Origin of the sequence: Deinococcus sp. AJ005 (assembly GCF_009017495.1) — a bacterium.
In the GTDB taxonomy this organism is placed as follows: Bacteria; Deinococcota; Deinococci; order Deinococcales; family Deinococcaceae; genus Deinococcus.
Window position 1 is genome coordinate 598,533 of sequence record NZ_CP044990.1, and the last position, 57,671, is coordinate 656,203.

Annotated in this window: 46 protein-coding genes (2 of these 46 cut by a window edge); 22 read left to right on the plus strand and 24 right to left on the minus strand. The window is 61.7% G+C overall.

Features of this window, described 5'->3' with window-relative positions; genetic code table 11:
* The 3 genes from DAAJ005_RS04875 to DAAJ005_RS04885 form a co-directional block, all read left to right on the plus strand.
* Positions 1-807, plus strand: partial view of an ExeM/NucH family extracellular endonuclease gene (locus DAAJ005_RS04875; RefSeq protein ID WP_226342577.1) — the final stretch only. Its footprint begins 1,875 nt before the window's first position; 807 of the gene's 2,682 nt are visible here — the last part of the coding sequence; the start codon falls outside the window, past its left edge; the stop codon is at positions 805-807.
* 151 nt (positions 808-958) lie between these two features.
* Positions 959-1,381 carry a S1 RNA-binding domain-containing protein gene (locus DAAJ005_RS04880; protein ID WP_075836951.1) on the plus strand — a complete coding sequence of 141 codons (423 nt, stop codon included), beginning with the start codon at positions 959-961 and terminating at the stop codon, positions 1,379-1,381.
* A gap of 101 nt (positions 1,382-1,482) precedes the next feature.
* Positions 1,483-2,841: a S1C family serine protease gene (locus DAAJ005_RS04885; RefSeq protein ID WP_151846134.1), complete on the plus strand. Its 1,359-nt coding sequence runs from the start codon at positions 1,483-1,485 to the stop codon at positions 2,839-2,841.
* Positions 2,842-2,935: 94 nt separating this feature from the next.
* Here the strand turns inward: DAAJ005_RS04885 and DAAJ005_RS04890 are convergent, their stop codons facing one another.
* The 16 genes from DAAJ005_RS04890 to DAAJ005_RS18870 form a co-directional block, all read right to left on the minus strand.
* Entirely contained in the window at positions 2,936-3,250 is a 315-nt protein-coding gene (locus DAAJ005_RS04890; protein WP_370519768.1) for a hypothetical protein, read from the minus strand.
* 1 nt (position 3,251) lies between these two features.
* Positions 3,252-3,581 carry a YbjQ family protein gene (locus DAAJ005_RS04895; RefSeq protein WP_151846136.1) on the minus strand — a complete coding sequence of 110 codons (330 nt, stop codon included), beginning with the start codon at positions 3,579-3,581 and terminating at the stop codon, positions 3,252-3,254.
* Between the two features lie 46 nt (positions 3,582-3,627).
* Positions 3,628-4,431 carry a [LysW]-aminoadipate kinase gene (locus DAAJ005_RS04900; RefSeq protein WP_151846137.1) on the minus strand — a complete coding sequence of 268 codons (804 nt, stop codon included), beginning with the start codon at positions 4,429-4,431 and terminating at the stop codon, positions 3,628-3,630.
* A 77-nt stretch (positions 4,432-4,508) separates the two neighbouring features.
* Positions 4,509-5,504 carry a 4-hydroxy-3-methylbut-2-enyl diphosphate reductase gene (gene ispH, locus DAAJ005_RS04905; RefSeq protein ID WP_151848395.1) on the minus strand — a complete coding sequence of 332 codons (996 nt, stop codon included), beginning with the start codon at positions 5,502-5,504 and terminating at the stop codon, positions 4,509-4,511.
* Positions 5,505-5,553: 49 nt separating this feature from the next.
* Complete coding sequence (locus DAAJ005_RS04910; protein ID WP_151846138.1) at positions 5,554-7,077, minus strand: phospholipase D-like domain-containing protein; 1,524 nt, start codon at positions 7,075-7,077, stop codon at positions 5,554-5,556.
* A gap of 173 nt (positions 7,078-7,250) precedes the next feature.
* A complete protein-coding gene (locus DAAJ005_RS04915) occupies positions 7,251-8,948 on the minus strand; it encodes a glycerol-3-phosphate acyltransferase (RefSeq protein ID WP_151846139.1) in 1,698 nt (565 codons plus the stop codon).
* Between the two features lie 250 nt (positions 8,949-9,198).
* Entirely contained in the window at positions 9,199-10,173 is a 975-nt protein-coding gene (locus DAAJ005_RS04920) for a fasciclin domain-containing protein (protein ID WP_151846140.1), read from the minus strand.
* Between the two features lie 257 nt (positions 10,174-10,430).
* Positions 10,431-10,838, minus strand: coding sequence for a hypothetical protein (locus DAAJ005_RS04925; protein WP_151846141.1), 408 nt, complete (start codon positions 10,836-10,838; stop codon positions 10,431-10,433).
* A complete protein-coding gene (locus DAAJ005_RS04930) occupies positions 10,835-12,367 on the minus strand; it encodes a glycine--tRNA ligase (RefSeq protein WP_151846142.1) in 1,533 nt (510 codons plus the stop codon). The genes DAAJ005_RS04925 and DAAJ005_RS04930 overlap by 4 nt, the downstream gene beginning before the upstream one ends.
* Positions 12,368-12,680: 313 nt before the next feature.
* Positions 12,681-13,508 carry a metallophosphoesterase gene (locus DAAJ005_RS04935; RefSeq protein WP_151846143.1) on the minus strand — a complete coding sequence of 276 codons (828 nt, stop codon included), beginning with the start codon at positions 13,506-13,508 and terminating at the stop codon, positions 12,681-12,683.
* A gap of 45 nt (positions 13,509-13,553) precedes the next feature.
* Positions 13,554-14,756, minus strand: a complete 1,203-nt coding sequence (locus DAAJ005_RS04940) for an MFS transporter (protein ID WP_226342578.1) — start codon at positions 14,754-14,756, stop codon at positions 13,554-13,556.
* A gap of 83 nt (positions 14,757-14,839) precedes the next feature.
* A complete protein-coding gene (locus tag DAAJ005_RS04945; protein ID WP_151846145.1) occupies positions 14,840-16,366 on the minus strand; it encodes a DUF1080 domain-containing protein in 1,527 nt (508 codons plus the stop codon).
* Between the two features lie 206 nt (positions 16,367-16,572).
* A complete protein-coding gene (locus tag DAAJ005_RS04950; protein WP_151846146.1) occupies positions 16,573-17,970 on the minus strand; it encodes an FAD-binding oxidoreductase in 1,398 nt (465 codons plus the stop codon).
* On the minus strand, positions 17,967-18,416 hold the full coding sequence (locus tag DAAJ005_RS04955; protein ID WP_151846147.1) for a hypothetical protein: 450 nt from the start codon (positions 18,414-18,416) through the stop codon (positions 17,967-17,969). Before DAAJ005_RS04955 ends, DAAJ005_RS04950 begins: the two co-directional genes overlap by 4 nt.
* A complete protein-coding gene (gene mutS, locus DAAJ005_RS04960; protein WP_151846148.1) occupies positions 18,413-20,950 on the minus strand; it encodes a DNA mismatch repair protein MutS in 2,538 nt (845 codons plus the stop codon). Before mutS ends, DAAJ005_RS04955 begins: the two co-directional genes overlap by 4 nt.
* A gap of 153 nt (positions 20,951-21,103) precedes the next feature.
* Positions 21,104-21,280 (minus strand): hypothetical protein, encoded by a 177-nt coding sequence (locus tag DAAJ005_RS18870; RefSeq protein ID WP_192930869.1) that lies wholly within the window; start codon positions 21,278-21,280, stop codon positions 21,104-21,106.
* A gap of 191 nt (positions 21,281-21,471) precedes the next feature.
* On the opposite strand from DAAJ005_RS18870, the gene DAAJ005_RS04965 reads away from it, so the two are divergent.
* The 4 genes from DAAJ005_RS04965 to DAAJ005_RS04980 all read left to right on the plus strand — a co-directional run bounded on the left by DAAJ005_RS04965 (position 21,472) and on the right by DAAJ005_RS04980 (position 26,557).
* Entirely contained in the window at positions 21,472-21,813 is a 342-nt protein-coding gene (locus tag DAAJ005_RS04965) for a 4a-hydroxytetrahydrobiopterin dehydratase (RefSeq protein WP_151846149.1), read from the plus strand.
* Positions 21,810-22,307 (plus strand): thioesterase family protein, encoded by a 498-nt coding sequence (locus DAAJ005_RS04970; RefSeq protein WP_226342579.1) that lies wholly within the window; start codon positions 21,810-21,812, stop codon positions 22,305-22,307. Before DAAJ005_RS04965 ends, DAAJ005_RS04970 begins: the two co-directional genes overlap by 4 nt.
* Positions 22,308-22,486: 179 nt before the next feature.
* Positions 22,487-24,889 (plus strand): hypothetical protein, encoded by a 2,403-nt coding sequence (locus DAAJ005_RS04975; RefSeq protein ID WP_151846150.1) that lies wholly within the window; start codon positions 22,487-22,489, stop codon positions 24,887-24,889.
* Between the two features lie 57 nt (positions 24,890-24,946).
* Positions 24,947-26,557, plus strand: a complete 1,611-nt coding sequence (locus tag DAAJ005_RS04980; protein ID WP_151846151.1) for a S8/S53 family peptidase — start codon at positions 24,947-24,949, stop codon at positions 26,555-26,557.
* Positions 26,558-26,622: 65 nt separating this feature from the next.
* Here the strand turns inward: DAAJ005_RS04980 and DAAJ005_RS04985 are convergent, their stop codons facing one another.
* The 4 genes from DAAJ005_RS04985 to pdxY all read right to left on the minus strand — a co-directional run bounded on the left by DAAJ005_RS04985 (position 26,623) and on the right by pdxY (position 35,200).
* Positions 26,623-28,656, minus strand: coding sequence for a DNA gyrase subunit B (locus DAAJ005_RS04985; protein WP_226342580.1), 2,034 nt, complete (start codon positions 28,654-28,656; stop codon positions 26,623-26,625).
* Positions 28,657-29,037: 381 nt separating this feature from the next.
* Positions 29,038-33,210, minus strand: a complete 4,173-nt coding sequence (rnr, locus tag DAAJ005_RS04990; protein WP_192930870.1) for a ribonuclease R — start codon at positions 33,208-33,210, stop codon at positions 29,038-29,040.
* Positions 33,211-33,550: 340 nt separating this feature from the next.
* Positions 33,551-34,180, minus strand: coding sequence for a hypothetical protein (locus DAAJ005_RS04995; protein ID WP_151846152.1), 630 nt, complete (start codon positions 34,178-34,180; stop codon positions 33,551-33,553).
* 111 nt (positions 34,181-34,291) lie between these two features.
* Positions 34,292-35,200 carry a pyridoxal kinase PdxY gene (gene pdxY / locus DAAJ005_RS05000; protein WP_151846153.1) on the minus strand — a complete coding sequence of 303 codons (909 nt, stop codon included), beginning with the start codon at positions 35,198-35,200 and terminating at the stop codon, positions 34,292-34,294.
* Positions 35,201-35,512: 312 nt separating this feature from the next.
* On the opposite strand from pdxY, the gene DAAJ005_RS05005 reads away from it, so the two are divergent.
* The 15 genes from DAAJ005_RS05005 (at position 35,513) to DAAJ005_RS05075 (ending at position 53,821) form a co-directional block, all read left to right on the plus strand.
* Entirely contained in the window at positions 35,513-37,009 is a 1,497-nt protein-coding gene (locus tag DAAJ005_RS05005; protein ID WP_370519816.1) for a SulP family inorganic anion transporter, read from the plus strand.
* A gap of 217 nt (positions 37,010-37,226) precedes the next feature.
* Entirely contained in the window at positions 37,227-38,579 is a 1,353-nt protein-coding gene (locus DAAJ005_RS05010; RefSeq protein ID WP_151846155.1) for an SLC13 family permease, read from the plus strand.
* Positions 38,580-38,758: 179 nt separating this feature from the next.
* Positions 38,759-40,036: a sodium:proton antiporter gene (locus DAAJ005_RS05015; RefSeq protein ID WP_151846156.1), complete on the plus strand. Its 1,278-nt coding sequence runs from the start codon at positions 38,759-38,761 to the stop codon at positions 40,034-40,036.
* Positions 40,037-40,063: 27 nt separating this feature from the next.
* Positions 40,064-41,125: a UDP-glucose 4-epimerase GalE gene (galE, locus tag DAAJ005_RS05020; protein ID WP_151846157.1), complete on the plus strand. Its 1,062-nt coding sequence runs from the start codon at positions 40,064-40,066 to the stop codon at positions 41,123-41,125.
* A 98-nt stretch (positions 41,126-41,223) separates the two neighbouring features.
* The gene (locus DAAJ005_RS05025) at positions 41,224-42,540 is read left to right on the plus strand and encodes a nucleotide sugar dehydrogenase (RefSeq protein WP_226342581.1); all 1,317 of its coding nucleotides are present in this window, start codon (positions 41,224-41,226) and stop codon (positions 42,538-42,540) included.
* Positions 42,537-43,496, plus strand: a complete 960-nt coding sequence (locus tag DAAJ005_RS05030) for a Gfo/Idh/MocA family oxidoreductase (RefSeq protein WP_151846158.1) — start codon at positions 42,537-42,539, stop codon at positions 43,494-43,496. Before DAAJ005_RS05025 ends, DAAJ005_RS05030 begins: the two co-directional genes overlap by 4 nt.
* 1 nt (position 43,497) lies before the next feature.
* The gene (locus tag DAAJ005_RS19420; protein ID WP_151846159.1) at positions 43,498-44,100 is read left to right on the plus strand and encodes an acyltransferase; all 603 of its coding nucleotides are present in this window, start codon (positions 43,498-43,500) and stop codon (positions 44,098-44,100) included.
* Positions 44,097-45,221, plus strand: coding sequence for a DegT/DnrJ/EryC1/StrS aminotransferase family protein (locus DAAJ005_RS05040; RefSeq protein WP_151846160.1), 1,125 nt, complete (start codon positions 44,097-44,099; stop codon positions 45,219-45,221). The genes DAAJ005_RS19420 and DAAJ005_RS05040 overlap by 4 nt, the downstream gene beginning before the upstream one ends.
* Positions 45,211-46,437, plus strand: coding sequence for a glycosyltransferase (locus DAAJ005_RS05045; protein ID WP_151846161.1), 1,227 nt, complete (start codon positions 45,211-45,213; stop codon positions 46,435-46,437). The genes DAAJ005_RS05040 and DAAJ005_RS05045 overlap by 11 nt, the downstream gene beginning before the upstream one ends.
* Entirely contained in the window at positions 46,438-47,718 is a 1,281-nt protein-coding gene (locus DAAJ005_RS05050; protein ID WP_151846162.1) for an oligosaccharide flippase family protein, read from the plus strand.
* A gap of 72 nt (positions 47,719-47,790) precedes the next feature.
* Complete coding sequence (locus DAAJ005_RS05055) at positions 47,791-48,903, plus strand: glycosyltransferase family 4 protein (RefSeq protein WP_192930871.1); 1,113 nt, start codon at positions 47,791-47,793, stop codon at positions 48,901-48,903.
* Positions 48,860-50,098 carry an O-antigen ligase gene (locus DAAJ005_RS05060; RefSeq protein WP_151846164.1) on the plus strand — a complete coding sequence of 413 codons (1,239 nt, stop codon included), beginning with the start codon at positions 48,860-48,862 and terminating at the stop codon, positions 50,096-50,098. Before DAAJ005_RS05055 ends, DAAJ005_RS05060 begins: the two co-directional genes overlap by 44 nt.
* Positions 50,099-50,220: 122 nt before the next feature.
* Positions 50,221-51,999 (plus strand): sugar transferase, encoded by a 1,779-nt coding sequence (locus DAAJ005_RS19425; protein ID WP_151846165.1) that lies wholly within the window; start codon positions 50,221-50,223, stop codon positions 51,997-51,999.
* Positions 51,996-52,619 (plus strand): acetyltransferase, encoded by a 624-nt coding sequence (locus DAAJ005_RS05070; RefSeq protein WP_151846166.1) that lies wholly within the window; start codon positions 51,996-51,998, stop codon positions 52,617-52,619. The genes DAAJ005_RS19425 and DAAJ005_RS05070 overlap by 4 nt, the downstream gene beginning before the upstream one ends.
* Positions 52,616-53,821, plus strand: a complete 1,206-nt coding sequence (locus DAAJ005_RS05075) for a DegT/DnrJ/EryC1/StrS aminotransferase family protein (protein ID WP_151846167.1) — start codon at positions 52,616-52,618, stop codon at positions 53,819-53,821. Before DAAJ005_RS05070 ends, DAAJ005_RS05075 begins: the two co-directional genes overlap by 4 nt.
* 2 nt (positions 53,822-53,823) lie before the next feature.
* Here DAAJ005_RS05075 and DAAJ005_RS05080 read toward each other — a convergent pair whose 3' ends face one another.
* The 4 genes from DAAJ005_RS05080 to ddrC form a co-directional block, all read right to left on the minus strand.
* On the minus strand, positions 53,824-54,552 hold the full coding sequence (locus DAAJ005_RS05080; RefSeq protein ID WP_151846168.1) for a hypothetical protein: 729 nt from the start codon (positions 54,550-54,552) through the stop codon (positions 53,824-53,826).
* A 125-nt stretch (positions 54,553-54,677) separates the two neighbouring features.
* Complete coding sequence (locus DAAJ005_RS05085) at positions 54,678-55,784, minus strand: LptF/LptG family permease (protein ID WP_151846169.1); 1,107 nt, start codon at positions 55,782-55,784, stop codon at positions 54,678-54,680.
* A gap of 139 nt (positions 55,785-55,923) precedes the next feature.
* Positions 55,924-56,970, minus strand: coding sequence for an LptF/LptG family permease (locus tag DAAJ005_RS05090; protein ID WP_151846170.1), 1,047 nt, complete (start codon positions 56,968-56,970; stop codon positions 55,924-55,926).
* A 349-nt stretch (positions 56,971-57,319) separates the two neighbouring features.
* Positions 57,320-57,671, minus strand: the 3' portion of a protein-coding gene (gene ddrC / locus DAAJ005_RS05095) for a DNA damage response protein DdrC (protein WP_151846171.1). 350 nt of this gene lie beyond the right edge of the window; the window shows 352 of its 702 coding nt (coding positions 351-702); the start codon falls outside the window, past its right edge; it ends in the stop codon at positions 57,320-57,322.

The window sequence follows — 57,671 nt, forward strand, 5'->3', positions numbered from 1 at the left end:
GACACGGCGGCTGTCGGCAAGGTCTACACCATCACCGTCACGGCGGGCGGCATCCAGCCCACGGTGGGCGGTAACCTCAGCCCCGACTCGCTGACTGCTGATTGGGGTGATAGCGCGGTGGAAGGGCTGTTTCCGGTTGCGGCTGTCGGGCCACACATCCACACCTATAAGGCTCCCGGCACCTACACCATCAAGGTGACGGCGACGCGCGCCAGCGACAAGGCCACGGACATGACCACCCTGAAGGTCACGGTCACCTCCCCCAACGCGGGTGGACTGGTGATCAGTCAGGTGTACGGCGGCGGCGGCAACGCGGGGGCACAGTTCAAGAACGACTTCGTGGAACTGTTCAACTCCGGGAAGGTGGCGGTCAGCACGGCGGGTAAAAGCGTGCAGTACGCCAGTTCGGCGGGCAGCTTCAACTCTATCTTGCCTCTCCCGGCGGCAACCATCGAGCCGGGAGCGTATTACCTGGTGGGAATGGCTTCCGGGGGCAGCAACGGAAATGATCTGCCCACGCCAGAAGCTGTCGGAACCAGCAACTTCAGCGGCAGCAACGGCAAGGTTGCCCTCGTCAATAACGTTGAGGCTGTTACCGGCATTGCTGATACGGACCTGCTCGATTTTGTCGGTTACGGCACGGCCAACGAGTCCGAGGGCAATGCCACTGCGCCGGGGCTGAGCAACACGACAGCCGCCCTGCGCGCAGGCAACGGCTGCACCGACACCAACAATAACGGCAAGGATTTTACGGCGGGTGCGCCCGCACCGCGCAACAGTGCCTCGGCCAAAACCGTCTGCCCCTGAGTTTTCAAATCCTGGGCACAACGCCTGGACGGTCTTCGGACTGCCCAGGCGTTTTTATGCGCCGATTTTCATGCGTCTGGACGGCATTTTCTATCTGGACTTGACCCCACGTTTAAAAAGCAACTCTCTCGCGGCCCGCATGGTGTACCATATGAGCCATGCTTTCCCTAGGAGAAACCCTTTAGTGCAACTTGATTCTGGCGCGGTGGCCGAGGGCCGCATCACCCGCGTGACCGATTTCGGCGCGTTTATCCAGTTCGAGAACGGTGAGACGGGCCTCGTTCACATCTCGCAGATCGCCCATTCGTTCGTGCGCAACATCCACGATCACGTGCGCGAGGGCGATAGCATCGAAGTCAAGGTGCTGGGCCGCGATGAGCGGGGTCGTCTGGACCTGTCGATCAAGGAACTGCTCGAAGAACCCGAGGAAGTGCCGCGTCCGCGCGCCATCGGGCGGCAGAGTCCTCAGTTCGAGGCCAAGCTGCGCTCCTTCATGCGCGACGCCAAGGAACGCACCACCACGGGCGGCCCCAAGAAGCCGGGCAGCAGTGGCGGCGGCAAACGCAAGAAGTAGAGACCGTTCAGGTTTCAGGTTCTCCCGGTCCCCGTTGGCCGGGAGTTTTTCATGGTTGAGGCTTTAACCGCCGTGTAACCGGCCTGCGCCACACTGCGGGCATGAAGAAGAACCTGTCTATCCTGGCCCTGTCGGGCACGCTGGCCCTCGGCGCGTTCGTGGGCTACGGCATCAATGAACGCAGCAGCGCCCAGAACGCCGCACCTGTGACCGCTTCCCAGAACATCCAGGGACAGATGGTGCAGACCCTGGCGACGCCGCCCCAGGCCCCACTTTCTCAGAGTTATGACGGGGGCCGCGCCCGCACCGAGTCCGAAGCCAACACCGTGGATGTGGTCAAGCAGCGGCAGGGCGGTCTGGTCTTCGTCAGCGTGACCGAGAAGGCCGACAGCTCCAGCAGCCCCCAGGCGCAGCTTCGCAAGCGCATGCAGGAGCAAATGCCCTTCGGCTTTCCCTTCGGTGACGGCGGGAATGGCAGTGGCGGGAGCAGCGGCAGCGGGGACAGCACGCCCCAGCCCCAGACCGGCACCGGCAGCGGCTTTTTCGTGGACAGCCAGGGTGACATCATCACCAACAACCATGTGGTGGACGGGGCCAGCGAGATCACCATCCGCGTCCACGGTGATAAGACCGAGTACAAGGCCAAAGTCATCGCCCGCGCCCCCGACTTCGATCTGGCCCTGATCCGTCCCGAGGGCCTGCCCAAGAACCTGATCCAGCCGATTCCGCTGGGTGACAGCGACAGGCTGGACGTGGGCCTGAAAGCGGTGGCGATGGGCGCACCCTTCGGCCTGGACTTCAGCGTCTCCGAGGGCATTATCTCCAGCCTGGAACGCACCGCCCCGGTGGGCACGCAGGGCATCAATCAGAAGCTGATCCAGACCGACGCGGCCATCAACCCCGGCAACTCCGGCGGCCCGCTGCTGGACAGTGCGGGCGAGGTGATCGGCGTCAACACCCAGATCCTGACCGGCGGCGCGGGCCAGAGCGCGGGCGTGGGCTTTGCCATCCCCGTCAATACGGTCAAGAAGCTGCTGCCGCAGCTTCAGGCCGGCAACGGCGGCGTGGTGCAGCCGCCGCGCATGGGCATCCAGTTCACCGATGTCAGCGGCCTGACCGACGCCCAGCGCAAGACCGCCGGATTGCCCGCCAGCGGCGCGCTGATCCAGTCCGTGGTGCCCGGCAGCCCCGCCGCCAACGCCAAGTTGCAGGCGGGCAGCAACGACAGCATCAAGCTGACCAACCCCGCCACGGGTCAGACCACAACGGTTTCCACAGACGGTGACCTGATCACGGCCATTGACGGCCAGCCCATCACCGACGACAACAGCCTCCAGAGCGCCGTCCTGGGCAAGAGCATGGGCGACAGCGTGAAGCTGACCGTCAAGCGCGGCGGCCAGACCCGCGAGGTCACGGTCAACCTGGGCGACGTGACTTTCCCCACCGCGCAGCAGCAGTAAATCCAGAAGGAGTATCAGGAGTGGGGCGGGGGGTTGTGACCTCTGCCCTCTTCTGTTTTTTTGCTGTGCTGGAGCTTAAAAAGCTTAGGCCCACTTACCCAAATAGCGGTCCCAGATCGGTCATTTCCCCGGTGGGTGTCGCGGGGCTGAACGAGTAGCTGCTGAAGAGGGCCATAAATTCGCCCCGGTCCAGCAGGCGGGTCTGCCCGCTGGGGCCGGTGGCCTGCACCTGAGCGCCGCGCACGTTCAGGCAGTATTCGCCCAGCTCGCGTACGCTGGCTTTTTTGCCCTTGCCAACGTGCAGCAGGGCGGTGACGCGGTATTCTTGGCCGCCTCTAGCGTTCAGGTACCTCAACAGTTCGGCGGCGGTCATGTTCGGTTCAGCCACTGTCAATTTAGTAACGTTCAATTCAACGCGGCTCCACCACCACCGCCGTTCCGTAGGCCAGCACCTCGGTCACGCCGTCGGTGATCTCGTTGGCGTCGTAGCGCATGGCGAGGATGGCGTTGGCCCCCCGCTCCAGGGCATGCTGGCCCATCAGGTCAAACGCTTCCTGGCGGGCTTTCTCGGCCAGTTCGCTGTAGAGGGTGATGTTGCCGCCCAGGATCGTCTGGAGGGACGCGCCGATGTTGCCCAGCACGCTGCGCGAGCGCACAGTTAGGCCGCGCACCACGCCCAGTTGGCGGATCACGCGGTAGCCTTCGAGTTCATTGGTGGTGGTGATCATCAATTTATCCATACAGCTCCTGACGGGCACCTGTGGCCCTGATCCTGAATTTTCCTGATCACGAGACGACGGTTCCTGCTCCGTCCAGCGCCGCCGTGATCGGCTGCCCGGCGCGGGCGTCCCCGAAAATAACGCGCTTGACGCCGCCTGCCACCGCCTCTGCCGCGCCCAGCACCTTCTTTTTCATGCGGTCCTGGGCAAATTCCAGGTACGACTCCACGTCATCTGCCGGAATCTGGCGGATCAGGCTGGCTTCGTCGGGGTACGCACGCAGCAGGCCCGGCACGTTGGACAGCAGCAGCAACGCCTCGGCCTTTAAGGCCACGGCCAGCGCGGCGGCGGCGCGGTCCCCGTCCACGTTGATCGCCACGCCCTCGTAGCTGCTGGCGGGCGGCGTCAGTACCGGCAGGTAGCCGGCACCCAGCAGCAGTTCGATCAGGCCGGTGTTGACCTTTTCCACCGTCCCGGTGTGATCGCCCCGCAGCACCTTCGTCTTGCCGTTTTCCACCGCGCGCACACTGTCCTTGTGGCGGCCCTCGAAGATGCGCCCGTCCAGGCCCGACAGGCCCACGGCGTTGACGCCCAGGCGTTGCAGCCGCTCCACGATGCCCTTGTTGATCTTGCCGCAGTAGACCATCTCGAAGATTTCGAGGGTCTGGCGGTCCGTAAAGCGCGAGGTATAGCCACTGGGACTGGTCACGAACCTGGGTGGATGGCCCAGCGCCTCAGCAATACGGTTGGTCTCGCCGCTGCCGCCGTGGACCAGAATCAACTTCTCGCCCGCCTTCCAGCGCGTGGCCAGATCGGCGCACACCGCGTCGTAATCGATCCCGGCGCTGCCGCCTACTTTGACCACAATCAAGCCCGTACCCTCATGCGGCGCATGCTAGAGCAAACGGCAGAGGGCGAGGGGTGGGTCAGACGTTCAGACCGTCCGTGTCACCCCATCGTGCGCGGCAGAGGCTGGCTGGCCAGAATCTTCTTCGGTTCACGGAATTCGATGTTTTCCCACTCGCCTTCCTCGATCACCTGTAATTCTGGGTTCAGGGCGCGGAAGTGGGCCACCACCTCCTGCACCAGATCGTCCGGGGTGCTGGCGGCGCTGGTGATGCCGACAGCCTTCATGCCGTCCAGATCGAGGCCCGCCAGATCGGCCACGGTTTCCAGTCGTTCGGCGCGGCCACAGGTCTCGGCGGCCAGCTCCAACAGCCGCATCCCGTTGCTGGAGTGCGTGCTGGTCAGCACCAGAAAGGCATCCACGTTGGGCGCGATGGCCTTCACGGCGTCCTGGCGGTTCTTGGTGGCGTAGCACAGGTCCTCGCTGGGCGGCACGATCAGCTTGGGAAAGCGGGCCTTCAGGATATCCACCGTGCGCCGCGTGTCGTCCACGCTGAGGGTCGTCTGGGTCAGCACCACCAGTTTGTCGGGGTCCGGCACCGTGACCGTGTGCGGGTCGTGCAGGCCCTCGCCGCGCTTGCCCAGCACGCCCACCAGAATGGTGTGGTCCGGGGCCTCGCCGCGCGTGCCGATCACCTCCTGGTGCTGGGCGCTGTCGCCGATCAGCAGGATGGTGTGGCCCTCACGGGCGTATTTCTTGGCCTCGGTGTGGACCTTGGTGACCAGCGGGCAGGTCGCGTCGATGGTGGCCAGCCCCAGCGCCCGCGCCCGCTCCCGCACCAGTGGGCTGATGCCGTGCGCGGAGAACACCACCGTCTCGCCGCCGTCTGGCAGGGCCTCGATATCGTCCAGATTTTCCACGAAATGCACGCTGTGGTCGCGTGCCAGCCGGTCCACGACGGTGTGGTTGTGGACGATGGAATGGTAGACCGTCACCGGTTTTTCCTCGGTCCGCGCGGCGCGTTCGACTGCGCCAATCGCCATGACCACGCCCGCGCAAAAGCCGCGCGGTTTGGCCAGATACAGGCGCTCAACCATGTGAGGCACGCGTGGGCAGGGCGGGGAAGAGGTCAGTCATGGCCGTAGTTTACGGGCCGGGGCGCGGCGTGACCGTGTCGGCTGTCCCGGCGGCGGGTTGTGGCGTCAGGTCAGGGGTCACGTTCTTCAGCCACCATTCGTCTGGCACAGGGCGGCTGGCGGTCTTCCAGATGGTCTCAAAGCTGGTTTCCTGCTCCTGCACCGCTGCCGGATCGTCTGTCGCCAGGGCGGCCTCGGCCAGCCCCAGGGTGCCCCAGGAACTGAAATGAAAGTTCATGCTGCCCACCACCACCATGCGGCGGTCCACCGTTAGCGCCTTGGTGTGCATGTTGAAGGTGGTATACCGCGCCTCGAAATGGTCCTGGATGCCCTGGCGGCGCAACTCCTGACGCAACAGGGTGATGCCGCTGCGGTTGGGTGCCGCGCTGATTCCGTAATCCACAGTCAGTAGCCGGACCTGAACCCCGCGCTCCAGCGCGTCCAGCACAGCCACCATGTACACCGGCCAGGAGTCCGGGCCGCAGCCCTGCGGGTTCAGGTACGCGCCCCAGCAGTTCGGCGTGGGGCCAAAATCCGCCTGCATCAGATCAATCTGGCTTTTTGCCGCGCCCAGCAGGGCCAGATGGGCGCGGTCCGCCGCATCGTCGCCGGGGCGGCGGTACAGCATGAAGGCCCGCGCGTGGCCGCCCGGTACGGCTTCCCGTGCGGCTGCCGGGTGCGTTACCGGGTCCGGTGGGGCCATCTGGCACTGCGCCTCTGCCGTCTCACGTGTCACGGAGTCCGGGCAGCGCAGTTGCAGGCTATGCCGCCACAGATCGTCGAAGACGGCCACGCCGCTCTGGGCCACCGGCCCGCTCATCCGCAAGCCCAGATCATGCAGTCCGCGCCCCCCTGGTTCGGTAGCAGGCAGGTGCCAGTCGGTGTAGTTGTATCCGGCCACGGTCAGGTCCCGTCCGTCGATGACGTGTAACTTGACGTGGCTATGCGGAAAATAGCGGTAGTTGAGGATGCTGAGCTTCCAGCCCACGCGGGCGTCCTCCAGCGGCACGCCCAGCCGTAGCAGATCGCCCAGCAGCGCCAGCGGCTGCGTGCGGCCATCTGGGCGCTGAAAGTCTGGAAAGCCGCCCAGCAGCGCCCGCACCGTCATGCCCTGCGGGTATGCAGCGGGATCGGCCCGCACCCGCCCATACAGCGTGGCCACCGCCTGCGCGAAGGTCCAGCCGGGTTTTCCTGGCCCGCCCTGCCATTCCATGCTGGCCAGCAGCACCTCGCTGTGGGCGTTGGCAATCTGGCTGGCCGTGATTTCGAAGGCGTCCAGCGGTGTGGTCAGGCTGCGCGGCGTTCGTAGATAGCCCACGAAAGCGTTGTCACAACTCAGGTCCGGCTGGCCGTTCTCGGTGACCACCCCCCACACCGCCCGTTCCAGCGGGTCCGTGGGCGGGACGCAGACAGGCAGATTCAGGGGCGCGGCGGGCAGCGCGGGTCCCAGGAAAAGCGGCAATTCCGCACCCAGCCCTGTCCCGCCGCAGGCCAGGACCGCGAGGGTCAGAAGAGAACGCGCCGCACGGGACATCACACCGCAGCATAGGCCCGCCAGAACCGTGCAGGGCGCAGTTTAAGGCATGTCTCGAAATCTCTCAGAGAGGCGTCAGCTTGGGCGTGGAGACCGGATGATGGTCAGCGGGTGGAAGGGGGAGAAGCGCACCTGATGCCTGCCTCAACTCCATCGCTTCTTCTGAAAAAACTCTAGTCCACCACTTCAAAGCCCAGTCGGGCGGCCTGTTCCACAAAGAAATTGATGTTCTCGCTCAGCGTCTGTGGTCCCAGACTCTTGCGCTGGTGTTCTCCGGTAGCCGCGATGATCAGCGTTTCGGCCAGACAGGCGGGCACCGCACCCTCGCCAAATTGCAGGTCGATGTTGCTGGTCATACCGCCGGGGGGGCGCACCACGCCGCCAGGAATGATCCGCACGCCGGGAATGCTCGCCACGCTCTCGTCCACATCTGCCGGGCGGCCCTCGTCGAAGATCCAGGTGCCGGGCTTGACGTGCTGCGGAAAGATTACCGGCAGCGGGTCACTGGTGGCTGTGAAGATCAGGTCCGCGTCCTTCAAGGTGGCGTAATCGGTGGTGGTGATGATCTCGGTGTCCTTGTTGGCGCGGCGTAGGGTGGCGGCGCTGCGTTCCAGCTTGTCCAGATTGCGCCCCAGCATGATAATTCTGGCCACCTGTGGCGCAATGGTCCGCGCGATGCCGAAGGCCACCACGCCGTTTGCGCCCACGATTCCGGCGGTGGCGGCCTTCAGGTCCCGGCCCTCGGATTCGAAGTGTTTCAGGATGCCCGGAATCGCGGCTTTAATGGTGCCGGAGGTATACGCGCCGCCATTGGTCACAGTAATTTCGGGCACGGCGGCCTGCACGTCCACGCCCTTGTTGCCCACCACGGACCAGAACGCGCCCAGCCCGAAGACCTCCGCGCCCAGCTCATGCGCCAGCCGCGCGCCCTCGATGGCCCGGCGCGTGGCCAGCTCCGGGTTGGTGTCGAACACGTCGGGCAGCAGCGGGCTGGACAGCAGGTAGCAGCGGATGCTCTGGCCCTCCGGGGTGCGGATGCCGCGCAGTTCGCCCACCTTCATGGGGCGCAGGTTGGCGGCCATCTGGCGCACGCTGGCCTCGCTGATCACGCCGCGTTCCACCAGCGGTTTGAGCCACGCGAAACGGGGGGCGGACCAGAAATTTTCCAGCGTCATTGGGTGGATCATGAAGGCGGCCACCACCTCGTCGCTGCGCTTTCCAGCCAGCGGCACTTCCTCACCAAATTTCGGCTCGGTGCCGTCCAGCATGCGCCCGATGTTCTCCTTGAAGCGCCAGCCCGCCGCCACCAGCAGCCCCAGTGCCCCCAGCTTGGCCGGAACGCCGATGGGCAGCAGCGCCACCACAGCGGCGAAGACCGCCAGTCCTGCCAGCGTGGCCGCGCTGACATAGCCCCAGTACCCGGTGACGCCCGCGTAGACGATGACAGGCAATGCGGCCACCCACAGCGGCACTGCCCCAGTGACGGCCACCCCAGCCAGCACGCCCAGCAGCACCAGATTCCCGCGCCCACGCGGCGGCACTCGTCCAAAAGCTGAGCCGTAGAGCGGCAGGTAAAGAGCGTTCGGCGGATTGAGATGCCCCAGGTACGCGGCGAGTGCAGCCAGCACGGTCACTTCCGGCAGTCCCAGGCTGGAGGCCATCAGCACCGCCAGCAGCCCCTTACCCGCGTCCAGCAGTGCGGAAGCGGTGGCTAGCCCTGGCCCCACCAGCCGCAGCATGTTTTCCACACCCAGGTTGTGCGCGCTGCTCAGGCGGGTGTTGACCCCGGCGCGGCTCAGGAGCAGATAGCCCAGCGGCAGGCTGCCCACGAGAAAGGCCACCAGCAGCAACAGGGCCGACAAAAACAACATGTCGGGCATTCTAGGGCTTTTGGTAAATCGTCAACGGTAGACAAATGGCAGTTCACGGTGCGCGCGGGAGGTGGAAGAACGCCCAATCCTGTTCCAGAGCAGGCCAGAGACGGAATGCAGTCATCTTTTTCTGGAGACAGACTGCGGAAGTAACCCACAGAAAAGAACACCGCGAGTCGGCGTCGATCCTGTGCCTGACTCGCGGTGCTTATTTCCCTGTGACGTTCAATGGTTGAAACGGGCTTCAGATTTACTTGGCGGGCGGCATCAACACGGTGTCGATGAAGTGAACCACGCCGTTGATGGCTGGCACATCGGCCCTGGTGATGGTGGCATTGTTGATCGCCACGGTGCTGCCATCGACCTGAATGTCCACTGCCGCGCCGTTCACGGTGTCAGCCGTGGTGAGCTTCACGACATCGGCGGCCATGACCTGACCAGCAACGACGTGATACAGCAGCACAGCCTTGAGCTTGGCCGGGTCTGCCAGTAAGGCATCCAGGTCCGCTTTCGGAATCTTGGCAAAGGCGGCGTTGGTGGGCGCAAACAACGTGAAGGGTCCCTTGCCGATCAGAGTGGCCTCCAGATCAGCGGCCTTCACGGCGGCCAGCAGGGTGGTGAGGTCGGGATCCGTCGAGATGATGCCAGTGATGGTCTCTGTCGGCTCGGCCATCGCTGCCGTTGGGGCAGCCGCTGTCGTCGCTGCCGCCGCCGTTGCTTCGGGCGTGGCCATCGCGTTAGCGGGCGGCATCAGCACGGTGTCGATCACATGGATCACGCCGTTGGTGGCCTGCACATCGGCCTGAGTCACGGTGGCGTCGTTGACCATCACCTTGCCGCCGCTCACCTTGATGTTCACCGCCGCGCCGTTCACTGTTTTGGCTGTGGTCAGTTCAATGACATCGGCGGCCATCGCCTTGCCCACCACAACGTGATACAGCAGGATGGACTTGAGCTTTTCTGGATCGTTGATCAGCGCGTTCAGGTCAGCGGCGGGAATCTTGGCGAAGGCTGCGTTGGTGGGAGCAAAGACGGTGAACGGGCCAGCGCCGCTCAGGGTTTCGACCAGGCCAGCGGCCTTGACTGCCGCCAGCAGCGTGCTGAAATCAGGGTTGGTAGAAACGATTTCGGCAATCGTCTGGGTGGGTGCGGGCGTGGTCTGTGCGGCCCCCATGGCAGAAAGCATCAGCGCACCCGTCAACATCAGTGTGGTCTTCTTAAACATATCGGTCTCCTCTTGTGCTGAAATAGAGCGTCGTAAAAATGTCACCGATTCAGCCCTGAACTCATCTAACTTCACTATAATTTGAATGAGTTAGTTTGAAATGGAAGCAGTTGGACAAAACTCTGTCCAGAGGGGCTGATTGCTGATTATGCTAAAGAACAGGGCTGAACACACGAGTAGGGCGAAGTACAATGTGTCCATTGTGAACTTCGCCTTAACGTTTGACTTGTTGAGATGTTCTTTTTATTGGACTCGGTTCAATCGTCCTGATCCTGTGCCGAATCAGACAGAAATTGTGAAACATACTTCAGGTACGACTGCCGTCCCCCAGCTTTCTGCCCCGTTTTGACCGATGAGCGCAGTCGTCCCAGGATCAGCCGCATTTCCTCGGCGCTGACAGGTTCGGTGGGCAGGATGTTGTCTGGGCGGCCCACCAGCATTTCCGCGATGGGCAGCACGGCGTCATGCACCTCGGCGCGCAGGCCGTCCAGCTTGCCGGGCTTGAAGGCAAAGGCGGTGGCCTCGGCCCGGTAGCGCCGCGCCAGTTCCTCGTAGGCGGCGTCCACCTGCGCGTCGGTCAGTTCGGGGTGTTCGTCGTACACGCCGTACACCGCCAGCTCGATGCTCATGAACTGGTTCTCGTATTTGTCGGTGAATTCGCTCATCGCAACTTTTCCCTGATCCAGCCGCTCAACTCGCTGATCTTCACACGCTCCTGCGCCAGCGTGTCGCGGTCCCGCACGGTCACGGTGTCTTTCAAGGCTGGGTCAGATTCCTTGCCCTCGCCGCCGCCCAGGCCCAGGGTGTCGAAGTCCACCGTCACGCAGTACGGTGTGCCCACCTCATCGTGGCGGCGGTACGCCTTGCCGATGTTGCCGCTGTCCTCGTACAGCACGCGGCCCAGGCCCAGGCCCTGAAGCTCGGCCTTGATCGCTTTGGCCACCGTCGTGATTTCCTCGCGGTTGCGCGCCAGCGGAATCACGGCCACCTTGATCGGCGCGAGGTGCGGCTTCAGCTTGAGGACAATCCGCTCGCTGCCGTTTTCCAGCGTCTCTTTCGTAAACGCCTCAGACAGTACGGCCAGCAATGCGCGGTCCACGCCCGCCGACGGCTCGATCACGAACGGCACGACGGGCTTATTCGTCTCCGGGTGCGGGATGGTCAGCTTGGCGATGGAGTCGTTGTTCTCGCTCACCGTCGCCACCAGATTCAGCTCGGATTGCGACTTGGTGTGGGACCCCAGATCGTAGTCGCTGCGGTTGGCGATGCCCTCGATTTCTTCAAAGCCCAGCGTGGGATAGTCGTACATCAGGTCATAGGTGCGCTTGGAATAGTGGGCCAGATCCTCGGGCGGCACGTCCAGAATCTCGATCTTGCTGCGCGGGATGCCCTGGGCTTCCCACCACGCCAGCCGTTTGTCCAGCCAGTGCTGATGCCAGTCCTCGTCGGTGCCGGGGACGCAGAAGAATTCAATTTCCATCTGCTCCAGCTCGCGCACGCGGAAGATGAAGTTGCGCGGCGTGATCTCGTTGCGAAAGGCCTTGCCGATCTGCGCGATGCCGAAAGGCAGGCGGCGCGAGGTGCTGTCCACCACGTTTTTAAAGTTGGTGAAGATGCCCTGCGCGGTTTCGGGGCGCAGGTAGCCGTAACTTTCCTCATCCGCCACCGGGCCGATGGTGGTCTTGAACATCATGTTGAAGGGCTTCGGCTCGGTCCAGTCGCCCACCTCGCCGGAAAAGGCGTCGCGCACCCCTGCCGCCTTCAGGACTTCAGAAGCCTTCGCGGGCTGCTTGATCAGGGCCGCCACCACCGCCGGAAAGTTACTCGCATCCTCGCCAATTCCGGCGGCCACTTTCTCAATTACGTCGGCCTTCTGATCCTTGACCAGATGGTCCAGCCGGTAGCGCTTGTTGTTCTTCTTGTTGTCCACCATCGGGTCAGAAAAGGTGGCCTCGTGGCCGCTGTGGCGCAGGACCATACGGTGCATGATGATGCTGGAATCCAGTCCCTCCATATCGTCGCGCTCGTAGACGTTGGCCCGCCACCACGCGGCTTTGATGTTGTTCTTCAGCTCCACGCCCAGGGGGCCGTAATCGTAAAAGCCTTGCAGGCCGCCGTAGATCTCGGACCCCTGAAAAATAAAGCCCCGGCGTTTGCACAGGCTGACCAGTTCTTCCATCGATGATGCGGGCATCTTGCGTCCTCCTTTACGGGCCTTGCCCCGCTGGAAGACAATAAAAACGCCCCAGACGGCACTTGCTCAGCCCGTCTGGGGACGCGAAAAAACTCCGCGCGGTTCCACCCCAGTTCCAGCGCGCGGCGGTCTGCCGCATTCTGGCCCTCTTTGAATCTTCAACAGCTCCCCGCCGCCCTTCACACGCTGCCGCCCACCTGACTTCCACCGTCTCAGGCTCGCTCTTAAGGGGCACATGCGCGCTACTCCTGCGGATCAACGCTGCGGGTATTGTGGCGCGGCGCGGGGGAGAGGGTCAAGTGGGCCGTCTGTTTCAGGGCACCCTGACCACCTGCGGCGTCAGTTTTCCCTGGCTGTCCACATGCATCAGCGCCAGCCTGCGCTGTCCGGGGTGCAGGTCAAGCTGATGGGCGGGCCTGCCCTGCGTATCTAACAAAATCCACAGGTCAGGCGTTTCCATGTGCCCGTGCAGACTGGCGCTGAATCCATCTGGAAGCAGCGGCAGGGTGCGGAGGCGTGCGCCGTTGTCGCTCTCTAGCCCCAGGGGATGCCACACCACTTCGTCGTTCACGGCGCTGGGCGTCAGGTCGGCGGCGCGGTTCTGTCCGCTCAGATACCGGGATGGGGTGGGCCGCGTGGCGTGCGAGAGCAGGACCTCCGCACCCGGCGGCCCGACGCTCAGCCACAGCCGCCCATGCCCGCGTAGCCAGCGTAGGTCTTCGGCCAGTTCGCCCGCCTCCCCCTTGCCTTTCCAGCCGTACGAGGCCGCCGCCTCTCTGCCGCCCACCCGCCACCACACGTCCATCAGGGGGCGGTGATCGTCCAAAACGCTGGCCATCGCCATCACCTCATGGTTGCCCAGCAGCACCTCGGCGCGGCCAGACCCGTGCAGTGCGCGCACCGTCGCCAGGATTTGCCGCGAGTCGTCGGGAGTGCCGGGCATCGTCCCGGCTTTGCGGGCCTCGCGGCGGCGCGGCGAATCGTCGATCAGATCGCCCAGAAAGGCCAGACGGCTGGCGGGGTGTCGGGCCGCCTGTTGTAGCGCCGCGTCCAACCGGGCCGCGTGGCCGTGCAGATCGGGGATGACCAGCCAGGAGCCGTCCCACTGCCGGGCGTGCCAGGGTGGGGCGGGCGCGATCATTCGGTCAGTTTAGAGGGGTGGATCAGTTGAGAAGGACGGTCCAGTTCAAGGGGTGGCCCGCATCTTCCTGCCCGTGAAGCTGAAGGCCAGCAATGCCGCGCCCACCACCAGCGCTGCACCCGCACCCCACACGAAGCCGTTGGCCGGGTGATCGGTGGGCGCGCTCAGCAGCAGTGGGCTGAGAAACTGCCCCAGAAACACGGCGCTGCTCATGCCCGCCACGATGCGCCCGCGCCACGCCGAGGGCGTGATGTCGGCCAGCCAGGTGTACAGGTTGGGCAGCACCAGTCCGCCGCCCAGCCCGGCCACGATCAGGCCCGGAACCACGGCGGCGATACTCTGCCCCTGCGACACGACGGCCCACCCCCCAGCCACCAGTCCAAAGCCCAGCGCCGCCACCTTGCGCGCATCGAAACGGCCCGAAAACCGCGAGTAGGTCAGCGAGGTGATGGCCGCCGTCAGCGTGAACGCGCCCAGCAGCAGGCCAGTGGCGGCGGGCGAGGCCCCCAGGAATTTCATCAGGAACGGCCCCTGCGCGGGCATCAGGTAAAAGATGACCATGTAGGCCAGGGCCAGCGCGTAGACCAGCCCGATGGCGCCCCAGGCGGTTTTGCCCTCTGGCTCGTGGCTGATGGGTGCCACATGTCTGCCTCTGGGCAGCCGGAAGACCAGCGGCAGGATCAGGAGCGAGATGAAGTAGATCGCGAAGGGCGCGCGCCAGCCTACCCCGGCCAGCAGGCCGCCCAGCGGCAGCAGCACCGCGCCGCCGAAACTGGTAAAGGCGGCCTGCTGGCTCAGGAACTTGCCGCGCGCGGGGCCAGTGAACAGGTCATTGACCAGCGCTCCGCCCGCCGTCATGGTCCCGGCCACCGCCAGCCCCAGAATGACCCGGCCCACCAGCAGCGCCCCCAGCGAGGACACGATCAGGCCGCTGGCCCCGCCCAGCGCGTACAGCAGCAGCGAGCCGATCAATATCGGCCTGCGCCCGAAACGGTCGGCCAGCACGCCGCTCAGCGGGGCAGAGAGGGCAATCGCCAGCCCCACGATGGTCAGCGCCAGCTTGACCAGAAGTTCGGCGTTCGGCTGGTCGGCAAAGTGCGCCTGCATGGCGGGCAGCGCGGGCGCGATGGTGGCCCCGGACATGATGGTCAGGGCCGCCAGCAGCAGCAGCGTCAGGCGGGTAGCGAAGTCGGGCGGGGCCGCACCGGACACAGAAGATGGGGGAGTGGCAGAGGCAACGCGGGTCATTGGCATGACTATAACTTCAAAAAGTCAAGCGGTGTGTCGATTGAAGCTGAAATCAACACTGCCGCCCAGAGGGCAGTTCTCGCTCACGGAGCTGTTGGCGACGATGGAGGCAGCTCCGCCCCTGGCAGCACCCAGACGTTCCTGAAACTGACCTTGCTGCCGTGGTCCTGCAACACGATGGGTCCGGGCGAATCGGCCTCCGGGTCACCCAACAGGGTGGAGGCACTCAGGGGCACGTCGTCCTGCACCTTCTCGCCGTTGAGGTACACCGTGGCGCGGGCGTCTCCGGTCTTCTGTCCATCTTCCCAGCGCGCCGCGCGGAATTCGATGTCGTAACTCTGCCATGTCCCGGACGGCAGGGCGGCGTTGCTGCGGGCGTCGTGCTGGCCGTAGATGGCCCCCAGATCATTCTGGCCCTCCAGCGTCGCCCCGAAGGAATCGAGAATCTGCACCTCGTAGCGGCCCTGGAGGTACACGCCGCTGTTGCCCCGGTCCTGCTCGGCCAGACCCGTGCGGCTGGCGGGCACCCGGAATTCCAGATGCAGCCGGAAGTCCCCGAAGCTGCCCCGCGTGCGCAGGTCATTGGTGTCCTGGGGGTCACTGCTGGGCTGAACGGTCAGCGCGCCGCCCTGCACCGGCCACCTCACGTCGCCCCCGCGCCGGTCCTGCCAGTCGCTGTTGACACTCTGCGCGGTGCTGGAACTCCCCAGCAGCACCTGTGCGCCCGGGGGCGGGGTCAGGTAGGCCAGTGGGCGCAGTTCGATGTCGCGGTAGGACACGGCTGCGCCCTCGGCCTGGAGGGCAATGCGGCCAGCAGTCAGGGCCGAGCCGTCCGGCGCGCGCAGGTGCGTGGCCTGCGCCGCGAGTTGCCCGTTGACGATCTGCGTGGCCTCGTCGCCGGAGACCACCAGTTCCAGCGTGTTCCAGCCCGGCAGCTCCTGTACGCCGCCCGCGCGGACCATGCGCCGATAACTGTCGGCCACGTTGCTGGTGGTCACGGGCTGGCCGAGGGGGTCATATTGCAACTCCTGCGCCCCCGGATCGCGGACGGTGGCCGTCAGGTTGCTGCCGCTTAGTTGCCACAGGTCCCCGGTGCCGCCTTCCAGAATCTGAAATTCCGCGCTGGCGGGCCAGACCCTGTCGGGGCCAGTGACGTGGTACAGCACGCCCGAATCCCGCGCATCAGCCGCACGCGGCGCGAACTTCTGCTGGTCCCAGCGGTAGTGCAGCCGCAGCCGGTAATTGGCATAGCGTTTGTCAGTGAGCAGGTAGCCGAACTCGCGCTCCCCGGCGGTGGGCGCAACGTTCAGCACGCGAAGCTCGCCGCCCTCGACTTTAAACACGCCTTCTGGATCGTTGCCCGCACCGCGCGAGGGCAGCCAGGAGGTCCAGCCACTCAGGTCCGTGCCGTTGAACAGCGGGGTCCAGGCGGTCTGGGGCTGAAGGGCGGGGGCCAGCTCATCCGCCGAATCGGGGAGTGCCGCCGTCCCCGACACCCCGGCGCAGGCCGAGAGCGTTCCGCCCAGCAGCAGTGCCAGACCGATACGGCGCACTCGCTGCCACAGCAGGTCTGTGGGGGGCGAGTGGGCAGAAGGGAAAGTGTCGGGCATGGATCTCCTCGAATGAAACTCGGCGGGTTCTGCTGGGATGGCAGGGGCAGGCAGAATGGCAGCGGCGGGCAGCACAGCTCACCCATGCTTCCCTACTTTAGTGAGAAGCACTGTCCAGTCCGGCTCAGATTGGGTTGGCTGACCTGATGGTTCCGTTCATTCGGCGCGCGGCCCCGGTCACAATTCCATCCGAGGCAGAACCCCATTCAGGGCAGAATCTTCCCTGGATTGAGCAGTCCCGCCGGGTCCAGCAGCGCCTTGATGCCGCGCATCAGCCCCAGCGTGTCGGCGTGTTCGCGGGCCAGATAGGCGCGTTTGTGCAGCCCGACGCCGTGTTCCCCGGTGCAGGTGCCGCCGCGTGCCAGCGTCTCGGTGATCATCGCGTCGTAGACCGCGTTGACTTTTGCCCACGTTTCCGCATCGTCGGGTAGCGCGTGGAACAGCACATGAAAATTACCGTCCCCGACATGCCCCACGATGCTGGCGTCCAGTCCCGCCGCATCTGCCTCGTGCCGGGTAAATTCCACCACCTCCGGCAACTGGTGCAAAGGTACACACAGGTCCGTGGTCATGTTGACGTGGCCGGGATTGAGTGCGGTGATGGCGTAATAGGCGTGGTGGCGGGCCTCCCACAGTTTTGCGCGTTCCTCGGCGCTGTGGGCGGCGTGCAGGCCCATGCCCCCGCCGTCCGTGACCAGTTCGCGGCACAGGTCCAGTGCCTCGGCCAGCGCCGTTTCACTGGGAGAGGCCAGCTCGATCCACAGCGTCGGCGCTTCGGGAAAGTCGGTGCCCTTGTGAACGTTGACGGCGTGAATCTGGCGTTCGTCAATCAGCTCCAGTCGCTCGGGTTGCAGCGCCGCGGCCATGATGTCCACCGCACAGCGAGCGGCGGCCCCCAGCGAGGCAAAATTGGCCCGCAGCACCACCAGATTGGCAGGCAGCGGCCACAGCTTGACCGTCAGTTCGGTGATCACACCCAGTGTTCCTTCCGCACCGATAAACAGGTTCTTGAGGTCATATCCGGCGCTGGTCTTCCTGGCCTTGCTGCCCACCCGGATCACCTCGCCGGAGGCCAGGGCCACCCGCAGTTCCAGCACGTTGTCGCGCATGGTGCCGTAGCGCACCGCCGCCGTGCCGCTGGCGTTGGTGGACGCCATGCCGCCCAGACTGGCCTCTGCGCCGGGATCAACGGGGAAAAACAGACCCAGATGGCGAATCTGGCGGTTCAGTTCCGGGTAGGTCAGGCCCGGCTGCACGGTGGCCTGGAAGCCGCCTGCCGCCACCTCCAGCACGGCCTTCATGCCGCTCACGTCCAGCGACAGCCCGCCGTTTACCGGCACCACCTGTCCCTCAAGGCTGCTGCCCACCGCGAACGGCACCACCGGAAAGCCGTGTTCGGAGGCCAGTTTCAGTGCGTCCACCACGTCCGTCTCGCTCTGGGCGAACAGAACGGCGTGTGGCAGGGCAGATTCCTGGCGGCTCTCGTCGCGGCCATGCGATTCCAGGGCAGCGGCGGTGGTGTCCAGCTTCTCGCCAAAATGGGCTTTTAAGGCGTCCAGGGCGGCGGGGGAGAGGGTATCGGGGCGGGGGAGGGTGGGGGTCATAGATCGGGAAAATATGGCTGACCGTGAGGCACAGCTTGAAAAACGAGCGTCTCAGTATTTAGCGTGTAAATTCCAATATGTTTATCCATCAAATCAGTTGCCAATCTAATTTCAGAGTGGGCATTATCTTGATAAACTTGCTTAGCCAACACAAAGCCCCAAAAATCACTCGGCTCAGCAAGAAGGTGAACAACGGGCGAATCTTCCCAAGTTTGTCCGACGCTCACGGTCTCGTCAAAACGTTGAAGGTCGCAGACCATAATTCCGCAACCGACAACAACCGCATACCGCTCATCCCAAGTGATCAGAGCCGCTTCTGGATTTCCATACATATATCCGACCTCCCAACGACGACCATTAGCATCACGGATTTCAATATATTCAAAGTCAGACCAGATAGAATAATTGCCAGACTCAACTAATTTTCTTGACGTATCAATCGTCATCTCACCACTTCCCGCTGCCAACTGTTCAATAACTCCAGCGCCTGCATCGGCGTCAGGCGGCCCAGGTCCAGCGCGGCCAGTTCGCGGGTTAGTCGGCCATCGTCGCTGCCGGTGTTCAGGGCGGTCAGCAGGCGGGCGGCGCGGGCGGTCACGGGGGCAGGAAGGCCCGCCAGCCGCGCGACTTCCACACCGTAGCTCTGGCGGGCCGCGCCGGGGATGACCTGATGGTAGAAGGTCAGGCCGCCGCGTCCATCGTGCGCGCTGGCATCCTCCTCGGCGGCGACGTGCAGGTTGATCAGGCCGGGATGCTCGCCTTCCAGCCGCGTCAGCTCAAAATAGTGGGTGGCAAACAGCGTGTGCGCGCCTGTCGCGTGCAGATGTTCCAGCGCTGCCTGCGCGATGGCGAGGCCGTCCAGCGTGGAGGTGCCGCGCCCCACCTCGTCCAGAATCACCAGACTGCGGGCCGTGACGCCGTGCAGGATGGCCGCGAGTTCGGACATCTCCACCATGAAGGTGCTGCGCCCGCCGGCCAGATCGTCCGACGCGCCAATTCGGGTGTGAATGGCGTCATAGACGGGCAGATCGGCCCCGTCTGCTGGCACAAACGAGCCGATCTGGTGCAGCAGCGCGCAGATGGCAACCGTTCGCAGGTAGGTGGACTTGCCTGCCATGTTCGGCCCAGTCAGCAGCAATGTGGTGCGGCCCGCGCCCAGGATGGCGTCGTTGGGAACGAACTTGCCCCCGGTGGCCTGCTCTACCACCGGATGCCGGGCCTGAATCAATCTGGCCCCACCGCCGTCTGCGGTCTGCGGGCGTGTCCAGCCGCAGTCCACGGCGATCTCGGCCAGGGCCGCCAGCACGTCCAGTTCGGCCAGTGCGCCCGCCGCCTCCGAGAGAGCCTCCGCGTGCGCGGTCAGACCGTCGCGCAACTCGGTAAAGACTTCCAGCTCCAGCCGCCCCGCCGCCGCTTCCAGCCGGGCGATCTCGCGCTCGCGTTCACGCAGATCGGGGCGCGTAAAACGGGCGCGGTCCTTGAGGGTGGCGATCTGGCGGTAGTCGGAGGGGACTTTGGACAGGTGTGGCCCGGTGACTTCCAGGAAATAGCCGAAGACGTTGTTGAAGCCGACTTTCAGGTTGCCGATGCCCGTCCGCGCCCGCTCGGAGATTTCCAGTTCGGCCAGCCAGGCGCGGTGGCCCACGGCCCCGTTTCTCAGCTCGTCCAGTCCACCGTGGAAGCCGTCGCGGATCAGCCCGCCGTCCCCGGCGCGGATAGGCGGATCGTCCACCAGTGCGGCGCGGATGCGGGTCACGACTTCAGGCAGTCCGGCGAGGCGGGCGCGGACGCCGCCCAGCAGCCCGTCCAGTCCGTCCAGCAGGCGCACGGCTTCTGGCAGCAGCTCCAGCGTGCGGGCCAGCGAGGCGACTTCGCGCGGGGTGGCGCGGCGGGTGGCGACTCTGGCCGAGAGGCGTTCCAGATCGTGCGCGCGGTACAGCAGTGAGCGCACGCCATTTCGCAAGTCGGCGGCGCGGGTCAGGGTTTCCACGCTGTCCAGGCGGGCGCGGATGCTCAACTCGTCCAGCAGGGGCGCACGCAGCCAGGCCCGCAAGCGTCGCCGCCCCCCCGCCGTGCGTGTTTGAGACAGCACGTCCATCAGCGTGACGCCGCCCGGAGCCTGCGCGGTGAACAGTTCCAGCGCCCGCACCGCCGCCTCGGGCAGGCGCATATGCGCCCCCGGCTCAAAGCGCACCGCGCGGCGCACCATCCCCAACTCGCCCTGCTGCGTCACCCGCGCGTAGCCCAGCACCGCCCCGCAGGCCCGACGCAGCGCCGCCGAGGTCAGGCTGCCCGGCACCTCGCCCAGCACGGCCTTCAGCTCGTCACAGCAGCCCGCCTCCTCAAAGTTGGCGGGGGAGAGCATCACCGGAAAACGGGTCTGGAAGTCCGAGAGCAGCGCCGGATTTCCCGACAGTTCGGGGGCCAGCAGCACCTCGCGCGCCCGCCAGCGCGACAGTTCGTCGTACAGCGCCGAGCGGGTGTGGAAGGCAGCACAGCGGAATTCGCCGGTACTCACGTCCAGCAGGGCCAGCGCGTAGCCGTCCCCGGTGGCTACCGCCGCCAGATAGTTCTCGTCGGCGCTGAGATGCCGCTCCTCGGTGACGGTGCCGGGGGTCAGCAGTTGCGTGACCTTGCGCTCCACCAGGCCGCTGCCGGGTTCCTCCACCTGATCGGCCACCGCCACGCACACGCCCGCCGCCAGCAACCGCTCCACGTTGTTGTCCAGCGCCCGCAGCGGAATCCCAGCCATCGGCGTGCTGAAATCCCGGCTGCTCTTGTGGGTCAGCGCGATTCGCAGCAACCGGGCGGTACGTTCGGCGTCCTCACCGAAGGTTTCGTAGAAGTCGCCCACCTGAAACAGCAGGATGGCGTGCGGGAGCTGCGCGGCCACCTCGTCGCGCATCTTCACGTACTGCTCCAGCATCGGCGGCAGCGCCCCGTTCCCGGTTCCCTTCAACACGTTCTGAGCCACCCGCATATGGGGGGCAGCATAGCGGGCGCGGCTGGCGGGCATGGAGAGCTGGGCGGCAATGGCCCGAAAAAAACCCGCGCCGGATGGGAGCGGGTGGTGCTGTGTATTCGTGTATTCGTGGCCCGCTCACATCTGATGACGAGATTTTACGTCTTGGCCCTATACGTCGCAACCGAAGGCACGTAACAGGTCAAGCTCGGTGATGGGCGGCGCGCCGGAACGGGGTGAGGTGGCCAGGCCATGCTGATGGTCAGACTGGTTCAACAGCACGGGGACCATCGGGGCGGCGCGGACGGGGCTGAAGAGGGAACGAAAACGGCGAATCCAGACATTCATGTCAGACACCTCGCTAAATTGGACCTGGGACAGACTGTAGTGGGGAACCTCTCAAAATTTTCTGACTGTGTGAATTTTACGGCTCTCAGTCACTGTTTTACTGCATGCCATCTTTCAGTAAGCGTCACCCAGGGTTGGTTTTTTGGTCATGCGGCTCTCAAGGTGGCTCCAGTCCCGTAAAATGCGGCATCATGGCCTACGATTCCCGCATGGGTTACGACCCGGACCGCAAATTGACCGACGGCGACGTGCATGACCTCAAACCCGCCGGATGGTGGGGCGATGACGGTCTGCTGTTCCGCGAATTCACCTTTGACAGTTATCAGGCCGGGGTGGATTTCGCCGTGCAGGTGGCGGCGCTGGCCGAGGAACGGGGACACCACCCGGACATTCACATTTTTTACAGGCGGGTCAAGCTCAACTACTTCACCCACGATGCGGGCGGCGTGACGGGGGCGGATATCGCGGGCGCGCAGGCGGTCAACGATCTGTTTGATCTGGCAGCCAGACCCGAAGGTGGCGCGGAGGGTTGAAACTCAGCATCCCCGACGCCGATACCCTGTGGGACAGTCTGCCGCCTATGCGGCGGCACCAGCAGATGTTGACCGTGGGGCCAGAGCATCTGGACGAGATGGACCATGTCAACAACACGGTGTATCTGGTGTGGTGCGAGGGGGTGGCCCGTGCCCACGCGGACCGGCTGGGCATGGGTACAGGGGCGCTGCGTGCGCTGGGGGCGGTGCCGGTGGCGCGGCAGCATGTGATCAATTACCACCGTCCGGCGCTGCTGGGGGACCGGGTGCGCGTCCGCACGGCGCTGACCGTTCATGCGGGGCTGCGGAGTGTGCGTGCCTACACCATTGACCGCCTGAACAGCAGCGACCCAGCGGACCTCGGCGTTCGGCTGGCCGAATGTCAGACCGAATGGGTCTGGGTGGACCCTGTGACAGGCCGCCCCCGCCGCGCCCCCGCCGAGGTGATAGACCGCTTCGGCTTCGGGGTTCAGCAGCTTCACGAGAGGCAATAAAAAATGAGACTTTTACCACGTCCCTGACGAACAACAGGAACACTGTACTCGGGTTCTGCCTGCGGATGGCCCAGCGCTCGCTTTGCCCGGCTCGACAGAGCGTAATCCCTGCTCTACCCAATCAAGAAAAATAGGCATTTTGTTGCATTCCCAACAGTTAAAGTCCAGAATAGAGGTCTATGAAATTGCGGACCCTGGGAAGGCTGTCCGTGGAGGGCAGCACTTTCCGCCGTCAGAAGGTGCTGTTGCTCCTGGCGTATCTGTGTGTCGAGGGACCGCAGCCACGCCGCCGTCTGGCCGATCTGTTCTGGCCGGAAGCGGCCAATCCCATGAACAGTCTGGCGCAGCATCTGGTGCATCTGCGCACGTTGCCCGGCGCGGTGCAGGAGGAAGGCAGCCGCGTGGAGGCGGGTGCGGAGGTCTGCTGCGACGTGGGCGAGCTGCGCCGACTGGCCCAGGGCAATCATCTGGAAGCGGCCACGGCGCTGTACGGCGGTCCCTTTCTGGACATGCTGAATATTCCACTGGGCGCGGATCTGGAGGAATGGGTCTATGAAACGCGCGAGACGCTGGCCCGCGAGGTCCGGGGGCTGTGGCTGAATCTGGCGGCGGGGGCAGCGGCGCACGGGCGCTCGGCCTTTGCTGGAGAACTGGCCGCCCGCGCCCTGAACGTGCCGGGCGCGCCGCCCCCCGACGAGCTGGAGCTGCCCCGTCTGCATCACCTGCTGCACCTGGCCGGACATCCACTGGCCGAGGGTATTGAGCGCGAGGCGCATGTGCTGGGCCTGACGCTGGGGGTGGCCCCCGAACTGGCGGCGGCTCCGTTCATGGGCCGCGAGCAGGAAATGGAGCAGCTTGCGCGCCTGGGGGCCGGGGAGGTGGCCTGGATCAGCGGTTCCGGTGGCATGGGCAAGAGCGCCCTGCTGCTGGCCCTGGCCCGTGCGGGTGGCTGGACCGTGCTGACGGCCTGTGCGGACCGTTCCTACGGCACGCTGGAACCGCTGGCGAGGCGTGACGCGCCGCTCAGTTCCGCTGCCCCGCTGGCCCCATTGCGTGACCCGTCCCTGCGCGTGGCGGTAGATGACTGGGAGGGCACGGACGACGCCACACAGGCCGCCCTGGTCCTGGCCGCCCGCCAGCGTCCCGGCGCGGCGCTGGTGATCGTCTCACGCCGCTATCCCCCTTTCGATGTGGACCTGCATCTGGAACTGGGGCCGCTGCCCCCGGAGGCCCTGGCCGATCAGCCGGGGCTGCATGCCCTGACCGACGGTCACCCGCTGCTGGTGGGTGCAGCGCTGTCGGGTGAGGCGTTGGACGGACGCCAGGGAGCCAGAATTCGCGCCCTGCCCCCGGTGGCCCGCGACGCCTTTTTGCTGCTGGCCTTGCAGGAAACGCCGGACCTGCGCGCCACGTCCCGCGCGCTGGGTCTGAACGCCTGCGACTTTGCCCTGATCCTGAGCCGCCTGACCCTGGAGGGCCTGATCCGCGAGAACGGGCAGGTCTATGCTGCTGCCGTCGCGCGCGAGCGGATCGAACGCATTCACGTTCAGGCCCACCTGCTGCACCTCAAGCTGGCCCGCGTCATGCCGGAGGAAACGGCTTGGCCCCATTATGCCGTCGCCCGTGACCTGTGGGAAGACGCCGATGAGGACCGCGCTGCCCACGCGGCAGTCCTGTGCGCCGAGACCCGCCTGGAACGCGGCTATCCCGGCGAGGCGGTGGCCCTGCTGGACTCTTTTCCCCACCGCCCCGAACTGGCTGTGCCGCACGCCTGGGCCTTGCTGGGCGCGGGGCGCTACGCCGAGGCGCTGGCCCGCCTGCAAAAGCTGGAAAGTGCCCGGCAGGCCGAGGGAGCCGTGAGCGTGGCCCGCGCCACCGCCCTGGTGCGCCTGGGACGCCATGAGGAAGCTGCCGCGCTGGCCCATGAAGTCAAAGGGAGCGGGCCAGAAGCGGCGCGGGCGGCGAGTGTGTTGGCCAATGCTGCCAACATCCGGGAAGCCTGGGATGAGGCGCGGCGTTATGCCCAGATTGCGTCTGATCTGTGGCAACTCGGCGGAAACGAAAAGGAACGACTGGGCGAGCTGGTGCTGGTGGCAAAGATGAAAGTTCGCCTGGGCGCTGCGCCCGCCGAGGCTTTCCGGGACGTGCTGGAAAGTTCCAGGGGGCTGCCCAGCATTCGGGGAACGGCGCTGGTGAATTACGCCCAGGCACTGATTGATGTCGGTCAGGCCGAGACCTCTGATGGCGTCATGGAGGAGGCAATTGCAGAGTTGACGGCGGCAGGCGACCGGCTGGGCCTGGCCTCGGCGTATATCAATCTGGGGGTGCGCCGTCACCTTCAAAGCCACCTCACGGAGGCCGCAGTCCACTACCGCCAGGCACTGGGCGTCCTTGCTGGAACAGGCGGTATCCGGCAGATGGGCCTGGCCCTGGGAAATTTAAGCGAGATCAAGGGCGATCTGAGCGCCTTCGAGGACACTCTGGCAATGCTGGGCCGGGCTGGCCAGCATGAACTGGTGGACCACATCCGGCGAAACGCCAACGTCGCCACCCTGTCCCCTGTCCGCTCCCTGCGCTCCTGACCCCGGTCATGGCCTGATCACGGCGGTGGGCGCACCTTGACTCCCGTGGAGGTACAAATGTTTGGACTGAAGAGATTCGCCGTGTGGCGGTGGCTGGTGGCGGGCTTGCTGTGCGTGCTGGGCGCGGTGATGACGGCCTGTGGAAACCCGGGCAACCCAGGCGTGAAACCGCCCGAAGAGGGGCAGGCCCGCGTGTTTCCTTTGATCGCCGCTCCAGGCGATCCGGTCTGGTTGCTGGACGCGCCGCGCGACGCATCACCACAGGGCAAGGTCCGGGTGGGCGGCCAGACGGCGGAGTACATCACGGACGCGGTCTCGGGCTGGCTGCGTTTCGAGGTGCCGCGAAAGGCGGGCGGTGGTCCCCAGCCCATCGAGTTCGTGGGTCTGTCGTCGCCGGGACTGAACCTGAGCCTGACGGTGTTGCCCCCGGAGTCGGCCTTGCAGGACACCGTGCTGTACGCCGCCGCATCTGATCTGGCGGACATTCAGAAGACCTACCGCGACAGGTTGAATCGGCTGCTGGCCGACTGCAAAGGCTCCTGCCCCTCAGAATTGACGAACACCATTGAGCGCCTGTCTGCCCTGAAATTGCCAGAATTTCAGCCGCTCCTCTCAGGCCGCACGCCCGGCAAGCAGGCGCTGGCCTCCACCTCGCGTCCAGAGCTGAACATTTCAAAATTTCCTTCTCCAGCCCCCCAGCCCCAGCCAAGCCAGTTCTGTGGACAGGTGGCCGGTGTGCTGCCGTCCTCCGGCTTGCGTACAGGACAGGTTATCTCGCTGCTGAACCTGCTGTTTGGGGGAAGTCTGGGCACCGATCCCTCCACGTCCGGTCATCCCACCCAGGCCCCCTACCAGGACGGGCCGCCCAGCGCCATCATCAAGAAGTTCCTGGACGCCCCGACTGGCAACGGCAAGGGCGTGGTCATTCATGTGCTGGACACCGCCAGCAATTCTGGTGACCCTTTCGTGATGCAGAGCGACGTGAACTACTACAACACCATTTACAAGAATCGGCCCTACCATGGCTCCATCGCCGGTCAGGTGGCGCAGGTGGTCTCTCCTGGCGCGACGCTGGACTACCAGCAAATCTGCGACAAGAACGGCGACTGTTCCACCTTGAACACCATCAAGGCCCTCTGCGCCGTGGCCGAGGAAGCCCGCAAGGGTGGCAAGCATGTGGTCAACCTGAGCGCGGGCGGGGCCTATCCGACGCTGGGCCTGCTGTGGGCGCTACGTGAAGTGGCGGCGGCAGGTGTGCCCACGGCGGCCTCGTATGGCAACAGCGACGACTGCGCCGGGCTGGTGCCGGGGGACCGTTGCAACCATTTCCCGGCGGACTGGAGCGGAAGCTTCGCCACTTCGGCTGATCCCAAAGCCCCTACCCTGCTCCTCAGTGTGGCGGGCTGGGATGTGGCCACCCTGCAAATGGCGACGTACAACCGGGGCATGCTGTCGCCCGGTGTGATCACGCCGCCGCCCAGCGTGCAGGCCCCAGGCGAGTTCTGGTTCGGTGGACTGCCCTACTTTGGCTCCAGCTTTGCCGCGCCAGTGGTTTCGGGCGTGCTGGCCAACTGGATGGCCTGCAAACCGGGCATGCCGTTCCTCCCATTCGTGAACACGCCGGGGCAGTTGCCGTTGCCGCTGAGCGTGGTGCGCGCCTGTCCTTGACCGGGAAATAGAGCCAGTAAAAAGCCCCCTTCCAGTTTGGAAGAGGGGCTTTTTAGAGAGGAACTTTAGACGCTGATCTCGGCAAACCTCGCGTTTTCCTGAATGAACAGCTTGCGCGGGGCAACTTCATTGCCCATCAGGTCCTCGAAGACCTCATTGGCGACGATCAGGTCCTCGATGCCCACGCGCTTCATGGCGCGGGTTTCGGGGTTCATGGTGGTGTCCCACAGTTGATCGGCGTTCATCTCGCCCAGGCCCTTGAAGCGCTGGATGTCGTATTTCTTGCCTTCCTTGTTGGCGGCGGCAACGGCCACTTTCAGGGCGCTCTCGTCGTACAGGTAGGCCCCCTTCTTCTCACGGCCCACCGTGATGCGGTACAGCGGCGGCTGGGCAATGTACAGGTAACCCGCCTCCACGACGGGGCGCATGTAGCGGTAGAAGAAGGTCAGCAGCAGTGTGGCGATGTGCCCGCCGTCCATGTCTGCATCGGTCATGATGATGATCTTGTGGTAGCGCAGATTGGACAGGTCAAAGTGCATCCGGTCCCCGGTCCCCTCCACACCCGCGCCGATGGCGGCAATCAGTGCCCGGATTTCCGCGTTCTTGAGGATCTTGTTTAGCTCGGCCTTTTCCACGTTCAGGATCTTGCCGCGCAGGGGCAGGATGGCCTGGAAGCGCCGCTCACGCCCACCCTTGGCGCTGCCGCCCGCGCTGATGCCTTCCACGATGAACATCTCGGACTCGGCGGGGTCCTGGGAAGAGCAGTCGGCCAGCTTGCCGGGCAGATCGTCGTTTTCCAGCGGGTTGCTGCGGCGCACGATGTCTCTCGCCTTGCGGGCAGCCTCGCGGGCGCGGGCGGCCTCGGCGGCCTTCTCCACGATGGTCTTGCCCACCTTGGGGTTCTCTTCCAAGAACTCGGCGAACTTCTCGCCCACCACGGCGTTCACCGCCGTCTGGGCCTCGCTGTTCAGCAGCTTGACCTTGGCCTGAGACTCGAACTGTGGCTCGCCGAGTTGCACGCTGACCACGCAGTAGATCCCTTCGAGCAGATCGTCGCCGCTGGGAACGGGGTTCCCGGACTTGATCATGTTCTTGTCTTTCGCGTACTTGTTCAGGATGCGTGTGTAAGCCGTCTTGAAACCGGTCAGCGGCGTGCCGCCGTCACGGGTACGGATCATGTTGGCGTAGGTCAGAATGTTGTCGCTGGCATAGGTGTTGGCGTGGATGAACGCCACTTCCACCACCACGTCGCTGTGGGTACCGCGCATCACGATGGGCTGGTCATACAGCAGCTTGGTGTCGTCGGTGACGAGGGCACGGGCGAAGTTGGCGATGCCGCCCTGCTCGTAGAACACTTCCTCACGCACCTCTCCAGCGTGCAGTTCGGTGCGCTCGTCGCGAACGACGATTTTCAGACCAGTCAGGTAGGCCAGCTCCCGCAGGCGGCCCCGGATGCGGTCATAGGAAAAGGCGTTGTCGAACTCCTTGAACACGCCCGCATCGGGGTGGAAGCTGACCTTGGTGGCCCAGGTCACGTCACTGGGGGTGTCACCCAGCACTTCCAGTGGCGTGGTCACCGCGCCCTGCTCGAAGCGGATGTGATGCAGCTTGCCGCCCTTGTTGACGGTCACGTCCAGGTAGGTACTCAGCGCGTTGACCACGCTGGAGCCGACGCCGTGCAGGCCGCCAGACACCTTGTAAGCGCCCTGGCCGAACTTGCCTCCGGCGTGCAGCTCGGTAAAAATCACTTCAATGGCAGGGCGGCCCTCGGATTCCATCATGTCCACGGGAATGCCGCGCCCGTTGTCGGTCACGGTGGCGCTGCCGTCGGCGTGCATGATGACGTGGATCTCGTCGGCGAAGCCAGCGGTGCCCTCGTCGATGGCGTTGTCGATGATCTCGGTCAGCAACTGGTGGTAGCCGTCCACGCCCGTTCCGCCTTGCACGTACATGCCGGGGCGTTTGCGAACCGCCTCCAGCCCTTTCAAGACGGAGATATCGGCGGCGGTGTACTCGGCACCCGGCCCGCCCACGACGCGGGACTGGGTTGGTGAAGTTTGGGCAACTGGAGCAGTGTTCTGGTCTTTAAGTTTGGTCATTTGACTCCTGCGGCGCACACCCGGCTTTGACGCGGGCTTACGCCAAATTGAGAGGAGAGGGTTGATTGGGACTGATAGGCGCTCAGGGACGCCCTTTCTCGCTACTCAGTATACTACAGCAGTTGAAATAGGTCAACAAAATTACGTGTATAGCATAATAAAGAGATGGAGTTTGGAAGGTGTGAAAAGGCCGTGCTGGCGGTGGATTCTGGGCATTGTTGGGATGACTTCGGTCTGCCCTGGAATGCTGGTTGGGACTGTTCCCCGACGCCCCTATTTTTAGGGGTCTGGCAGACTGTGAAAAACGCGGCTCCTGCATCTCCGAAGAGAATGGGGGCCGCGCTCTTGGTGTGGTTCTTCGGCTGGTCTTCCTGGCCTGTCTTACTCTGTGCCGCCCGTGCCCCTGCGGCCCCGGCGGCGGCGGCGGCGTTTGGCGTCGTCACTCTGGGCCGCGCTGGTCTGGGCTGGCTGCGCGGCTGCGGTCTGGGCCTGGGCGGGCGGTGCGGCCTGACCCTGCGGGGTGCTGCTTCCCTGTGAACTGCTCTGGCCTCCGCGCTGACCCTGCGGGCGTCCGTTGGGGCGCTGGACCGCTCCCCGGTCACTCCCGCCCCGCGTGTGGCCGCGCTCGCCGCGCGCCGCACTGCCCCGGTTGTTGCTGCCGCGCTCCTGCACGCCGCGCCCGCCCCGGTTAAAGTCCCGGCGTCCACCGCCATCGTTGCCGTCGTCGGGCGGCATGTTTTCCATGGTCCAGTCGCCGAAATACATGCGCTGCACGGTGATGTTCACGGGGCGCAGGTGTTCGTTGCGGGGACGCTCCAGCGTGACCACGCGCCGCGCGCCGCGCCGGGGGCCGGCGCTGCCCCCACTGTTGCCGCCGACTTCACCGCCTCCATTGCCGTCCATGCTGACGCCGCCGAAGGTGCGGCCCTGGCCCCGGCCCTGGTTGCCCTGGCCTGCGCGCCCACGTCCGCCCTGGCGGGGGGAAGCGTCGGCAGAGGACGAGGCGGCGGGGGCCGGGTCTTCCAGCGTGAATTTGCGCGGCTCGCTGACGGGCACGCTCTGTAATTTCTCGCGCTTTTCCTGCTCGCGGTCATCGCGGCGGCGGGCGCGGGGTTTGACGGGTGAATCCATGTCGTTCTCCTCATTGAAGTTGCCGGGTCGGTAGTCCGGGTCGGTGGGGTCGGCCAGCGTGAAATCGGTTTGGCGGGCCAGCGGCTTGACGGTGCTGATGGTGACGTTGACGCTGTCACCCAGGCGAAAGCTCTTGCCCCGGCTGCGGCCCTTGAGCATCTGCGCGTCTTCCAGGTACATGTAGTAGTCGTCGTCCAGGTTGCTGATGTGCAGCTTGCCTTCCACGCCGTTGTCCAGCATGACGTACAGCCCGCTGGCCACCACCCCTGACACGTTGCCGGGGAACGACTCACCCAGATGTTCCTGCGCCCACTTGGCCTGGTAGTACTTGGTCAGGTCCCGCTCGGCCTCGGACGCCGTGCGTTCGCGTTCGCTGGTGTGGTCCCCCATGCCGGGCAGACGGCCCTGAAGCAGTGCCACCTCACGGTTGCCCGCCTTGAGTTCCCCGCTCAGGATGCCCTTAATCACGCGGTGGACCAGCAGATCGGGATAGCGGCGGATAGGGGAGGTGAAGTGCAGGTACTCGTCGAACGCCAGTCCGAAGTGGCCCAGGTTCTCGCCCGAGTACTTGGCCTGCTGCATGGAACGCAGCAGCAGCGTGTTGACGACGCTCTCGCGGTTGGTGCCGCGCACTTCCTTCAGCACGGCCTGATACGCCTGGGGCGTCGGCTCGCCGCCGGGGAAGGCGAAGCCCAGCCGCCCGATGGCCGCCGTCACGTCCTGGAAGCGTTGCAGGGTGGGTTCCTCGTGGATGCGGAACAGGGCGGGGATGTCGCGCCCAATCAGGAAACGGGCCACCACCTTGTTCGCCAGCAGCATCAGGTCCTCGATCATGCCGCGCGCGGTTTCCTCGCGGATCGGGATCAGCTCCATGCGCCCGTCTTTGCCCACGTCCACCTTGACCTCGCGCATCTTGAAGTCCAGGGATCCCTCGCGCAGCCGCTTCTGGCGCAGCTTTGTGGTGATCTTGAGCAGGAGATGCAGGTCTCCTTCCAGATTGCGGGCCGTCTCGGGCAGGGTGGCCGTGGCCTCGCTGTAAGCCTGCACCTCGTCATAGGTCAACCGCGCCTTGGAGTTGATGACGCTGGGCGCGATCTTGACGTCCAGAATCTCACCCTCGGCGGACAGCTCAACTAAAGCCGTCAGCGTGAGACGGTCCTGATCGGGCACCAGGCTACACACGCCGTTGCTGAGGTGTTCGGGCAGCATGGGCAGCACGCGGCCCGGCAGATACACGCTGGTGGCGCGGGCAAAGGCTTCCTCGTCCAGCGGCGTGCCTTCCTGCACGTAATGGCTCACGTCCGCGATATGCACGCCCACCACGAAGTTGCCTTCTGGCGTGGGCTGGATATGAATGGCGTCGTCAAAGTCCTTGGCGTCGCGCCCGTCCACCGTGAAGATGTTGTACCCGCGCAGGTCCAGGCGGCCATGCAGGGCTTCCGCCGGAATCTCGACTGGAATGGCCTCGGCCTGCTCCAGCACAGGTTCAGGGAACTCGCCGCGCAGACCGAACTTGACGATCACGGCTTCCGTCTCGGTTTCGGGATCGTCCTCGGCTCCCAGCACGCGCGTGACCTGACCGAACACCTCGTCCTCGCCAGTGTTTTCGGGCCAGAACAGTTCGGTGACGACCCGTGCGCCCGCCTCTAATTCCTCAATGCCTTCAGGCAAAACAAGGATGCGGTGACGGGCGCGGTGGTCATCCGGCTTGAGGATCGGGTGGCCGTGGCTGTATTCCAGCGTGCCGACGAGCTGCTTGTAGGCACGCTGCACGATCCGCACGACGCTGGCGCGGGGGCTGCCGTCGCCCTTCTGCCCGCGCCGGGGACTGCCGCCGCCCCGCCCACCTTCACTGCGTCCGCTGTCGCCCCGGCCTTCCATCCTGACCAGCACAATGTCGCCGTTCCAGGCTTCCAGCGTCTGCTCGGCGGGAACGTAGAAATCATCGCCGCCGCTGTCGGGAATGACGAAGCCAAAGCCCGCCGCCGACGCCTGGAAGCGCCCACGCACCAGGCTCATGGCCTCGGGCAGCCCGTAGGTCTTCTTGCGGGTGCGGATGACCTGTCCCTCGTCCGTCAGGGTGTCCAGCAACTCTTCCAGCTCGCGCCAGCCGCCAATGCGGTTGATGGCCTGGCGCGTAAAGGTGCGTTCCAGATCACGCACATGCACGGGCCGTCCCAGCTTGCGGAGCTGGGCGATGACCAGTTCGCGCTCGGGGCTGAGGGGCTGGATTTCTTCTTGCGGCTCAGCCGCTGCTTCGATGGCCGCTGTCTCGGTTACTTCCGCTTCGGGCTGGATTTCCTCTAGAGGCGTCGGCTGGGCGCGCTTGCCCCGGCCCCCACGTCCGCGCGTCTGTGAACGGGGCTTGGGGGCCGGCTGCGCCTCGGAGGCTTCCTGTACGGCGTGCGTGGAGTCCACCGCCGGGACCGCTTCGGAGGCGGAGACGATCTGCACGGCATGCGTGGCCTTCGGTGCCATGTCCACTGCTTCCACGCCGTCCAGCATTTCGGGCAGGGGAGAGTCGGACAGCGCCTTCCGGCGGCCCCGCGTCTTCCTGGGAACTTCCAGAATCAACGGATCGGTTGCTGCCTCAACTGTTTCTGGCTCAACGGCTTCCCGCTCAACTGCTTCTGGCGCGGACTCGGCCTGTCTGGGTTTGCGGCCCCGACGGGCGGGTTTAAGGGCTTCAGCTTCTGGAGCAGTTTCCTCGGCGGCAGCCTGCACCACGGGGGTTTCCATCACGGGGGGTTGTGCGGGCGCACTGGCCTCATCAGCTTCAATGAGAGGTAGAGCCTGGGCGGCAGCTTTGCGGCCCCGCCGTCTGGGGGCTTCGGTCTGAACTTCAGGAGTCCTGATTTCTGGGACTTCCGGCTCAGTCTGGACTGCGGGAGCGGCCTGCGCCTTTGCGGCAGGGGCTTTGCGCGGCTGCCTGGGCTTTTTGGCGGGGGTGGCTTCGGCGGCGGGTTCCTCGTTCGCAGCGACTGTCTCAAGCGCCGTCATTGGCTCAGGCACAGTGGCCTCAGCCTCGGCGGGAGGAACCACTGCCTGAGCGGCCTTCCTCCCTCTTTTTGATTTGCTGGGCTGAGGCTGTTCGGCTTGAACTGGCCCGCTCTGAACGGGTGTGCTCTGAACTGGCTCAGCCTGGACCCCAGCCACTTCCACCGGTTCAGCCACCAGCACTTCAGGCTGGGCCTTCGGCTTCCGGGGCGTGGCCTTCTTGCTGGCAGCCTGAGCCGCCGCTTTCGCGGGCACTTTTTTCGTCGTTGTGGGTTTGCTCATTTCTGGTGCGGCATCTGCCGCCTGGGACGCGGTCTTTCCGGGCCGCTGGCCTGCTGTCTTCTTCACTGGCTTCTGGACCTCGGCGCTGGGCTGCACAACTTCTACAACTTCTCGCGCCGCGTCCTGCTTTTTCACTTTAGGCATTCACGCACCTGGTTACTCAGGACGTGCCCGTGGGGTTATGTCGTGGGCGCACGTTGATCTGGCCAATTCCTGCGTTCTGGCGTCCAGCATCAACGCGCGCGGCCCGCCCACGGGCAACTGGTCTGTCGCTTCCTCGGGTTTGCGCCTTTGCATGCCACGGCCCTCTTCTCGGGGCCAGTCTGGCGGCGCTGTCCTGAAACCCGGCAGCAAGCGCAGCATAACACGCCTCACCTGACCCCACCCTCACGCAAGGCTGATTTTCCGTCCGTTAGGACCCAGGGACCAGAAGAACGCCCCCACCTCGTTGAGAGGCTGGGGGCGCTTGTGGTGGTGTCCTGCTTTACATTCGGCGGGCGTCGATCGTGTTCTCGTCCACGAACTCGCCGCCGTGACGCTGGGCGGCCTCGGCCACCACGTCGTAGGGAACGGCGTCTTCCACGGCCACCGCGCGGCCACCAGTGTTCACGGTGTCGTGCATGCGCCCGTAGTAGTCGTCGTTGACGCCGTAGGAACCGTAGTCGTCATTCGCTGTGCGGCCATCGTGGTTCTCGTCCACACCCGCCGCGCCGCCGGTGGCGCCCACTGCCGCGCCCACGCCTGCGCCCAGTGCGGCCATGCCCAGAATCACCGGAATCGCCAGACCGCCGGTGGCGACGGTGGCCCCGACGCCTGCCACCGTGCCGATGGTGCCCAGCAGGCCCGCGCCCGCACCGACGACGGCGCCCACACCAGTGCCCTTGACTGCGCCTGCGCCCGCATCTTCAGCGGCAGCGCTGGGCTGACCGTCCATGCTGGTGCCCGCCGTGTTGTCGTAGGTGCGGACGTCGCCGCCCACCGCCGTGGTGCTGCCCATCTCGCTGTGGCGGCCATAGGTAGAGGTACCCAGCGTTGGGGCCACCACGTTCTTCTGCTGCATTTCGGCAATGAAAGCATCGGCCTGTGCCGTCGTTGGAAAGAGAATGTGTTTCATGACACTCAGTCTGGCCGCGAGGCCGCCGTGCCGCATGAGACGACCTCAAACAGGCGTTGCGGTGATCCTGAAATGACCTGTAGGTCGGTCTCATCTGGGGAATTGCACTGGTCAGGCGATTTTCGTGGCCTCGTAGACCTGGGAAGGCCGGGCAAACTCCTCCTGGGCGGCCACCAGCATGATCTCGCGACTGTTCTGCTTGTGCGTGAGTTTCAGCAGGCCGTAGAGCGCGCTCATCGACAGGCTCAGGGCCGCCGCCACATCACGCGTTTGCAGGTAGTGCCCGAAGAACAGCGCGGCAATCGCGTCCCCGGTGCCGTTGCGCGGCGGGTCCAGCGGCAGCAGCGGCGTGCGGCACAGCCACGCCCCGTCGTCCGTGACGACCAGCGTCTCGATCTGGTCCGCCGGGGCGTCCTGGCGCACCAGACTGGTGACCACCACGATCCGGGGGCCAGAGGCGTACAGGCGTCCCCGCAACTCGGAGGCCGCCTCCAGCGCGTCGTTCAGGGTGTGGACCGACTTGCCCGTCAGCAGTTCCAGCTCGAACTGGTTGGGCGTCAGGATGTCGGCGGCCCCCAGCGCCTGCGCGGCGATCAGCTCCGGCAGTTCCGGGCGCACGAACACGCCGCGCCCCACGTCGCCCATCACCGGGTCACAGCAGTACAGCGCCGCCGGGTTGGCCTCACGCACCCGCCGCACCGCCTCCACCACCGCCGCCACCGTGCCACCCGATCCCATGTAGCCGCTCAGCACACCCGCGCATTCGGCCAGCACGCCGCGCGCCTCGATGCCGTCCACCAGTTCGGCGATCTGCTCGGGGGGAAACACAGCTCCGGTCCACGCGCCGTAGCCGGTGTGGTTGGAAAACTGCACGGTGTTGATGGCCCAGACCTCGATGCCCAGACGTTGCAACGGGAACACGGCAGCGGCGTTGCCGACATGCCCGAAGCTGACCCACGACTGGATGCTCAGGACGTTCAGGGGCGGCACATTCAGGGGCTGTGGAGTGGGCGAGGTCATGCCCAGCAGCATAGGGCGTGGGTGGGGGAGATGGAGAGGCCAGAAGCCCTCGGGTGTGGGGTTGGATTTTTAATGGCGCTGGAGGTCTCGTCTGGAGTTCAGACCCAGATGGCCCACGTGCGTACCGTAATCCTTCACCTTGCGGCTGGCCCCCGCCGTCCGGCATACTCTTGAGCGCCGCAGGCTGGCGCGTTGGCACACCCAACCGTCGCCCCCTGACGATAACCGCATAGTCTTTCCGCCCCCGGCCCTGTCAGGCCGAGTTCACAGCGGCGTGCCGCACGCGCCCAGCAGAGGTTCCTTTTGACCGCAATCCCCAAATCTTTCGCTCCCAAATTCGACTTTCAGGCCTACCGGCACGAGTGGTTCCAGAACCCGCGCGGCGATGTGCTGGCGGGCATCGTGGTGGCGCTGGCGCTGATCCCGGAGGCGATTGCCTTCTCGATCATCGCCGGAGTCGATCCCAAGGTGGGCCTGTACGCCTCGTTCATCATCGCGATGGTTATTGCCTTTATCGGGGGCCGCCCCGCCATGATCAGCGCGGCAACAGGGGCAATGGCGCTGCTGATGGTGGGCATCGTCAAGAATTACGGGCTGGACTATCTGTTCGCGGCCACCATCCTGACCGGGCTGTTGCAAATCGTGTTCGGCTGGGCGCGGCTGGCCCGCTACCTGAAGTTCATTCCGCGCCCGGTGATGGTGGGCTTCGTGAACGCGCTCGCCATCCTGATCTTCTCGGCGCAACTGCCCCAGTTCGTGGGGGCAGGCTGGCAGATGTACGCGATGGTAGCCGCCGGACTGGCGATCATTTACTTACTGCCGCGCGTGTTTAAGGCCATTCCCAGCGCCCTGGTTGCCATCGTGGTGCTGACCGTCGTGGCGATTTTCGGCCATGTGGACGTGAAGACCGTGGGCGATATGGGCGCACTGCCCGGTGCATTGCCACCTCTTCATCTGCCTAACGTGCCGTTGACGTTTGCGACGCTTCAAATCATCTTTCCCGTGGCGCTAACGCTGTGCCTGGTGGGCCTGATCGAGAGCCTGCTGACGGCCCAACTGGTGGACGAACGCACTGACACCACCAGCAACAAGAACATCGAGTCGCGTGGGCAGGGCGTGGCGAACATCGTCACCGGCTTTTTTGGCGGCATGGCCGGCTGCGCCATGATCGGCCAGAGCATGATCAACGTCGGCAACGGCGGGCGTGGGCGGCTGTCCACCTTTGTGGCCGGGGCCTTTCTGCTGCTGCTGATCCTGGTCCTGCAACCGCTGCTGGTGCAGATTCCGATGGCCGCCCTCGTGGCCGTGATGATCGTGGTCAGCGTCAGCACCTTCGACTGGAACAGCCTGCGGACCCTGACCGTCTTTCCGAAGGGCGAGACCATCGTGATGATCGCCACCGTGCTGACCACCGTGGTCACGCATGATCTGTCCAAGGGCGTGTTGGTGGGCGTGATTCTCAGCGCACTGTTCTTCGCGCGGCAGGTCTCCACGATGTCATCGGTCACGCACAGCGACGGCCCGGACGGGCGCACCTACCATGTCGGCGGGCAACTGTTCTTCGTCAGCACGCACGACTTCGTGCATCAGTTCGACTTCCACCATGCCAGCCAGCACGTCACCATCGACATGAGCGCCGCGCACATCTGGGATGGGTCTGCCGTGGGGGCACTGGACAAGGTGATCCTCAAATTCCGCTCGCTGGGGATTCCGGTGGAAGTCGTGGGGCTGAACGAGGCGTCGGCGCACCTGCTGGACCGGATTGCGATCCATGACAAGCCGGATTCAGTGGGTGTTGATATACACTAACCTTCACAATCCTGCGCCCCGACATCACTGCTGCGGGTCACAGGTTCCGGCGACCATACGCCGAACTGGGGGAAGTCTGCTGCCGCGACTTTCCCCTTTTTTTGAGGTTTTCTAGCCTCTCCCGTCTGCCACCTGCCCCGCTTCCCAAAGGAGTCCCTCTTGAACGACTTACCTGCCACGCCCAGCTCTTCCCCGTTCCGCATCTTGGTCAACCGCCATGGCTGAAGGTGGCGAGACCCTCAACCTGCTGACCAGCCTGGGCCTGAACCTGTCGCCGCAGACGCTGACGGTCCTGGCAGTGGCTTTGTTCGTGGCGACTTACGCCATGATCCTGCTGGAAAAGTACGTTCACCGCACGGTGGCCGCGCTGCTGGGGGCCTGCGCCGTGATGGTGCTGGGCATCCTGACGCCCACCCAGGCGTGGGCCAGCATCGACTTCAACACCATCTTCCTGCTGTTCGGGATGATGAACATCGTCAACGTGTTGAGCCGCAGCGGCTTTTTCGACGTGGTGGCCCGCCGCGCCATGATCATCACGCGAGGCGAACCGGCGCGGGTGCTGTGGATCTTCAGCATCCTGACCGCCGTGTTCAGCGCCTTTCTGGACAACGTGACCACGGTGCTGTTCATGGCCCCGGTGGTGGTCACGGTGGTGGCACGGCTGGGGCTGCGGCCCATGCCGTACCTGATCGCGGTGATCCTGGCCAGCAACACCGGGGGCACCGCCACGCTGGTGGGGGACCCGCCCAACATCATCATCGGCTCGGTGGCGGGCAAGGGCTTCGGGGACTTTCTGGTGAATGTCGCGCCGTATGCCACCGTTGCCACGGTGCTGGGCATCGGCCTGATGCACCTGCTGATGAAGGCGCGCGGCGATCTGGCTGGGGGGGGAGACAGTGAACGGCTGCGGGCGGCCCTGACCGACACCACACCGATCAAGACCAACCCCAAATTGATGAAGCAGGCGCTGGGCGTCTTCGCCGTCACGCTGCTGCTGTTCATGATCGGGCATCCGCTGGGCCTGGAGGCTGGGCTGGTGGCGCTGACCACCTCCACCTTCCTCATGCTGATCGCGGACCTGACCCCGGTGGAACTGTTCGAGCAGGTGGAGTGGACCACGTTGCTATTCTTCATGGGCCTGTTCATCGTGGTGGGTGGCCTGGAGGAAGTCGGCGTGTTCCAGACCGTGGCCGCAGGGCTGACGGGGGCCATCGACGGCAACATCGGCACGGGCATTCTGGCGGTGGGATTTGCCAGCGCGATCATCAGCGGCTTCGTGGACAACATCCCCTTCACCATTTCGATGGCCAGCGTGCTGCGTGAGTTGCAGGTTACCCTCGGCCCCGCGATGGACCCACTGTGGTGGGCGCTGTCCCTCGGCGCGTGTTTGGGCGGCAACCTGACCCTGATCGGCGCGTCGGCCAACATCGTGGTCTCGGACATCGCCGCCCGAGAGGGCCATCCGATGGGCTTCGTGGAATTCATGAAGTACGGCACCCCCGTGGCGTTGATCACGGTCACGGTGGCGCTGGGACTGTTTTACGGGGCGTTTGTTTTGCGGGGCGGGTGATCGGGGAAGTGTTGATCGGGGAAGTGCAGAATGCTGATGGCTGAAGCTGGTGGCTGAGCGGGTTTGCTGCTGAATGGTCCCTCACCCCAAGCTTTCGCAAGGCCCTCTCTCGTCCCGAGCTGTACCAGTCCCACGGGGGGAGAGGGGAAAAGACATAAACCCTCCGCAGGAGCTTCCCAATGCAAATCCTCGATCTCGCCACCCTGCTGGTCTGCGTGACCGCCGCGCTGGCTTTTGTCAACGCCCGTTACTGGAAATTGCCCGCCTCGATTGGTGTGACCGTGGGCGGCCTGGGCGTCAGCCTGATCATCTTCGCGCTGGTCAGCCTGGACGTGCCGTTCGCGCGGGACGCGGTGAGTCTGGTGCGTGGCATCGAGTTCAACGATTTCGTGTTCCAGGGCGTGCTGTCGTTCCTGCTGTTTGCCGGAGCGCTGGGCGTCAACTCTCACGCGTTGTGGGGACTGCGGGGGCCGGTGCTAACGTTCGCGCTGCTGTCCACCGCCATCTCGATTGGGCTGGTGGGCGGGGCCACCTACGCGCTGCTGGGGCTGTTCGGGCTGGACGTGTCGTTCGTGTACTGCCTGCTGTTTGGCGCGCTGATCAGCCCCACCGATCCGGTGGCGGTGCTGGGCATGCTGAAACAGGCGGGGGTGCCCAAACGCATTGAAACGCTGGTGGCAGGCGAGAGCCTGTTCAACGACGGCGTGGGCGTGGTGGCCTTCGCGGTGCTGGCCGGAATCGCAGCGGCGGGCGGCGGCGGCGGTGAAGCCCACGGCCCCGCCATGAGCGCAGGCGGAGTTGCCCTCTTCTTCGCGCAGGAGGCGCTGGGCGGGCTGGCGCTGGGCCTCTTCCTGGGCTGGGTGGGCTGGCTGGCACTTAGATCGGTCAGCGATTTCGTGGTCGAGGTGCTGGTTACCCTGAGCGTGGTGCTGGCCTGCACCGCGATTGCCGCCAACCTGCATGTGTCCGCGCCGCTGGCTGCCGTGGCTGCCGGACTGCTGATTGGGTCGCTGGCCGAACGCCGCCCTGCCGGGCTATCCTCGCGTGAGCGCTTCGAGGGCTTCTGGCACCTGGCCGACGAGCTGCTGAACATCTTCCTGTTCGCGCTGCTGGCGCTGGAGGTGGTGGTGGTGCGCTTCAGCGGGCAGTCGCTGCTGCTGGGGCTGATCGCCATTCCACTGGTGTTGCTGGTTCGCACCATTAGCGTGTATCTGCCGGTGCTGGTGCTGGGTCGGCGGCGCGACTTCAACCCGTACACCCGCCGCCTGATGATCTGGGGCGGGCTGCGCGGGGCGATCAGCGTGGCGCTGGCCTTCACGGTGCCCGCCGGGCCGGAGCGTGACCTGTTTCTGGTCATGACCTACGTGGTGGTGGTGTTCAGCATCATCGTGCAGGGGCTGACGGTGGGGCGGCTGGCAGCGCGGGCCGTGGATGCAACGGAAGGAGAGAAAGCTTAACTGGGTCCTTCCGTATACTGCCAAGTGATGAAGGTCTTGGTGACAGGTGGGGCAGGATTTATAGGGAGTACGACCTGTTCGGCTCTGGAAGACGCCGGGCACACGCCCGTGGTGCTGGATTCGCTGGTGAGTGGTCCCCCAGCATTTACGCGTGGGCGCATCTTCTACCAGGGAGACATCGCGGATGCTGCCCTGATCCAGCGCATCTTCGCGGAGCATCCCGACATCGACGCCACCATCCATTTCGCCGCGCGCATTGTGGTGTCAGAGTCGGTGGCCCTACCTGCCCTGTATTACCGCGAGAACGTGGTGGGTAGCCTGACGCTGTTCGAGACGCTGAACGCGCTGGGACAGGGGCGGGTCATCTTCAGCTCCAGCGCCGCCGTCTATGACAGCCCTGCCGATCTGCGGGTGGATGAGAACAGCCCTCTGAAGCCCCTCAGCCCCTACGCCCGCAGCAAGCGCATGACCGAAGAGATGCTGGAAGATCTGTGTGCTGCCTCTCAGGCCACCGCGCAGCCGATGCGGGCCATTGCCCTGCGCTATTTCAATCCGGTGGGAGCTGATCCTGCTCTTCGCAGCGGGCCGTACATCTCGGACCCCACCCACATCCTGGGCCGTCTGATGGCCGCTGCCCAGGGAAGGGCAGACAGATTTCAGATCACGGGCACCGATTACGCCACCCGCGACGGAACAGGACTGCGCGATTACATCCATGTGTGGGATCTGGCACTGGCCCATGTGGCGGCCCTGGAGGGCTTTGACCGGGCCTTTGGGCGTGCGGCCCACAATCTGGGGCCGGGCGTCGCCTTCATCCCGATCAACGTCGGGACCGGGAACGGCGTGACGGTGCGCGAGCTGGTCACAGCCTTTCAGGATGCCTCGCCCACACCGGTTCATGTGGAGGACGCCCCACGCCGCCCCGGCGACAGCGCGGGAGCCTGTGCCGATACCACGCGGGCGCGGGACTATCTGGGCTGGACCGCGCAACTTGACGTGGCTGAGGCGATGCAATCGGCCTTCGCGTGGGAAGCGGTACGGGCCGGGCGGCTGGACACTGATGTAGAAAGGACTGAAACGACACGGTAAGCTTTATCAGACACAGGCGGGAACACTAAATTCTATATTTCGGGACACGTCTGCAACTCGTCACGCTTTCTTAATTGTCGCCCGCTATGATGCGGGGCGTGATTAAGACGGATGCAGTATCCACTCTAGTGGAGAAAATACAGTCTCGCGAGGCGCGGGTAGGTGTGGTGGGACTGGGGTACGTGGGCCTGCCCTTTCTCGTCGAGAAGGCCAAGGTGGGCTTTAACGTGGTGGGCATCGACCTGAGCGCCGTACGTGCCGGAATGGTGGCACGCGGCGAGAATTACATTGGCGACGTGCGTGATGAAGATCTGAAGGAGATCGTGGAGCGGGGGCTGGTGACCACGGCCACCAACTTTGAAGGGGTGCCAGACCTGGACGTGATCGTCATCTGCGTGCCCACGCCGCTAGACCGCAACCTGACACCGGACCTGAGCTATATCCGCAGCGTGACGCATGAAATTGCCAAACGCTTGCGCCCCGGCCAACTGATCAGCCTGGAAAGCACCACCTATCCTGGCACCACCGAGGAAGTTATGAAGCCCATTCTGGAGGCGGGCGGATTGACAGCAGGCGTGGACTTTTTCCTGGCGCATTCCCCGGAACGCGTCGATCCGGGTAACGCGCGCTACACCACCAAGAACACCAATAAAGTGGTGGGCGGCAATGACCCAGCCAGCCTGGAAGTCGCGCTGGCCTTTTACCGCCAGACCATCGAGCATGTGGTGGCAGTCAGCAGCGCCAAGGCTGCCGAGATGGTCAAGGTCTACGAGAACACCTTCCGCGCCGTGAACATCGCCCTGGCCAACGAGATCGCGCTGCTGTGCGACCGCATGGGCATTTCCGTATGGGAGGTGCTGGACGCCGCCTTTACCAAGCCCTTCGGCATCATGCCCTTTTACCCTGGCCCCGGCGTGGGTGGCCACTGCATCCCGCTGGACCCGCACTACCTGGAGTGGAAGGCACGCGAGTACAACTTTCAGACGCACTTCATCGCGCTGGCAGGCGAGACCAACCGCAAGATGCCCGAATTCGTGGTGGATAAGGCTGCCCGCGTATTGAATGGGGCACGCAAATCGCTGAACGGCTCGAAGGTGCTGCTGTTGGGCATGGCCTACAAGAGTGATCTGGACGATTACCGTGAGTCCCCGGCGCTGGAGGTCTACCGCCTGCTGAAACTGTCCGGCGCGGACGTGTCCTTTCACGATTCTTGGACCCCCGAAGTGGACGAGCATGGTGTGAAAGCCAGTGGCATCGCCCTGACCGACAAGGTGTTGCAGGACGCCGATCTGGTGATCATCACCACCAAGCACAGCGACGTGGATTACGCCAACGTGATCGAGCAGTCGCAGGCGATTCTGGATACCCGTTACGCCACGCGCGGCATGACCAGCGAGAAGGTGACGTTGCTGTGACCTCCCAGACTTCTGACCAGAAACGCTTCGGCCTGACCGGGGTGTCTGGGTACATCGCGCCCCGGCACCTCAAGGCCATCAAGGACACCGGGAACGTGTTGAGCGTGGCCCTCGATCCTTTCGACTCGGTGGGCATCATGGACTCGTACTTTCCTGACGCCGAGTTCTTCACGCAGCCAGAGATCTTCGAGCGCTACCTGTACGACGCGCGCCGCCTGGGTAAAGGCGTGGATTATGTCGGCATTTGCAGCCCCAACTACCTGCATGACGCGCATATCCGCATGGCGCTGCGGGCGGGGGCCGACGCCTTGTGTGAGAAGCCCATCGTGCTGAACCCAGAAGACATCACGGCCCTCAAAGAGGTCGAGGAAGAAACTGGGCGGCGGGTCTGGACCATCCTGCAACTGCGTTCCCATGCGGCGCTGGAAAAGGTCAAAGCCGAGTTGAACCCCAGCAGCGGCGACAAGTACGATGTGGACCTGTCGTACATGACCAGCCGGGGAACGTGGTATCTGCGGAGCTGGAAGGGCCGCGTGGATGAGAGCGGCGGGCTGGCGACCAACATCGGCGTGCATTTCTTTGACATGCTGGCATGGATGTTTGGCGATATCGAGCGCGTGGAAGTGCATCAGCGCAGCGAGACTGTGTGCGCCGGATACATGGAACTGGAACGCGCACGCGTGCGCTGGTTCCTGTCGATTGACCCCAGCTACCTGCCCGCCGAGCAGATTGCCAAAGGGCAGCGCACCTACCGCTCCATTACCATCGACGGCCAGGAAGTCGAGTTCAGCGAGGGCTTTACGGACCTGCACACCGAGGTCTACCGCCGCACGCTGGCCGGGCAGGGCTTCAGCTTGGACGACACCTATCAGGCGATTGCCACGGTGGCTAAGATTCGCAAGCAGGACATCGTGAGTGCCGGGGCGGATACGCGGCACCGCTTTTTGAGGGGCTGAGATGACCCGAGAGAACGCCCAATCGAAATCCTGGTGGAAACATGACAGCGCTTACGTGGACGACGGCGCGCAGATCGGCGACGGCACAAAGATCTGGCACTTCAGTCATGTGATGGGCGGCGCGGTGATCGGTGAGGGCTGCTCTTTGGGGCAGAACGTCTACGTGGCAAACAATGTGACCATCGGCAAGGGGGTAAAAATCCAGAACAATGTCAGCGTGTACGAGGGCGTGGTTCTGGAGGATTATGTCTTCTGCGGACCCAGCATGGTCTTTACCAATGTCCGCACGCCGCGCAGCGAGTTTCCGCGCAACAGCAGCGCCGACTACACCATTACGCGGGTAGGACGCGGGGCCAGCATCGGCGCGAACGCCACTGTTGTTACGGGCGTCACGCTGCACGAAGGGGCGTTTGTCGCGGCGGGCGCAGTCGTCACGCGCGATGTTCCGGCGTTTACCATCGTGGCCGGAGTGCCTGCGCGGGCCATCGGCTATATGAGCGCCAGCGGGGATCGGCTGGATTTTGCTCAGGGCGACACCGTGACCGACTCGGCGGGGCATACTTACCAGCAACTCAGCGAGACTGAAGTCAGGAGGCTTTCATGACTGCCACCGCAACACCACACATCCCCATTCTTGACCTGAAGCCTGAGATCGACGAGCTGCGCCCCGAGATCATGGCGGCCATAGGGCGCGTACTGGACCGCACCGACTTCATCATGGGCGAGGACGTCCAACTGTTTGAGCAGGAAGTCGCCGCGTACCTGGGCGTCAAACATGCCATCGGCGTCAACAGCGGCACCGACGCGCTGGTGATTGCCCTGCGTGCCCTGGGCATCGGTCCCGGCGATGAGGTGATCACCACGCCGTTTACCTTCTTTGCCACCGCTGAGAGCATCAGCATGGTGGGTGCAAAGCCCGTGTTTGTGGACATCGATCCGGCCACGCTGAACCTGAACCCGGAGCTGATTGAGGCGGCTATCACGCCCAACACCCGCGCGATCATGCCTGTTCATCTATACGGCAACCCGGTAGATATGACCCGGATTATGGAGATTGCCCACAAGCACGGCCTGAAAGTGGTGGAGGACTGCGCCCAGAGCTTCGGCGCACGCTGGCGCGGTACACAGACTGGCACCATCGGAGAGTTCGGTGCGTATTCCTTCTTTCCCAGCAAGAACCTGGGGGCTTACGGCGACGGCGGGCTGCTGGCCACCAATGACGATGCGCTGGCCGACACCGCCCGGATGCTGCGTGTTCATGGCAGCCGCAAGAAATACCACAACGAAACCGTGGGGTACAACAGCCGCCTAGACACCATCCAGGCCGCTATTCTCCGCGTGAAGCTGCCGCACCTGGAGAAGTGGAACGCCCACCGCTATGAAGTGGCCCGGCAGTATAATGAGGGCTTGAAAGGGATTGAGGGTATCGTGACACCTGAACTGACGGACGGCCATGCTTTCCACCAGTACACCATTCGGGTACAGCACGGTAGGCGCGCCGAGGTTCAGCGGAAGCTGGCCGAGCATGGTATCGGGACGATGATCTATTATCCGATTCCCCAAGACGAACTGCCGATTTATAACGGCCAGTATCCGGCGTATGAACATAGTAGTTTGGCGGCGAAGGAAGTATTGAGCCTGCCTATCTTTCCCGTAGAGACTGATAATTCCGCAAAACAATTGCATTATGTAATTTCAACCATCAAAAAGTTTTATGTCAATTAGGAATTTAGTAATTTTCACGGAGAGATTCCCTTATTATGGTGGAGAGCAATTTTTAGAATTAGAGATTGAGTATTTAGCTAATAAATTCGAAAAAATAATTCTTGTTCCTAGAATTGCCTCTGGTAATGTAAGAAAATTACCTCAGAATGTTTTCATATCATCATTCTCGCCTCGCCTAAGCTTATATGAGATATTGTCTGCAATTTTCGATAAAAATTTTATTCTTGAAGCCGTAAAACATTGGAAAGCCGTTTCTTCTCCCAAAGGTGCTTATAGATTATTTAATTTTACGGTGTATGGTAAGAGAATACAGCGATGGATTGGCAGGCTATCTCCAGAAATAGTCAATTCGGCGTATTTTTATTCATATTGGATGTCACATGCTGCGATAGGTGTTGCTTGGGCAAAAAAAAGTGAACCTAAATTAAGTTTTATAACTAGAGGTCACGGTTGGGATGTCTATTCTCATATTCACAACCCGCCGTATTTACCATTTAGATCGCTGATCTTTGATTCAGCGGATAGGATATATCCAATTTCTCAAGCCGGCTTAAACTATATATGTGAACGAAATTTCGTTTTACCCGATAAAATCAAGGTTGCGCGACTAGGTGTAGCGAAGTCCCGGCATCTGACAAAAAGATCAGATGACGGCGTTTTCCGTATTGTATCATGTTCAAGTATGATCACGCTTAAACGCATTGAGATAATTATCCGCATTATATCTCAACTGTCTCAGCGTCGAGAATTTTCTAAAAAAATTATATGGACACATTTCGGTGATGGTCCTTTGCATGATGAATTGGTTTCATTGGCTAATAGGCTATTCACAAACCAGATTGAGTGCGTATTTACTGGAAATGTAAAAAATGCTGAAGTGTTAAAATTCTATACCGAAAATCCTGTCGATATTTTTATTAATACTAGCTCATCCGAAGGTATACCTGTAAGTATTATGGAGGCGCAGGCCTTTGGTATTCCAGTCATGGCCACAAATGTTGGCGGCGTATCAGAAATAGTAGATGAAAATAACGGCTTTCTTCTCGACATTGATTTTGAGATCGAAGAAGCAGTCCAAAATTTTATCAAGATCTCTTCTGATAGTTTTTTAATGGATAATTTACGTCGTGGCAGTTTCGCCATGTGGGCAAGTCATTATGACGCGGCAAATAACTATGAAGACTTCTATCACGATATTGTATCTTTGGTTACTTGAATGATAACATTCAAATCTAATATTATTCAGACTATCTTTAGACAAATCATAGGAATCGGACTCGGTTTTGCACTACTTACAATTATTGCCCGAACACTTGGTCCTGAGGGAAATGGTGTTTATGGTACAGTAATTATATTTATTACTATTTTAGCTACTTTTCTGAACTTCGGCCTGACATCATCAAACGTTTATTTTATTTCGCGGCAGAGATCTATTCTTCCGCTCGCTTTTAAATCCTCTTTGTTGTCTTGGTTTAGTTTATCGATTATTGGTTGTATAATTGCATTTTTTGTAGTTTTTTTATCATCTAACCGTATTTTTCCAGACATACCAATTCAGTTGCTTTATATTAGTATAATTGCTTTTCCTATATTGTTATTCAATAATATAATGCTGGGAATTTTCCAAGCAACCGAAAATTTTAAATATTTAAATCTAGTGACCCTATTACCTATTATAATTAATTTATTATCTCTGGTGATTGTAGCTATTTTTGTCCACATAAATATAACTAGTGCGCTTGCATGTTATATATTTGCGCAATTAATTGTATCGATTGCAATTACTTATCTAATAAAATATAAGCTGAGTCTAAATTTAGATGAAATATTCTCAATTGGACAAATAATTTCTTATATTAGAGATGTAGCGAAATACAGCACTATTGCACACGCAAGCAATGTAGTTACTTACTTAAATTATCGAGCAGACTTTTATATCGTAATATCCATTCTTGGTCCAGCAGCAGCAGGTATATATTTTCTTGCTGTGCAGATTGTTGAACGCTTGTGGATAGTTGCGCAGTCGATAAGTTATGTTATGTTACCAAAGCTTGCGAGTGGTCCCAGAAGCGAAGATGCAAAGCGTTTGGCTATTAGGCTTGCTAGTATTTCTTTAGGGCTTACATTTATCTTGGCATGTGTTGTTGCCTTTGTTTCTGTAAAATATTTGAGCAACATCTTTGGTAATAGTTATGATCGTGCCTCAATTCCAGTTATGATCTTATTACCTGGAATTATTCTTGGCAGCCTAAGTAAAATTTTCAGCAATGTGATGGCAGCATATGGCGAAGTAAAGATAAACTTATGGGTGGCAATTCTGCTTCTATTTGTGAATATAGCACTTAGCTTAAATTTGACGCGCAATTTTGGTTTGGGAGGTGCAGCTTTAGCAACTAGTATATCGTACGCCATAGATGGAATTCTAAAAACTGTCTTGGGTCTACGCTTTCTTAGAACCACTATCGCATTGCAACCTAGTTATAGTGAAAAAACATAAGCATAGTTTCTACTTTATAGTAGACTTGTGAATTATAGAGGCGATATGAGAAGAAATATTACATATGTGTGTATGCAGACTCTCGAACAAGGGCAGGCAGCTCATGCACACGTTTTTGAAATAATCAAAGGTTTAAAAAAAAGAGGATGGAAAGTCGATCTAATCCAGTCCTCTCCAGGTCATAACACTTCGACTTCCTCTTCAAAGACAATCAGCAAACTAGCCGTGGTCAAAAAAATTATTGACTCGATTATGCAGCAGGCCGTATACTTTCCAAAAAATTCACCAGATATATACTATGTAAGATTTCATTTCCTGACTATTGTAATTCTTATGAGAGCGAAGATAATGAAGATTCCAATTATATTCGAGATAAATGGTCCCTTTGAAGATGTCTTTATCGCTTGGCCTTTAGCTAAGAAATTCCGTAAATTTTTAATTTATATAATGGAATATCAGCTTAAACAATCCACTTATATTATTGCTGTTACCCCTCAGCTCGCTATATGGGCCTCTTCAATTGCACATCATCAGCGTGTATCGGTAATACCGAACGGTGCTAATACTGATATTTTTCGCAGAACAATTGAGACAAACTATTCTGATAAATACGCGGTATTCTTTGGTACTTTGGCCAGCTGGCAAGGGATTGATACTATAATCGCTGCTACCAGGCTACCTGCTTGGCCAGATGATACAAAAATGGTGATAATTGGTGACGGAGAACTCTCTAGCAAAGTTAGCGACGCAGCTAAAGATAGTAATAGGCTAGTCTATTTAAATAGGCAGAAATATGAAACTCTTCCTGATTTGATTTCAGGTGCAATACTGTCAATTAGTGTGCAAAATAATACTGGCGACAGAGCAAAAACTGGTCTATCGCCTCTAAAAGTTTATGAATCTCTTGCTTGCGCCACTCCGATAATCGTATCTGACTTTCCGGGTATGGCAGATTTTGTCAGGGAACTCGATTGTGGGATAGTTATAGAGCCGGATAATGCTAATGCTTTGGCAGAGGCAGTGAAGATAATGGCTGAAAATCCAGAGTTGACCAATCAAATGGGAGCCAGAGGTCTTCACGGTGTTCTAGCATCTCATTCTTGGGATGCTCGTGCTAGTAGAACAGAGGAGGTTATTGTAGATGTACTTAAAAACTCAAGTAAAATCCTCGCAGGCTCGATATAATAAATCTTCTATTGGTAAAGAATGGTCAAGATATTTGCTATATATGTTTTTAATTTTATATCCGATTACAGAAGGTTTTTCAAATGATTCTTTTCCAATAGGAAATTTATTCGTAGTTGCTTTGCTTGTATTTCTATGGATAATTGAAACTTTGAGAGATAGAAGATTATTTATAACTCATTCTTCTATAGTTTTATTTGCACTATCCTTCTGGACCATAGCGTCGTTCTTTTGGTCTACCGATCAAGACAAAACTATATCTCGAATTATGTCTTTAATACCTATAGTATTAGTCTATCTGATCATCATTGATCTAGTCAGATCAGTTGCCGCATTGCATAGATTCTTATATTCATATTGCATCGGTGCCATCATTTTAGCTTTGACGGCAGTATTTAATATAATAAACGGAGTACGGTACGAGGGACTTTACAACAGGTTCAGTGCAATTGGCTATGATCCAAATAACTTTGGCATTTTCATAATGAGTTCTGTACCTTTGTTTGATTACTTAATTCAAACATCGAAGCCAAATAGCCTGTGGTATTCATGGGCCTACTACATATTTTGTTTATCTTTAGCATTGTCGACAGGCTCGAGAGGAGCAATTATCTGTGGTGCAATAGTATCATTATATATGCTGTTTCTCAGAATCAACATATTAAAGAATAGCAAATTAATAATTAAAAATATGATACTCATGTTAATGGCGATATATAGTTTATATTTTTTGACTCAATATTTCATCCCTCCCGAAGCGCTGGAGCGCTTCTCTAACCAGATAGTCTCAAGTGCGGATGATAGTCGCGCAAGTATATGGCAAGAATCCTACACACTCTGGAATAATCATTGGCTAATAGGGATAGGTGCGAATACAACTTCTTCTAATACTGTTTCAGATACTCAGGCACATAACACTTTTATTTCTTCATTTTCAGAATTAGGATTAATCGGAGGCACATTATGGTTGATCGCCTGGATTGCTCATATTATTTATGCCATTCGTATTTATAAAACTCGTCCAAATCTGTCCATATCTTTAACTATAGCCATTGCTTGTGTCATGATTGGAGCGCTGACACTAAATTGGGAAGCAAGAAAACCGCTATATATTGTATGGGCAGCAGCGGCGTCTTCAATATCTATTTATAGAAGGCGCGAAGGCTATGTATTTGATGATGAATTGGCAATTTAATAATTATAAGGTGATATACCTAGTCGAAATCTTTACAGATTGTAACGAAAAGACCATTTATTAGAACGTAACATATTGTTAAATTAGTAGGTGCATACGTTAAAAGATGAAGAGAGGTACATATGAAGATAATCTACATAGTTACTATACCACTAAGTGCTAAGGTATTCCTGCAAGGACAACTATCCTACTTTAGAAATAAAAATTATGATGTCCATCTCGCAACATCGCCTTCCGCAAGCAAAGCTATCGAACAGATTGCCCATCAAGAGGGCATAAATGCACATTCTATCCGTATGCAACGTGAGATATCTCTATTTAAAGATGCAGCATCGCTCGTAAGAATGTTACATCTAATGAAACAGTTGCGCCCAGAAATTGTCAACTCAGGAACACCCAAGGCAGGGTTGATTGGCAGCGTTGCAGCGGCCCTGTTAAGCATACCAGTTAGGGTATACACACTTCACGGCCTACGACTCGACACCACTAATGGACCCAAGCGCATCCTATTAACCTGGATGGAGCGCTTGGCCTGTGTTTGCGCCCATCGGGTAATTTGCGTTAGTCCCAGCCTAAGAGATCGAGCGATTGAACTCAAGCTGGTATCCCCAGTCAAGGCTTTAGTCCTAGCATCCGGCACCTGCAATGGCATCAATGCACAGCGTTTCCTCCCAGAATTCACATCCACAGAGCAGTTACTCACATTGAAAAATGATCTTGCGCTCCCTGCAAATGCACCTGTCATAGGTTTCGTCGGACGCTTTGTGAAAGACAAGGGTATTGCGGAACTGTTGCAGGCTTTCGGGCGGCTTCACGAGGCCAATCCCAGGACACGTCTGCTTCTGGTTGGTGATTATGAACAGGGCGACCCGGTGGCCGCCGATGTTCGTCACACCATCGAAACCCATCCAGGCATCGTGCGTGCTGGGTTCGTTCCCGATACTGCACCCTATTACCAACTCATGGATGTGCTGGCGCTGCCCACCTACCGCGAGGGATTTCCCACTGCCCCCTTGGAAGCCGCTGCCGCTGCAAAGCCTGTGGTCGCAACCAATGCGACAGGCGCGGTGGATGCCGTTGTGGATGGCGTGACTGGATTCACGGTTCCCGTGGGCGATACTGGGGCGCTGGCAGATGCCCTGCGGCGTCTGCTGGAAGACAAGGCGCTGGCAAGACAATTTGGACAGGCTGGACAGGAGCGCGTGCTGCGCGACTTTCAATCCCAGCGGATCTGGGAAGCTCTGGACGAGTTGTATCAAGAACTTCTGGCCGAAGCGCAGGCCCGAAAAGGTCAGCGGCTCAAGCGGTCTGTCGATGTAGCTGCTTCGGCAGCGGGGCTGGCCGTTTTATCCATTCCCATGCTGGCGCTTGGGCTAATCGTTCGCCTCAAGCTCGGTTCCCCCATCCTGTTCAGCCAGCAGCGCCCCGGCCTGCGCGGTCAGTCCTTCACCATGTACAAGTTCCGCACCATGCGCGACGCGACAGACAGCAACTGCCAGCCCCTGCCTGACAGCGAACGTCTGACCCCACTGGGCCGCTTTCTGCGTGCGTCCTCGCTAGATGAGTTGCCAGGACTGTTCAATGTGCTGCGCGGCGACATGAGCTTGGTGGGGCCGCGTCCTCTGCTGATGGAATACCTGGAACGCTACACGCCCACGCAGGCTAGGCGTCACGAGGTCAGGCCCGGCATTACCGGCTGGGCACAGGTCAACGGGCGCAACGCCATTTCCTGGGAAGAGAAATTTAAATTGGACGTGTGGTATGTGGACAACCGCAGTTTTGCACTGGACATGAAAATCCTGTGGATGACTGTACAGAAGGTTTTCAAGCGCGAGGGCATCAGTGCGGTGGGCGAGGCCACTATGCCCAGATTCGAGGGTCGCCCCAGCAGCGAAACATGAGCGGCATTCTGGTGGTGGGTGCGGGCGGCCATGCCAAGGTGGTGATTGCCACCCTGCACGCGGCGGGAATGGACGTGGTCGGGGTGCTGGATGACCGCGCTGAGTCCTGGGGCAGATCGGTGCTGGGCTACCCGGTGCTGGGCGGTCTGGAACGCCTGGAAAGTACGCTAGGCCGCGCCGTCCTCGCCATCGGTAGCAACGCGGCGCGGCATAACATTGTTGCCCGGTTTCCGAATGTGGTGTGGGTCTCGGTTGTCCACCCGGCGGCCACCGTGCATGGCAGTGTGCAGATAGGGCTGGGAACTGTCATATTCGCGGGCGCGGTGATCCAGCCGGATACCATGCTGGGAAGTCACGTTATCGTCAACACGGGCGCGACGGTAGATCATGACTGCGTGTTGATGGACTACGTGCATGTGGCTCCCGGCGCGCATCTGGCGGGCGCGGTTCACCTAGAAGAAGGCGTATTTTTAGGCGTTGGCTGCGCGGTTGTGCCCAGTGTGACGGTAGGACACTGGACAACGGTAGGCGCTGGCGGCGTGGTGGTTCGGAATCTGCCTGCCAACACTGTGGCGGTGGGTATACCGGCCCGGCCAAAAGAGGAGAGAATACAGACATGACTCACACCGCCCCCAAGCAACTGGACCGTACCCTTGCCCCCTGGCCCGTCTTTGAATCTGATGAGATCGAGGCCGTGACCGAAGTGCTGCGCTCAGGCAAGGTCAACTACTGGACGGGCACCGAGGGCCGCGAGTTTGAGAAGGAATACGCCACCGTGCTGGGCGTGCCTTATGCCATCGCGCTGCACAACGGCACGCAGGCGCTGGAGTTGGCGCTGTACGCCCTAGGTGTGCGCGCGGGCGACGAGGTGATTACCACGCCGCGCACCTTTATCGCCTCGGCCAGCGCCGCCGTGATGCGTGGGGCCGTGCCCGTGATGGCCGACATTGACCGCAGCAGCGGCAACATCACCGCCGAGACCATCCGCGCCGTGCTGACCCCACGCACACGGGCGATCATCGTGGTGCATCTGGCCGGGTGGCCTGCGGACATGGCCCCGATCATGGAACTTGCCCGCGAACATAACCTGTTTGTCATCGAGGACTGCGCCCAGGCCCACGGCGCAAAGTACGCCGGGCAGCATGTGGGCACCATCGGGCACATGGGCTGCTTCTCGTTCTGCCAGGACAAGATCATGAGTACCGGTGGCGAGGGTGGTCTGCTGGTTATGCATGACGAAGCGCTGTGGAGCAAAGCCTGGGCCTTCAAGGATCACGGCAAGAGCTACGACGCCGTGTACAACAAGGAACACCCACTGGGCTTTCGCTGGCTCCACGAGTCCTTTGGTACCAACTGGCGCATGTTGGAAGTCCAGGCTGCGATTGGCCGCCTGCAATTGCAGAAGCTGCCGGGGTGGACTGGGCAGCGCCAGAGCAATGCGGCGGTGCTGGCCGACCGCTTTGCGAATTTGCCTGCTCTGCGCGTGCCCGTGGTGCCGGAAGGCTCGGAACATGCCCAGTACAAGTTTTATGTGTATGTGCAGCCGGGAAACCTGCGCGCGGGCTGGAGCCGTGACCGGATCATGGCTGAAGTGGTGGCGCGTGGCGCACCGTGCTACACCGGCACCTGCTCCGAGATCTATCTGGAAAAGGCGTTCACGGATGTTGGGCTGGGGCCAAAGGAACGGCTGCCTGTGGCCCAGGAGCTGGGCGAGACCTCGCTGATGTTCTTGGTGCATCCCACGCTGACTGAGGCCGATATGGGTGCGGTGGCGGATGTGGTGGAAGAGGTGGTGCGGGAAGCGACGCGCGCAGACGCCTGAACTCAGGGCTGGCGGGGAATGAACTCGATACGGCGCACGTTCAGGTTGCGGTCTGCCAGAGTTTCGTTATATGGGTTACTTACGGCGATTGTAATAGGTGTAGCTGCCACTTGTAAATTAAGATCCTCCCAGCCTGACCCAGTGAAAATCGTTTTGATTACCTTCTCATTTTGTTTAATTACTAAAACTGGGAAGATTGCATTTGCCTCTTGCCCTCGCACTTTCAAGGTTAGTTCTCCCGCGTCACATGGCGTTAAAATCATTGGAGGCGGCTTTACGAGAGAGGCAGCGTGAATTTTTGGAAACCAAGTACCTCCACTCTCCTTTGGAATACTAACATTCTGAAACCCTCGGCAATTTGGTGCTTTTAGCTGAATTTTAGCTAAGTTTACTATGCGTATATCTGCTAAGTAGTAGTCGTTAAAATATGCTATATATAAATAACCTGCCCTAGGAATAAGTAGCTGTATAGTTCGCTGTTGATCGAAAGCTGAATTTAAGATCACATTGTTGTCAAAGGCAACGATAAGTCGTGGATGTTCAGAACCAGCCAATTCACCATCAGCAGTAATTTTAATTAAGCCTCCAGAACACAGCCGGGTTTTCAACCATGCGTTGCCAGAAAACTTGAAGCCTCTATCTCTGGGAAGTACATAATTATTGCCGCTTTCATACCAGAGGCTAAATACTGGTGGCTGAGTGCAGTTCTCGACCTGAGTGGGCGCGAACATTAGATTCTTGGATGGTATAGGTAGAATTAACACGCTTCTAACACCCGCCGCAATTAGCAGCGGCCCCACCCCAAGTGCCAGCGCCCGTAGCAGTGGCTTCATAGCTGCACAGCCCGCTCTGTTCCTCACCGTCGCCCTGTCAGCCACAGCAGCGCCGCCCCAGCCACCACGGCGATCAGGTCCGGGGCGTAGGCGGCCACCACGCCGGACACTGCCCCGTTCTCGCCCATCACCCGGAACACGCTCCAGGTGGCGTAATACGCGAACGTCAGCAGCAGCGCCCACACCAGCCCCAGGTCACGCCCGCTGCGGAAGGTGAAGACCGCCAGACTGACCGCAAAAAAGGCCAGCGCCAAGGCAGCCAGCGGCTCGGCAAACTTGCGATGCAGCGCCGTGAAGTCGGCGGGGGACCGGATGTTTTGCTGGCGGTACAGATTGGTTTTGGCCCACAACTCCCGCAGCGGCGTGTAAATGGGCTTCAGCTCGCCGCCGCCTGCGTCCAGATCGGCCTGCACGTCCTGAACCGGCAGGCTACCCGTCTTGAAGGTCAGGACCGTCACGGGGCGCGCGTCCTGGTAGGTCACGCGCTGGCCGTCGCGCAGTTCCAGCACATTGCTGCCCGGCGGCAGGCGCCCTGAGCGGGCGGTGATGACCTCGCGGGGGGGCAATCCGTCCTGCATGGTCACGATCCGCAGGTCTTCCAGCGTGCCGCCGGGGCCGATCCTGCCCACGCTGATGGCGCGGTTCAGGGCGTCGCGCAGTACGATGCGCTGGCCGTCTGCCCCTGTTCCGTCCAGACCGATCACGCGCGGGTTGTCGAAGACGATCTCCTGCTTGACCTTGCGCTCCTGCACCTTGGCGCGCGGCACCAGCCCCTCGCCCAGCGCAAAGGCCAGCACGGTCACGCCCAGGCCCAGCGCCAGCACCGGCCACAGCAGCCGGGTGGCCGGAATCCCAGCGGCCAATGCGCCCTTCAGCTCCGAATCGCTGCTCAGGCGCGACAGCCCCAGCAGCGTGGCGAACATCAGCGCAATCGGCAGGGCGCGGGCGGCAGCCTCTGGCACGTTCAGCGCCAGCACCCGCGCCACCAGCACTGGATTGGCCCCCTTGGCCAGCAGCGGCGCAATGACCTCCTGCAAGGCCGCCAGCACCAGCAGCACGATCACGGCGGCCAGTGCCCCCAGCAGGAGGGGCAGAATCTCGGACAGGACGTAGCGTTCAAAGAGTTTCATGGCTGACCCTGTGAGGATCGAGGAGGCTGAGACTGGAGTGCTGGCGCTTTTAGCTTCTTTGTGAAGGTGGCGGGGTGGGAAGTGACAGGCGCAGCCTGCCCTCCTGCCGGAAGACGCGGCGATCTACCCGGTATGACCATCAGCGCAGTCTCCAGGCCAGTCCGCCCGCCAGCAGCAGGAAGGCCAGGTTGGGAATCCAGGCGGCCAGGGTGGGGTTCAGCGCCCCGGCCCCGGCCAGCCCCGGCATGGTGGTCCACAGCACGTAAAAGCACACGATAAAGACCAGCACGGCGGCAAAGGCGGCGGCGCGGTTGCGGATCAGCAGGCCCAGCATCCCGGCGGCCAGGGCAAAAACGATGGGCGTGGCGGGGTCTGCGACGCGGGCCGCCAGTTGAAAGGTGTAGTCGCGCACGCCCTTGCGGCTCAGTGTATTGCCCGCCAGGGCGGCACGCAACTCGGCGTTGCTGACCTGCTGGGCGGCGGGCGGCGGCGGGCGCAGGGTATCGGTCTGCGGCACCACCACGTCGGTGGGGGAGCGCTGCGGGTTCTGGCCGGGGCGCGTGATCCACGGGTTGCTCAGCGTCCAGGTCTGCTTGCCCGAATCCCAGATGCCGAACTGTGCGGTCAGGATCTCGTCGCCGCGCTGGACCATCACGCCGTCGAGCCGGGCCACCTGACCGCCGCCACTGTCATTGTTCACGCGGCCCGCGTAATACAGCGCGTCGGGCGGGGCGTAGGTGTATTTTTCCTGCTGGGGCGGCGGCGGGGCCATGTCGTAAATGCTGTACCACGAGCGGTCCCAGTTCGCCAGCCCTGCTGGAACCAGGGTGCCTGCATTGAAGTACGCCAGCACGCCCACCAGCGCAAAGGGAATGGCCAGCGGCCACACCAGACTCAGCGGGCGGATGCCGCTGGCCAGGATCGCCTTCAGCTCGTTATCGCGCTGCATCCGCGAGAAGGCCAGGAGGATCGAGAACGGCACCGCCAGCACCAGCGTCTTGTTCAGGTTCTGCGGCAGGATCGACAGAAAGGCCGCCACCGCCTTGAACACAGGCGGGTGGTAGATCAGCAGCTTGCCTACCGTGCTGCTCAGGGCGTCGGTCATCAGCAGGGTCAGAAACAGCGCCACGCCCGCCAGATACCAGCGGGCGATCTCGCCGAGTACGGTTCGGGTCAGGATGGGCACGGCCAGGATTCTAGCGGCCCAGCATGAGGAAAAGGGGGCGGAATGCGGGTTTAGTGGGGGTGGTGGGTAGGGGAGGGGAGCCTATTGCTTGGTAATGGTTCTGGCCTGCCCACATGGTTTGACCCCTCTCCTGCGGAGCTGTGCCAGCCAGTCTGCTACGCAGCCAGCTCCCCTCAAGAAGTGCCAAGAGAGCGCTGCTGGACGAGCAATTCCGCAACCCTTGCCTCCCTTCTAAGGGGAGGTGCCCCGGAGGGGCGGAGGGGTTAAACCGCAAACGGCCACCCCACAATCCCACCTCCAACAAAAGAAAGCCCCCTCCATGCGGAGAGGGCTGAACGAGAGGACTGCCCTATCCCGCCTGTGGTGCCCCGGCTCCTTCCCCGGCCCACCCTTTGCGCTCGTGGCGGGCCAGCCGCTCGTGCAGGTGCAGGATGGCGGCGTTGCCGTGTGCGCCGCGTTCGGTGATGGCGCGGGCCGTGGCGGCGTCCAGGTAGGCCAGCCGCAGCAGTTCGGTGCTGCTCAGGCCGTCGCGGGTGGCCTTCACCCCGCGCTCGCGGCGAATACCAGCGCTGTCCAGGCCCACCACGCTGCGGTTGCTGATGCTGCCCAGTTGGCCGTACACGTTGCCCTCGCCGCCGTGGCGGGCCACCGTCGCCATCAGCTCTCGGCGGGCGTCGGTGCTTTCCAGGCGGGAGGCCAGC

Excerpts from the sequence above, each read along its gene's own strand:
- DAAJ005_RS05010 (WP_151846155.1), top strand. The coding sequence starts at position 37,227 with ATGGCTGAAGGTGGCGAGACCCTCAACCTGCTGACCAGCCTGGGCCTG.
- pdxY (WP_151846153.1), bottom strand. The coding sequence starts at position 35,200 with ATGACCTCGCCCACTCCACAGCCCCTGAATGTGCCGCCCCTGAACGTC.
- rnr (WP_192930870.1), bottom strand. The coding sequence starts at position 33,210 with ATGCCTAAAGTGAAAAAGCAGGACGCGGCGCGAGAAGTTGTAGAAGTT.
- DAAJ005_RS04955 (WP_151846147.1), bottom strand. The coding sequence starts at position 18,416 with ATGACGATTGATACGTCAAGAAAATTAGTTGAGTCTGGCAATTATTCT.
- mutS (WP_151846148.1), bottom strand. The coding sequence starts at position 20,950 with ATGCGGGTGGCTCAGAACGTGTTGAAGGGAACCGGGAACGGGGCGCTG.
- DAAJ005_RS04985 (WP_226342580.1), bottom strand. The coding sequence starts at position 28,656 with ATGACCAAACTTAAAGACCAGAACACTGCTCCAGTTGCCCAAACTTCA.
- DAAJ005_RS04895 (WP_151846136.1), bottom strand. The coding sequence starts at position 3,581 with ATGGATAAATTGATGATCACCACCACCAATGAACTCGAAGGCTACCGC.
- DAAJ005_RS04945 (WP_151846145.1), bottom strand. The coding sequence starts at position 16,366 with ATGCCCGACACTTTCCCTTCTGCCCACTCGCCCCCCACAGACCTGCTG.
- DAAJ005_RS05040 (WP_151846160.1), top strand. The coding sequence starts at position 44,097 with ATGACTGCCACCGCAACACCACACATCCCCATTCTTGACCTGAAGCCT.
- DAAJ005_RS04910 (WP_151846138.1), bottom strand. The coding sequence starts at position 7,077 with ATGTCCCGTGCGGCGCGTTCTCTTCTGACCCTCGCGGTCCTGGCCTGC.
- DAAJ005_RS04925 (WP_151846141.1), bottom strand. The coding sequence starts at position 10,838 with ATGAGCGAATTCACCGACAAATACGAGAACCAGTTCATGAGCATCGAG.
- DAAJ005_RS04995 (WP_151846152.1), bottom strand. The coding sequence starts at position 34,180 with ATGAAACACATTCTCTTTCCAACGACGGCACAGGCCGATGCTTTCATT.
- DAAJ005_RS04885 (WP_151846134.1), top strand. The coding sequence starts at position 1,483 with ATGAAGAAGAACCTGTCTATCCTGGCCCTGTCGGGCACGCTGGCCCTC.
- DAAJ005_RS04940 (WP_226342578.1), bottom strand. The coding sequence starts at position 14,756 with ATGACCCGCGTTGCCTCTGCCACTCCCCCATCTTCTGTGTCCGGTGCG.
- DAAJ005_RS05070 (WP_151846166.1), top strand. The coding sequence starts at position 51,996 with ATGAGCGGCATTCTGGTGGTGGGTGCGGGCGGCCATGCCAAGGTGGTG.
- DAAJ005_RS05080 (WP_151846168.1), bottom strand. The coding sequence starts at position 54,552 with ATGTTCGCGCCCACTCAGGTCGAGAACTGCACTCAGCCACCAGTATTT.
- DAAJ005_RS05015 (WP_151846156.1), top strand. The coding sequence starts at position 38,759 with ATGCAAATCCTCGATCTCGCCACCCTGCTGGTCTGCGTGACCGCCGCG.
- DAAJ005_RS04915 (WP_151846139.1), bottom strand. The coding sequence starts at position 8,948 with ATGTTGTTTTTGTCGGCCCTGTTGCTGCTGGTGGCCTTTCTCGTGGGC.
- DAAJ005_RS04930 (WP_151846142.1), bottom strand. The coding sequence starts at position 12,367 with ATGCCCGCATCATCGATGGAAGAACTGGTCAGCCTGTGCAAACGCCGG.
- ispH (WP_151848395.1), bottom strand. The coding sequence starts at position 5,504 with ATGGTTGAGCGCCTGTATCTGGCCAAACCGCGCGGCTTTTGCGCGGGC.
- DAAJ005_RS05055 (WP_192930871.1), top strand. The coding sequence starts at position 47,791 with ATGCAGACTCTCGAACAAGGGCAGGCAGCTCATGCACACGTTTTTGAA.
- DAAJ005_RS05050 (WP_151846162.1), top strand. The coding sequence starts at position 46,438 with ATGATAACATTCAAATCTAATATTATTCAGACTATCTTTAGACAAATC.
- DAAJ005_RS05075 (WP_151846167.1), top strand. The coding sequence starts at position 52,616 with ATGACTCACACCGCCCCCAAGCAACTGGACCGTACCCTTGCCCCCTGG.
- DAAJ005_RS19425 (WP_151846165.1), top strand. The coding sequence starts at position 50,221 with ATGAAGATAATCTACATAGTTACTATACCACTAAGTGCTAAGGTATTC.
- DAAJ005_RS04920 (WP_151846140.1), bottom strand. The coding sequence starts at position 10,173 with ATGTTTAAGAAGACCACACTGATGTTGACGGGTGCGCTGATGCTTTCT.
- DAAJ005_RS05060 (WP_151846164.1), top strand. The coding sequence starts at position 48,860 with ATGTACTTAAAAACTCAAGTAAAATCCTCGCAGGCTCGATATAATAAA.
- DAAJ005_RS04950 (WP_151846146.1), bottom strand. The coding sequence starts at position 17,970 with ATGACCCCCACCCTCCCCCGCCCCGATACCCTCTCCCCCGCCGCCCTG.
- DAAJ005_RS04965 (WP_151846149.1), top strand. The coding sequence starts at position 21,472 with ATGGCCTACGATTCCCGCATGGGTTACGACCCGGACCGCAAATTGACC.
- DAAJ005_RS04980 (WP_151846151.1), top strand. The coding sequence starts at position 24,947 with ATGTTTGGACTGAAGAGATTCGCCGTGTGGCGGTGGCTGGTGGCGGGC.
- DAAJ005_RS05045 (WP_151846161.1), top strand. The coding sequence starts at position 45,211 with ATGTCAATTAGGAATTTAGTAATTTTCACGGAGAGATTCCCTTATTAT.
- DAAJ005_RS18870 (WP_192930869.1), bottom strand. The coding sequence starts at position 21,280 with ATGAATGTCTGGATTCGCCGTTTTCGTTCCCTCTTCAGCCCCGTCCGC.
- DAAJ005_RS19420 (WP_151846159.1), top strand. The coding sequence starts at position 43,498 with ATGACCCGAGAGAACGCCCAATCGAAATCCTGGTGGAAACATGACAGC.
- DAAJ005_RS05085 (WP_151846169.1), bottom strand. The coding sequence starts at position 55,784 with ATGAAACTCTTTGAACGCTACGTCCTGTCCGAGATTCTGCCCCTCCTG.
- DAAJ005_RS04935 (WP_151846143.1), bottom strand. The coding sequence starts at position 13,508 with ATGATCGCGCCCGCCCCACCCTGGCACGCCCGGCAGTGGGACGGCTCC.
- galE (WP_151846157.1), top strand. The coding sequence starts at position 40,064 with ATGAAGGTCTTGGTGACAGGTGGGGCAGGATTTATAGGGAGTACGACC.
- DAAJ005_RS04880 (WP_075836951.1), top strand. The coding sequence starts at position 959 with ATGAGCCATGCTTTCCCTAGGAGAAACCCTTTAGTGCAACTTGATTCT.
- DAAJ005_RS04975 (WP_151846150.1), top strand. The coding sequence starts at position 22,487 with ATGAAATTGCGGACCCTGGGAAGGCTGTCCGTGGAGGGCAGCACTTTC.